The sequence below is a fragment of the Streptomyces sp. NPDC051310 genome, from assembly GCF_044455245.1.
Taxonomy (GTDB): Bacteria; Actinomycetota; Actinomycetes; order Streptomycetales; family Streptomycetaceae; genus Streptomyces.
Genome location: NZ_JBITEO010000017.1, coordinates 115343 through 159759 on the forward strand (window position 1 = coordinate 115343; position 44417 = coordinate 159759).

Below are 44417 nucleotides of genomic sequence, written 5' to 3' on the forward strand. Positions count from 1 at the left end.
CTACCCCGAGGGCCACCCCTACCACCACACGCCGATCGGCTCCATGGCCGACCTCGACGCCGCCACCCTCGAGGACGCGCGGAACTTCTTCCGTACGTACTACGCGCCCAACAACGCCGTGCTGTCGGTCGTCGGCGACATCGACCCGGCGCAGACGCTCGCCTGGATCGAGAAGTACTTCGGCTCCATCCCTGCCCACGACGGCAAGCAGCCGCCGCGCGACGGGACCCTGCCCGACACCATCGGGGAGCAGCTGCGCCACGTCGTCGAGGAGGAGGTCCCGGCCCGCGCGCTGATGGCCGCCTACCGCCTGCCGCACGACGGCACGCGCGAGTGCGACGCCGCCGACCTGGCCCTGACCGTCCTCGGCGGCGGCGAGTCCTCCCGGCTGCACAACCGCCTGGTGCGCCGCGACCGTACGGCCGTGTCGGCCGGCTTCGGCCTGCTGCGGCTGGCCGGGGCGCCCTCGCTCGGCTGGCTGGACGTGAAGACCTCCGCCGGCGTGGACGTGCCCGACATCGAGGCCGCCGTCGACGACGAGCTGGCCCGGTTCGCCGCCGAGGGCCCCACCGCCGAGGAGATGGAGCGGGCCCAGGCCCAGCTGGAGCGGGAGTGGCTCGACCGGCTCGGCACGGTCGCGGGCCGCGCGGACGAACTGTGCCGCTACGCCGTCCTGTTCGGGGACCCGCAGCTCGCCCTCACCGCCGTCCAGCGGGTCCTGGACGTCACCGCAGAGGAGGTGCAGGCGGTCGCCAAGGCCCGGCTGCGCCCGGACAACCGGGCCGTACTGGTCTACGAGCCCGTCACCGCAGACCGCAGCGAGCAGGAAGAGGGAGCCGACCAGTGAGCGACGCCGCTGTGTCCCTGACGTCCATGGAGTTCCACCCCCGACCCCAGGCGGGCACGCCCAAGCCCTGGGCCTTCCCGGCCCCCGAGCGCGGCACCCTCGACAACGGCCTGACGGTGCTGCGCTGCCACCGTCCCGGCCAGCAGGTCGTGGCCGTCGACATCTCCCTCGCCGCTCCGCTGGAGGCCGAGCCGGAGGGCCTCGACGGAGTCGCCACGATCATGTCGCGGGCCCTGTCCGAGGGCACCGACAAGTACTCGGCGGAGGAGTTCGCCGCCGAGCTGGAGCGCTGCGGCGCCACGCTCGACGCGCACGCCGACCACCCCGGCGTCCGGGTCTCCCTGGAGGTGCCGGTCTCCCGGCTGGCCAAGGCCCTCGGACTGGTCGCCGAGGCGCTGCGCGCCCCCGCCTTCGCCGACAGCGAGGTCGAGCGCCTGGTGCGCAACCGGCTCGACGAGATCCCGCACGAGGTCGCCAACCCGGCCCGCCGCGCCGCCATGCAGCTCTCCAAGGAGCTCTTCCCGGCCACCTCGCGCATGTCCCGCCCCCGCCAGGGCACCGAGGAGACGGTGGCGCGGATCGACGCCGCGGCCGTACGGGCCTTCTACGAGGCGCACGTCCGGCCCGCCACGGCCACCGCGGTCGTCGTGGGCGACCTGACGGGCGTCGACCTCGACGCCGTGCTCGCCGACACCCTGGGCGCCTGGACGGGCGACACCGCCGCGCCCCGCCCCGTCCCGCCGGTCACCGCCGACGACACGGGCCGCGTCGTCATCGTCGACCGGCCCGGGGCCGTGCAGACGCAGCTGCTGATCGGCCGCATCGGCCCCGACCGGCACGACCGCGTGTGGCCCGCGCAGGTCCTCGGCACGTACTGCCTGGGCGGCACCCTCACCTCCCGGCTCGACCGCGTCCTGCGCGAGGAGAAGGGCTACACCTACGGCGTGCGGGCCTTCGGCCAGGTACTGCGTTCCGGCCCCGAGGGCAACGGCGCCGCGATGCTGGCCATCAGCGGATCCGTCGACACGCCCACCACGGGCCCGGCGCTGGGCGACCTGTGGCAGGTGCTGCGCACCCTCGCCGCCGAGGGTCTGACCGACGCCGAGCGCGAGACGGCCGTGCAGAACCTGGTGGGCGTCGCCCCGCTGAAGTACGAGACGGCGGCCTCCGTCGCGGGCACCCTCGCCGACCAGGTCGAGCAGCACCTCCCGGACGACTTCCAGGCGCAGTTGTACGCCCGTCTGGCCGAGACCGGGACCGTGGAGGCCACCGCCGCCGTCGTCAGCGCCTTCCCGGTGGACCGTCTCGTCACCGTGCTCGTCGGCGACGCCGCGCAGATCAAGGAGCCCGTCGAGGCGCTCGGCATCGGCGAAGTGTCCGTCGTCTCCGGCTGATTGACAGCCGGTCGGCGACCGCCGCCCGCCCGGTGCGCGGAACCCCGGTATCCGATCGGATGCCGGGGTTCCCCTGTCTCCCCGCTGTATGTCCGTTTTATTGGGGAGGTTACGTGTCTGCCCTGTGGCGTGCGCTACAAAAAAGCGTGTTCGTTTGGTGATTGAAAGATCGGCCGCTTAGCGTCTGATGCGCTGTCCGCCCGCTGTACCCGCCGCACCCGCGGCACCGGACAGCCATCGCCGAATCCCCACCGGGCGCGAGCCCGGGGAGCCGGGGACCCACGCAGTCCCTGGGGTGAATCGGACGCCTTCGCATCCGTGCGGAGGGGCCCGTAGGAGACCTTCCTGCTCCGAACCCGTCAGCTAACCCGGTAGGCGAGAAGGAAGGAAAGGACCAGCCACTTCATGGCGTTCACCCGTGCCACCGGGAAGCACCGTGCCCCGAGCCGTCTGAGCCGCAAGAGCGCCCACGCCGCCGGCGTCGCGGCCCTCGCCACCACCGGCGTGATCGGAACCCTCGCTTCCCCGGCGCTCGCCGCCGACACGGACACCCGCGCTCTCGAGGACACCGGCCTCAACCAGGCGGTCATCACCGACACGATCGCCGACCGCGTCGACGCCCAGGCCGAGGCCCAGGAGCGGGAGGCCGAGGAGGCCGCCGCCCTCGCCCAGGCCCAGGCCCAGGCGGAGGCCGAGGCCAAGCGCAAGGCGGAAGCCCGCGCCAAGGCGGCCCGTGACGCCGAGGAGCGCGCCGCCCGCGAGGCCGAGCGCAAGCGGCTCAACTCCTTCACGCTCCCGGTCGCCGGCTCGTACGTCAGCACCTCCTACGGGGCGGGCGGCGCCATGTGGTCCTCCGGCAGTCACACCGGCATCGACTTCCACGCCGCCTACGGCAGCGAGGTCGTCTCCGTGGGCCTGGGCACCGTCGTCGAGGCCGGCTGGGGCGGCGCGTACGGCAACAACGTCGTGATCCGGATGGAGGACGGCACGTACACCCAGTACGGCCACCTCTCCTCCGTCAGTGTCTCCGTGGGCCAGCGCGTCATGCCGGGCCAGCAGATAGGCATCTCCGGCTCGACCGGCAACTCCTCCGGCCCGCACCTCCACTTCGAGGCCCGCACGAGCGCCGACTACGGCTCCGACATCGACCCGGTCGCGTACCTGCGCTCCCACGGCGTCAACGTCTGACCCCGACGCCCGGGACCCCCGCCCGGGCGTCCGCCGGCCCCGGCTCGCTCCCCGCGAGCAGGGGCCTTTCGGCGTGCACGGGCCGCTCGGCGCGGCGCCGTCCGCGTCGCCTCCTGCGCGGTGCCGGCGGATCCCGGCGGATCCCGGCAGGTCTCCGGCCGACCGATGCCTGCCGATCAGAGGTGATCACCGTTGGTCCCGGCCGATCCCGGCCGATCCTGGCCAAAAGATATCCATGAATTCCGGACGGCCATCGGAAACGCAGGCCTGCTGCAATAGAGTCACTGAACACTCGTCAAAATCGTCGGCGCTCATCGTTCCGCGCGGATCCAGTCGGAGGTTCGGTATGCGCATTCCCGCGCACTCGGTATGCACGGCTATCCGCGACGACATCGTCTCCGGGGTCTTCGAGCGCGGCAGCCGGCTCACCGAGGAGCAGCTGGCACGCCGCTACGGCGTCTCCCGCGTCCCCGTCCGCGAGGCCCTGCGCACCCTGGAGTCGGAGGGCTTCGTCACCACGCGCCGCCATGTCGGGGCGTGCGTCGCCGAGCCGACCGAGCAGGAGGCGGCCGACCTGCTGGAGATCCGTGCCCTGCTGGAGCCGCTCGGCGCGGCACGCGCCGCCCAGCGGCGCACCGAGGCACACCTCAAGGTGCTGCGGGGCCTGGTCAGGCTCGGTCAGGAGCGCGCGCGCCGGGGGCGGGGCGAGGACCTGCGCTCGCTCGGCGGCTGGTTCCACGAGACCCTCGCCCAGGCCTCCGGCAGCCCCGGACTGACCGCCCTGCTGACCCAGCTGCGGCACAAGATCGCCTGGATGTACGCGGTTGAGGAGTCCGCGCGGCCGGTGGAGGAGTGGGCCGAGCACGGCGCGATCGTCGACGCCGTGGCGCGCGGCGACGCGGACCGGGCCAGGGCGCTCACCGCGCTGCACGCGGAGCGGTCCCGCGAGGCGCACCGGCTGCGTGTGAGGACTTCGCAACATCACGTAAACACGGCGAGCGCCCGCAATTAACAGCGGGGCCGTATACAAAGAAGAGCATTTCCCGCGGGCGTGGATTTTCCTGTCCAGCCCTGTCATTCACGTCCGCACAACGAAAACGGCGGAGCCGTACCGGCCCGGAATCGAATTCCATGGCGATGCGGCTCCGCCGCTCGGCGTCCGGAAACCGGGACCATACCCGGAACCGGGAACGGATCCCGGTACCGGGAACCGGTCTCGGTAACCGGGAACGGTCCCGGAAGGCCGGTCCCGGAAGGGTCCGGCCCGGAGGCCCGGAAAGGTCAGACGGTCTCGGGGAGCTCTTCGAGACCTTCGGCGACGAGCTTCGCCAGACGGTCCAGGGCGGTGTCCGCGCCCTCCGCGTCCGAAGCGAGCACGATCTCCTCGCCGCCCTGCGCGCCCAGGCCGAGCACCGCGAGCATCGAGGCGGCGTTCACCGGGTTGCCGCCGGCCTTGGCGATCGTGACGGGAACGCCGGAGGCCGTGGCGGCACGGACGAAGATGGAGGCGGGGCGGGCGTGCAGGCCCTCGGCCCAGCCGACGTTGACGCGGCGCTCAGCCATGGTGTTGCCCTTCGAGTTCAGGGGGTTGTCTAGACCACTCTCTCATGTTGTCCGGGGTGTGCGCGAACCTGATCGACGGGCCCTGTCCACAGCACCTCCGCGACCGGTGTGCCTCACCGTACGCTGGGCCCCATGCGGACCCCGTCGGATCAGCCGGACCATGCGTACCCCGACCACTGGGAGGCCGACGTCGTGCTGCGCGACGGCGGCACCGCCCGCATCAGGCCGATCACTCCCGATGACGCGGAACGCCTGGTCAGCTTCTACGAGCAGGTCTCCGACGAGTCGAAGTACTACCGGTTTTTCGCACCCTACCCCCGCCTCTCCGCCAAGGACGTGCACCGCTTCACCCACCACGACTACGTGGACCGGGTGGGCCTGGCGGCCACCGTCGGCGACGACTTCATCGCCACCGTCCGCTACGACCGGATCGACGACCGGGGGCACCCCGCGAGCGCACCCGCCGACGAGGCCGAGGTCGCCTTCCTCGTCCAGGACGCCCACCAGGGGCGCGGCGTCGCCTCCGCGCTCCTGGAGCACATCGCGGCCGTCGCGCGCGAGCGGGACATCCGGCGCTTCGCGGCCGAGGTGCTGCCCGCCAACTCCAAGATGATCAAGGTCTTCACCGACGCCGGGTACACCCAGAAGCGCAGCTTCGAGGACGGCGCCGTACGCCTCCACCTCGACCTGGAGCCCACCGACCGCTCCCTGGCCGTGCAGCGCGCCCGCGAGCAGCGCGCCGAGGCCCGGTCCGTGCAGCGGCTCCTCGCCCCCGGCTCGGTCGCCGTCATCGGCGCCGGCCGCACCCCGGGCGGGGTCGGCCGCACGGTCCTGCGCAACCTCCTCGACGCCGGGTACACCGGCCGCACCTACGCCGTGAACGGCGCCCTGCCGGAGGGCCGCAGCGAGATGGACGGTGTCCCGGCCTTCCGTTCCGTCGGCGAGATCGGCGAACCCGTCGACCTCGCGATCGTCGCCGTACCGGCCGAGCGGGTGCCGGAGGTCCTCGCCGACTGCGGCGAGCACGGTGTCCAGGGGCTGGTCGTCCTCTCCGCCGGATACGCCGAACAGGGCGCCGCGGGACGGGAGCGCCAGCGGGAACTGGTGCGCCGGGCCCGCTCGTACGGCATGCGCGTCATCGGCCCGAACGCCTTCGGCGTCATCAACACCGCGTCCGGCGTGCGGCTGAACGCGTCCCTCGCGCCGCACCCGCCGGCGCAGGGCCGCATCGGGCTGTTCACCCAGTCCGGCGCGATCGGCATCGCGCTGCTCTCCGGACTCCACCGGCGCGGCGCGGGCCTGTCGTCCTTCGTCTCCGCGGGCAACCGCGCCGATGTCTCGGGCAACGACATCCTGCAGTACTGGTACGACGACCCCGACACGGACGTCGCCCTGATGTACCTCGAATCGATCGGCAACCCGCGCAAGTTCACACGCCTCGCCCGCCGCACGGCGGCCGTCAAGCCCGTGGTCGTGGTGCAGGGCGCCCGCCACGACGGCAGCGCCCCGCCGGGCCACGCGGTGCCGGTCACCCGCATCCCGTACGCCACGGTCTCCGCCCTGCTGCGGCAGGCGGGCGTCATCCGCGTCGACACCGTCACCGAGCTCGTCGACGCGGGCCTGCTGCTCGCCGGGCAGCCGCTCCCCGCCGGGCCGCGCGTGGCGATCCTCGGCAACTCCGAGTCGCTCGGCCTGCTCACGTACGACGCGTGCCTCACCGAGGGGCTGCGGCCCCTCCGGCCGCGTGACCTGACGACCGCCGCCACGCCGCAGGACTTCCGCGCCGCGCTCTCCGAGGCCCTGCGGGACGACGCGTGCGACGCGGTCGTGGTGACCGCCATCCCCTGGGTCGGCGACAACGGGGTGACCGAGTCGGGCGACGGCGAGGTACTGGCCGCCGCCCTGCGGGCCGCATCCGCCACGGCGCCCGCGAAGCCCGTCCTGGTGGTCCATGTCGAGATGGGCGCCCTCGCCGACGCCCTGGCCGCCGCCACCAGCACGGCGCCCCCGCCCCCCGGCCCCGGAACCCCGCACCCCGCGCCCGCCGGAACCCCGCACCCCGCGTCCGCGGGAGCCGCGGACCCCGCACCCACCGCGCCCACCGGAACCCCGCACCCCGCACGCACCGGACCGGCGGCACCCGCCGCCCCCGCCCCGGCGGCACCCGCCGATTCCGCCCCGGAAGCCGGCGTCACCCCCGGCCCCCGGGAGAGCCGCATCCCCGCGTACCCCGCCGCCGAGCGGGCCGCCCGGGCGCTAGCCGAGGCCGTGCGGTACGCGCAGTGGCGGCGGCAGGCGGCCGAGCCGGGCCGCGTGCCGCACTACGAGGGCATCGACGAGGCCGGGGCGGCCGCCCAGATCGAGCGGGCGCTCGGCGAGGGCGACGGCGTGGGGGAGCGGGGCGTCACCCTCGACTCCGCCGCCACCGGCGAGCTGCTCCGCCGGTACGGCATCGACGTACGCCCCGCCCTCGCCGCTCCCACGCCCGACGCCGCCGTCCGCGCCGCCGGGCACCTCGGCTACCCCGTCGCCCTGAAGACCACCGCGCCGCACCTGCGCCACCGCCCCGACCTCGGCGGCGTACGCCTCGACCTCGCCACCGAGGAGCAGCTGCGCACCGCGTACGCCGAGCTGACCCACACGCTCGGCAAGCCCGAGGAGCTCCAGCCCGTCGTCCAGCCCATGGCGCCGCGCGGCGTGGACACCGTCGTGCGCGCCGCCCTCGACCCCGCCGTCGGCGCCGTCCTGTCGTTCGGCCTCGCCGGTGCCCCCTCCGAGCTGCTCGGCGACACCGCGCACCGGCTCGTCCCGGCCACCGAGCGGGACGTCGCCGAGCAGATCCGCTCCATCCGCACCGCGCCGCTGCTCTTCGGCTGGCGCGGCTCCGACCCCGTCGACACCTCCGCCCTGGAGGAGCTGCTCCTGCGGGTGTCCCGGCTGGTCGACGACCACCCCGAGATCGTCGCCATCGGCCTGGAACCGGTGGTCGTCGCCCCGCGTGGCCTGTCCGTCCTCGGCGCCACCGTCCGCCTCGCCCCGCCCCCCGCCCGCACCGACCTCGGGCCACGACGGCTCCCCAGCTACTGAGGGGGACGGGCCGGGCCGACCGGCCCCGTAGGATGGAGCCCATGGCGAAGACCGGTACGACGACCCAGGGGCTGCGCGCGGCGATCGAGCGCAGCGGCTACTACCCGGCCCTCGTGGCCGAGGCGGTGGAGGCCGCCGTCGGCGGCGAGTCGATCGCCTCGTACCTGGTCCACCAGGAGACCACCTTCGACAACAACGAGGTGCGCCGCCACGTCACCGTCCTGGTGCTGACCTCCACCCGCTTCATCGTCAGCCACACCGACGAGCAGAACGCCGACACCAGCTCCCCGACGCCGTACGCGACCACCTCCACCGAGTCCGTCAAGCTCGGCCGGATCTCGTCCGTCGTCCTGAGCCGGGTCGTCGCCAACCCCGAGTCCTACACCCCGGGCACCCTGCCCCGCGAGGTCGTGCTGAACATCGGCTGGGGCGCCGTCTCCCGCATCGACCTGGAGCCCGCCGCCTGCGGCGACCCGAACTGCGAGGCCGACCACGGCTACACCGGCAACTCCACCGCCGACGACCTGAGCCTGCGGGTCAGCGAGGCCGGTGACGGTCCCGAGACGGTCCGCCAGGCCCTCGCGTTCGCGCAGGCCCTGTCCGAAGCCACCGCGGCCACCCGCTGATGGGGCAGCCCACGACCACGGCCTCCGCCTGGCCCGACGATCCGGCACCGCGCCCGGGCTCCGCGGCCTGGGAGCACCCCACCGCGCTCGCCGTCGACAGCGCGCCCGTGCCCGAGTACGGCTCCGGCTCCCTCGCCGACCTGCTGCCGACCCTCGCCGCCGCCCAGGGCGTACCGGGCTGCGAGCACCGCATCGCCGAGCTGGCCCCGGCCGACCGGAACTGCGTGTTCCTGATCGACGGGCTGGGCTGGGAGCAGATCAAGGCCCACCCGGACGAGGCGCCGTACCTCACCTCGCTGCTCGCGGGCTCACGCGGCGGCACCGGCCGGCCCCTGACCGCGGGGTTCCCCGCCACCACCGCGACCTCGCTCGCCTCCGTCGGTACGGGCCTGCCGCCCGGCGCGCACGGACTGGCCGGCTACACCGTGCGCGACCCCGCCACCGGCGAGCTGATGAACCAGCTGCGCTGGCGGCCCTGGACCCCGCCGCACGTCTGGCAGCCGTACCCGACGGTCTTCCAGCTCGCCGACGCCGCGGGTGTCCACACCGCCCAGGTCTCCTCCCCGGCCTTCCAGGACACTCCGCTGACGAAGATCGCGCTGAGCGGCGGAACCTTTCACGGCCGGCTCTCGGGCGACGAGCGCATGGACCTCGCCGCCGAGCAGCTCGCCGCCGGCGACCGGGCGCTGGTGTACACGTACTACAGCGAGCTCGACGGCAGCGGCCACCGCCACGGCATCGACTCCGACTCCTGGCGCGGACAGCTCATGTGCGTCGACCGGCTCGTCCAGCGGCTGGCCGAGCAGCTGCCTCAGCGCTCCGCGCTGTACGTGACCGCCGACCACGGCATGGTCGACATCCCGTTCGACGAGCAGTCCCGGATCGACTTCGACGAGGACTGGGAGCTGCGCGCCGGAGTCGCCCTGCTGGGCGGCGAGGGCCGGGCCCGCCACGTCTACGCCGTCCCGGGCGCCCAGTCCGACGTGCTGGCCTGCTGGCGCGAGGTGCTCGGTGAGCAGTTCTGGGTGGCGAGCCGCGAGGAGGCGATCGCGGCGGGCTGGTTCGGGCCCGCGATCGACGAGCGGGTGCACGGCCGGATCGGCGACGTCGTCGCCGCCGCGCACGACGACGTCGTGATCACAGCGTCCGTCAACGAGCCGCACGAGTCCGCCATGGCCGGCATGCACGGCTCGATGACCCCGGCCGAGCAGCTCGTCCCGCTCCTCGAAGTACGCTCCTGAACCGCGGCCACACCCCGCACACCCCGGCAGCGCCCGGCAACCCCGGTCATCCCCTTCCCACCTGACCCGAAAGGTCGTCACTTCCCCATGCCCGAGTTGGTGTTCTTCTCCGGAACGATGGACTGCGGAAAGAGCACCCTCGCTCTGCAGATCGAGCACAACCGCTCCGCGCGGGGCCTGCAGGGCATGATCTTCACCCGCGACGACCGCGCCGGCGAGGGCAAGCTGTCCTCGCGGCTGGGCCTGGTCACGGACGCCGTCGAGGCCGCCGAGGGCTTCGACTTCTACGCGTACCTCGTCGGCCACCTCAGCAAGGGCGGCCGGTGCGACTACGTCATCGCCGACGAGGCGCAGTTCCTCGCGCCGGAGCAGATCGACCAGCTCGCCCGGGTCGTCGACGACCTCGAACTGGACGTCTTCGCCTTCGGCATCACCACCGATTTCCGCTCCAAGCTCTTCCCCGGCTCGCAGCGGCTGCTGGAACTGGCCGACCGGGTCGAGCGGCTGCAGGTCGAGGCGCTGTGCTGGTGCGGTGCGCGCGCCACCCACAACGCGCGCACCGTCGGCGGCGAGATGGTCGTCGAGGGCGCCCAGGTCGTCGTCGGCGACGTGAACGCCGGGAACGAGATCGGGTACGAGGTGCTGTGCAGGCGCCACCACCGGCGCCGGATGACGGCCGCGACCGCCCGCGCGGCTGCCCTGTCCCCGGACGTCCTGCCGGTCGCGGACGAGATCAGCGCGGGGCCGACCGCACGATCGTGAACACCGCGCCCTCCGGGTCCGCGACCGTCGCGTGGCGGCCGGCGGCATCGTCGCGCGGCGGCTTCAGGAGCTGACCGCCCAGCTCGGTCACCCGGCGTGCCGCGTCGTCCGTGTCCGCCACCTCGAACCAGGTCATCCAGTGCGCGCCCCGGTCGCGGGGCAGCGCGGTGCCGACCCCGTGCAGCGAAGCCACCGGGCGGTCGCCGGCCTTCAGCGTCACAACGTCGACATCGGCCGAAGCCAGCGGTTCGAGCTCGTAGCCGAACACCGTCTTGTAGAACTTGCCGACCGCATCGGTCTCCTGCGTCAGCAGCTCGTTCCAGGCGGGCGTGCCGGGTCTGCCGCCCACCGCCGTCCCGAGGTGGGCGGCCTGCTCCCAGACCCCGAAGACGGCGCCCGTCGGGTCGGAGCAGATCACCATCCGGCCGGCGTCGGCGGCGTCCAGCGGCCCCACGGCGACCGTGCCGCCGCTGCACCGGATCGCTTCGGCGGTGGCGCCGGCGTCGGCCGACGCCAGGTACGGGGTCCAGGCGACCGGCAGGCCGCGGTCGGCCGGGAGCCGGCCGATGCCGGCGACCTCCTCGTCGTCGAGCAGTGCGCGCACGTACGGGCCGAGCTGCTGGGGACCGGGCCGGAAGCTCCAGCCGAACAGCTCCCCGTAGAACTCCTGCGTCGCGTCAAGGTCGTGCACCATCAAGCTCACCCAGCAGGGTGTACCGGGCTTGTGCCGAGCCGCCTCGGTCATCGTCACTCTCTCCTCGGACCATCGGTCGTGGCCGTGCAGGGGGGACCGGACGTGCGGGCCGTTCGGGTGCCGGCCTCACGCCTCGTCAGATGCTTGCACCACCGGCCGCCCAGCGCGCCCCGGCCGCGCCGGGATGTGGCGCGATCCCGCAGGAGGATGCCCGGTTTTTCGTTGCCCATCCGCCCTGCGGTGCTCACCGCGGGAGCCGCGCTTGCGGGAGGATGGCACGTATGAACCCCATCATCTCCGCAACCGAACTGGCGGCCGAGCTCGTCGGGCCCCGTCCGCCGGTCCTCCTGGACGTCCGCTACCAGCTCGGCGGCCCGCCCGGACGCCCGGCGTACGAGGCGGGGCACATCCCCGGCGCGGTGTACGTCGACCTGGACTCGGAGCTGGCCGCCGCACCCGGCCCCGGGGGCCGGCACCCCCTGCCCGACGTGGCGGAGTTCGGCGCGGTGATGCGCCGCGCCGGTGTCTCGGCGACGTCGCGGGTGGTCACGTACGACGGCGGTCAGGGCTGGGCCGCGGCCCGCGCCTGGTGGCTGTTGCGCTGGGCGGGACACCAGGACGTACGGGTGCTCGACGGCGGCCTGGAGGCGTGGCGCGGCGAGCTGTCGACGGCGACGCCCACGCCGTCCGTCGGCGACTTCACGCCACGGCCGGGCGGCATGCCGCTGCTGGACGCGGACGGAGCCGCGGAACTGGCCCGGACGGGCCTGCTGCTGGACGCGCGGGCGGCGGAGCGCTACCGCGGCGATGTGGAGCCGATCGACCCGGTGGCCGGCCACATCCCGGGCGCGGTGTCCGCCCCGACCATGGAGAACGTCGACGGGGAGGGCCGCTTCCTGCCGGCCGAGGCGCTGGCCGCTCGTTTCAAGAACCTGGGCGCGGCGGACGCGCCCCGGGTGGGCGTCTACTGCGGTTCCGGTGTCTCGGCCGCGCAGCAGATCGTGGCCCTGGAGATCGCGGGCATCCAGGCGGCCCTGTACGCGGGCTCCTGGTCCGACTGGGTCGGCGACTCGTCCCGCCCGGTCGCCAAGGGGCCGGACCGCGGATGACCGGGCCGCCGGGCTGCCGGGCGGCCCGTACGAGGCCGCCCGGCGCCCGGTGATGCACGCCCAGGACACCGGGAAGCGGTGACCGCTCCTGCCGCCGCGGTCACTCCTGCTTCTTGCGGCGCGTGCCGAAGACGATCTCGTCCCAGCTCGGGACCGCCGCCCGGCGGCCCGGGCGGACGCCGTCCGCCTCCGCCTGCCGGTCGGTGGTGCCGGTGAGCCGGTCGCGGTGACCGCTCACCGCGCGCGGCATGAGCACGTCCGCGTACGCCGAGCCGGCGCCCGCCGAGGCGGCGGGGGCCGGAGGCTCCACCGCCTCGGGTTCCTCGTCGGGGTCCGTGGGGGAGGAGTCGGCGACCGGGCGCTCGGGCACGACCATGTCGCCCCGGAAGCTCGGCACGGCCTCCAGCAGGCTGGTCAGCGAGTCCCGCTCGGGCTCGTCGTCGGCCTCGGGGACCGGCGGCGGAACCGGGGTGCGGTCCAGCGGCCGGTCGCGCGGCAGCCGCGCGATCCGCGGTACGAAGGGGAAGCTCGGCTCCTGCACCGCCACGGCGTCGTCGGTCTCGCCGATCAGCGCGCGTGCCTCGTCGTCCACGGCCTGGACGAGCCGCCTGGGCGGGTCGTAGGTCCAGCTCGCCGAGTGCACCTCGCCCGCGACCCGGTAGACCAGCAGGACCTCCCAGGTGCCGTCGTCCCGGCGCCAGGAGTCCCACACCACGGTGTCCTTGTCGGCGCCACGCAGCAGCAGCCGCTCCTGCACCGCCTCGCCGAGCTGCGGACCGGTGTTCTCACCGGGCCGGCGCACGGGGGTCTTACGGGCGCGTTCGGCCATGAAGGCGCGCTCCGCGAGCACGGGGCCCTCGAAACGGCGCACCCGCTCGACAGGGATGCCGGCGAGCTGCGCGACCTCCTCCGCGGAGGCACCGGCCCGTATCCGCGCCTGGATGTCGCGCGGCCGGAGGTGGCTCTCCACCTCGATCTCGATCTGACCCAGCCGGGCGCGGTCGTTGCGTACCGCGGCGCGCAGCCGTTCGTCGATCGGAAGTGTGTACTCCGTGTTGTCAGCAGCCTTCAGCACCAGTCGTGTGCCGTCGTTGGAGACGGCCACGACACGCAGTTCGGGCATGGGGACCTCCCGGGTGGTGCCTGCCGACGTCACCTGCGTCGCTGCTTCCGCTAGTCGAGTGTGGCCTGCCCGGGTGCAGCCTGCCACAACCTTGCCGAGTTGCCCGGCGTGTCGGGCATGGGCCCTGGAACGCCGTTATGGCACGGTTACCTATTTGCAACGCAGGGTGACCGTGACGGTCACTCTGTGCAGCAGGCGTCCGTGCGGTGCCGCGGCGCCGCCGGATCGAGTGCCATGCGAGGCCCCCTCCCGTTGGTCCCGGACACCCGTGAAGGACCGGAGCCCAGGGTTCGCCACAGTACTCCATTCGGGCCACCTGGGTGGACCGGCGCGCCGTCGAAGTTGTCCCGTGGCGCGGCAGTTGGGCTCCGCCGGTTATTCCCCGCGCGTGTCATCCTTCACGCAATCGACGCAAACGGAACTATTCGATTCGGTCATGGGGCACAGCGCCCGGAGGCTCGACGAGGCGTCAGGCGCCCAGCACCCGCCGCAGGTAGGCGTTGCCGAACAGCCGGTCGGGATCCAGCCGGTCCCGCAGAGCCGTGAACTCGCCGAACCGCGGATAGACCCCGGCGAGGTACGCCGCGTCCCGGGTGTGCACCTTGCCCCAGTGCGGCCTGCCTCCGTGCGCGGTCATGATCCGTTCCGCGGCCGTGAAGTAGGCGTGGTACGGGGTGCCCTTGTACATGTGCACCGCGATGTACGCCGTCTCCCGGCCCGACGCCGTCGACAGGGTGATGTCGTCCGCGGGGGCCGTGCGCACCTCCACCGGGAAGCTCACCCGCAGCGGCGACCGGTCGACCATGGCCTTCAGCTCGCGCAGCGCGCCGACGGCCGCCTCGCGGGGGAGCGCGTACTCCATCTCCACGAACCGCACCCGGCGCGGACTGGTGAAGACCCGGTACGGGATGTCCGTGTACGTACGGGCGGACAGCGCCCGGCTGGAGACCCTGGCGATCGCCGGGACGGCGGCGGGCACGGCCCGGCCGACCGAGTTCACCACCTGGAACAGCCCGTTGGAGAGGAACTCGTCCTCGATCCAGCCGCTGACCCGGCCGGGCGGCGCCGCGGGCCCCGCGCTGCGGTTGTTGCGCTTGGTGTTGCAGTTGCCGGTGTGGGGGAACCAGTAGAACTCGAAGTGCTCGTTCTCCGCGTGCAGCGCGTCGAACTCCGAGGTGACCTTGTCGAAGGTCATCGGCTCCTCGCGCGCGGTGAGCAGGAAGACCGGCTCGACGGCGAAGGTGATGGCCGAGACGACCCCGAGGGCGCCGAGGCCGATCCGGGCGGCCGCGAAGACGTCCGGGTTCTCCTTCTCGGAGCAGGTCATCACCCGGCCGTCCGCGGTGACCAGTTCCAGCTCCCTGATCTGCGCGGCGATGGAGGCCGAGTCCCGGCCGGTGCCGTGCGTACCCGTGCTGGTCGCGCCCGCGACCGTCTGCTCCATGATGTCGCCCATGTTCGTGAGCGACAGGCCCTCCCGGGCCAGGGCCACGTTCAGCCGCTTCAGCGGAGTGCCCGACTCCACCGTCACGGTCATCGCGCGGCGGTCGATGTGCCGGATCCCGGTGAGGAGATCCGGCCGGATCAGCAGCCCGTCGGTCGCGGCGATGGCGGTGAAGGAGTGGCCCGTACCGACGGTCTTGACCCGCAGCCCCTGCTCGGCGGCCCCGCGCACCGCGTCGGCCAGCTCCGCCACGGAGGCCGGACGCGCTTCCCGTACGGGCCGGACGGCGACGTTGCCCGCCCAGTTACGCCACGTGTCCCTGCCGCTCCGGCTGTTCAGACTCTGCAGAGTCCTGCTCACGCTGCCCCTCCCGCGTCGGCACCGGCCTGCGCAGCCGGCGGTACCCCAGGAACGCCACCACGGCCGCCAGCACCCCCGCAACGCCGGGCACCCCGTACCCCGCCGCCGCCCCGTGGGTATCGACCACCCAGCCGGCGGCCGAGGAGCCGAGCGCCACGCCGACCGCGAGCCCGGTACCCGTCCAGGACATGCCCTCGGTCAGTTTGGTGCGCGGTACGTGCGCCTCGACGAGGGCCATGGTGGTCACCATCGTCGGTGCGATGGCAAGGCCCGCGACAAAGAGCGCCACGGCCAGGACAGGCAGGCTCCCGGCCAGTTGGAGGGGGATCATACTCACGGCCATCGCGCAGACACCCAGGACCCAGCGGCGGGACGGCTCGCCCTTCAGGTGCAGCAGGCCGAAGACCGCCCCCGCGAGACAGGAGCCCAGCGCGTAGACCGCCAGCACCAGGCTCGCGGCGGCCTTGTGGCCCTCCTCCTCGGCGAACGCCACCGTCACCACGTCCACCGCGCCGAAGATCGCACCCGTGGCGACGAAGGCGGCCACCAGCACCTGCAGACCGGGGGAGCGCAGCGCGCTGCCGCCGGTGTGCTGCTCGACGGGGTGCGGCACCGGCTCGGTGGCCCGCTGCGCGGTCAGCCACCACACGCCCACCGCCAGGAACACGGCCGCCAGCAGCGGCCCGGCCTCCGGGAACCAGATCGTCGACAGCCCGATGGAGACGATCGGGCCGAAGATGAAGCACACCTCGTCGACGATCGACTCGAACGAGTACGCCGTGTGCAGCTCCCGCGCCGAACCCTCGTAGATCGACGCCCACCGGGCCCGGGTCATCGCCCCCATGCTGGGCACGCAGCCGGCGGCGGCCGTGAAGGCGAACAGCGTCCAGTCCGGCAGGCCCTGCTGCGCGCAGAGCAGCAGACCCGCCACTGCCGCCACCGTGATCAGCGTCGCCGGGCGCAGCACCCGCCGCTGCCCGTACCGGTCGACGAGCCGGGAGACCTGCGGGCCGAGCACCGCGGCCGAGACGGCGAGGGTCGCCGAGAGCGCACCGGCCAGCCCGTAACGCCCGGTGAGCTGCGAGACCATCGTGACGATGCCGATGCCCATCATGGCCAGCGGCATCCGGCCGAGGAAGCCGGCGAGGGAGAACCCCACGGTGCCGGGGGCGGCGAAGATCGCGCGGTAGGGACTGGGCAAGGGGTACTCCGGCCGGTCGGGCGGTCAGGCGAGGGGCGTAGCGGCACGCAACGGCGCGTAGCAGTGCGTAAGGCGCATGGGCAGTCTTCACAGGTTACGCCCGAACGGGTGAGCCCGCACGGCGGTTTCTCCGCTGTCGGACCCGGGTGGCAGGATCGATCCCATGTCCGATCAGCGCGATCCAGCCCCGTACGACGCCCTGCTGCTGCTCTCCTTCGGCGGCCCCGAGGGGCCCGACGACGTGGTCCCGTTCCTGGAGAACGTCACCCGCGGCCGCGGCATCCCCAAGGAGCGGCTCAAGGAAGTGGGGCAGCACTACTTCCTCTTCGGCGGGGTCAGCCCCATCAACGACCAGAACCGCGCCCTGCTGGCCGCGCTGCGCAAGGACTTCGCGGACGCGGGCCTCGACCTGCCCGTGCACTGGGGCAACCGGAACTGGGCGCCGTACCTGACCGACACCCTGCGCGAGATGGTCCAGGCCGGCCACCGCCGCATCGCCGTCCTCGCCACCAGCGCGTACGCGTCGTACTCCGGCTGCCGCCAGTACCGGGAGAACCTCGCGGACGCCCTCGCGACCCTGGAAGCGGAGGGCCTGCCCCGGCCGCGCGTCGACAAGCTGCGCCACTACTTCAACCACCCCGGCTTCGTCCGGCCCATGGTCGACGGCGTCCTGGCGTCGCTCGCGGAGCTGGACGAGTCCGTCCGCGCGGGCGCCCACCTCGCCTTCACCACCCACTCCATCCCGGTCTCCGCCGCCGACACCTCCGGACCCGTCGAGGAGCACGGGGACGGCGGTGCCTACGTGAAGGAGCACCTGGACGTGGCGCGGCTCATCGCCGACGCGGTCCGGGACGAGACGGGCGTCGAGCACCCCTGGGAGCTCGTCTACCAGTCGCGCAGCGGCGCCCCGCACATCCCGTGGCTGGAGCCGGACATCTGCGACCACCTGGAGGCGCTGCACGGCGCCGGGGCGCCGGCGGTCGTGATGGTGCCGATCGGGTTCGTCTCGGACCACATGGAGGTCCTGTACGACCTGGACACCGAGGCCACCGCGAAGGCCGCGGAGCTCGGCCTGCCGGTGCGCAGGTCGGCCACCGTGGGCGCCGACCCGCGCTTCGCCGCGGCCGTCCGCGACCTCGTCCTGGAGCGGGCGGCGGCGGAGCGGGGCACCGCGGTGGAGCGGTGCGCGCTCGGCGCGCTGGGCCCCTCGCACGACCTGTGCCCCATCGGCTGCTGCCCGGCCCGGGCCCCCCGGCCCGCGGCGGCGGGCGCCGACAGCCCGTACGCGTAAGGAGACCCCGTGACGAGCGACCCGCTCCCCGACGAGCTGCTGGCGCACGCCCTGGAGGCCGCGCGGCGGGCCGGTGCGCTGCTGCGCGACGGCCGCCCCGCCGACCTCGGCGTCCAGGCCACCAAGTCCAGCCCCATCGACGTCGTCACCGAGATGGACATCGCCGCCGAGAAGCTGATCGCCGGTCATCTCGCCGATCACCGGCCGGACGACGGCCTCCTCGGCGAGGAGGGCGGCGTGACGGCAGGCGTCAGCGGCGTCCGCTGGGTGGTCGACCCGCTCGACGGCACCGTGAACTACCTGTACGGCCTGCCCACCTGGGCGGTGTCCATCGCCGCCGAACGGGACGGCGAGACCCTCGTCGGGGTCGTGGTGGTCCCGATGCGCGACGAGACGTTCCACGCCGTGCTCGGCGGCGGCGCGTTCCTGAACGGCCGGCCCCTGCGCTGCCGCCCCGCGCCCCCGCTGGACCAGGCCCTGGTGTCCACCGGTTTCAACTACGTCGCCGAGGTCCGCGCCCACCAGGCGGACGTGGCGCAGCGGCTCATCCCACGGGTGCGCGACATCCGCCGCGGCGGCTCGGCGGCGGTCGACCTCGCCGACGTGGCGGCCGGCCGGCTGGACGGCTACTACGAGCGCGGGCTCCACCCCTGGGACCTGGCGGCCGGCGCCCTGCTCGCCCGCGAGGCCGGGGCCCTGACCGGCGGACGCCCCGGCACGCCCCCGTCGCGCGAGCTGACGGTGGCGGCGTCCCCGGGCGTCTTCGAGCCGCTCCAGGAGCTGCTGGAGGAGTTCGGGGCCTGGCACGACTGAGGACCCCCGGGAGCCGGCCGGCAGCCTCGCGGGTTACCCAAAGCCGGCGCCGGTACCAGCCCCCGTGCGCGGGAGCACGCCCGGACACAAGCGAGCGGCCCCGATGTCGTACCCGGACATCGGGGCCGCTCGCCGGCGCGGGCCGGGACTCAGGCCGTCGCGGCGCCGATCTCCACGCCGTGTTCGGCGGCGAGGCGGCGCAGGTCCTCGAGCTCCTCCTGCTCCACATCGGCCAGGAAGTCGTCGCCCGTCTCGCGCGCCTGCGTGAGGTGGGACTCCGCCGCCTTTATGCGCTGCAGCAGTCCTGTGGTGAAAGCGTCCATCGTGCGCCCCCTCGTCATGGGTCAGTGGCACGGGGGTGTGCCGAGGGTCGGTCGATCGGTAGGGCGATCACGCACGGCACCTCTGGGGGACAGAGCGGTTCGTGGCGCGCCACATACACGGCGTGATCTCGGGTGTGCAGACGTCCTCCCCCAGAGCCGTCTCACAGAAACCTCAAGTCGTTCGTGAATCCGGTGAATTCCCGGTGCCGCAGCCGTGACCAGGGCTCTTGCGGCCAGGTGCCTTACCGCCGGTTTACGCGCGTAAGGGGCAGGATGGAGGCGCACAGTCAACGCCCGCACCCGGGCTCGGAGGAAGGATCAGCGCCGTGCGCGTACTCGTCGTCGAGGACGAGCAGCTGCTCGCCGATGCGGTGGCCACCGGACTGCGCCGGGAGGCCATGGCCGTCGACGTCGTGTACGACGGGGCGGCGGCACTGGAGCGCATCGGGGTCAACGACTACGACGTGGTCGTCCTCGACCGCGACCTGCCGCTCGTCCACGGTGACGACGTCTGCCGCAGGATCGTCGACCTGGGCATGGCCACCCGCGTCCTGATGCTCACCGCCTCCGGTGACGTCAGCGACCGCGTGGAGGGCCTGGAGATCGGCGCCGACGACTACCTCCCCAAGCCCTTCGCGTTCAGCGAGCTCATCGCGCGCGTGCGGGCCCTGGGGCGGCGTACGACGGTGCCGCTGCCGCCGGTCCTGGAGCGGGCGGGCATCAAGCTCGACCCCAACCGCCGCGAGGTCTTCCGCGACGGCAAGGAGATCCAGCTGGCGCCGAAGGAGTTCGCGGTGCTGGAGGTGCTGATGCGCAGCGAGGGAGCGGTCGTCTCGGCCGAGCAGCTGCTGGAGAAGGCCTGGGACGAGAACACCGACCCCTTCACCAACGTCGTCCGGGTCACCGTCATGACCCTGCGCCGCAAGCTGGGCGAGCCGCCGGTGATCGTCACCGTCCCGGGCTCCGGTTACCGGATCTGAGCCGTGGCGACGACTCCAGTGCCTCCCCAGGCGCCCCCCAAGCCGACCTGGGACCCCCGGGATCCGGTCCGCCCCTGGCTGCGGCCCACCATCCGGATACGGCTGACCCTGCTGTACGGCGGCATGTTCCTGATCGCCGGCATCCTGCTGCTGTCGATCATCTACCTGCTGGCGGCACAGGCGCTGCACATCGGCAGCGAGCTGCCGTTCCGGGTCGTCGAGGGCAAGGTGACCAGCGACATCTGCACCTTCCCGCCCGGGCCTCCCAGCGCCGAGGCGGCGAACCGGGCGATGAACGCCTGCGTCAACGAACAGCGCCAGCACGCCCTGGACGACCTGCTGCGCCGCTCGCTGTTCGCGCTGCTGGGCCTGTCCATCATCGCCTTCGCGTTCGGTTACGCGATGGCGGGCCGGGTCCTGTCCCCGCTGGGCAAGATCACGCGCACGGCCCGGAACGTGGCCGGCACGGATCTGAGCCGCCGCATCGAGCTGGACGGCCCGGACGACGAGCTGAAGGAGCTCGCCGACACCTTCGACGACATGCTGGACCGGCTGGAGCGCGCCTTCACCGCCCAGCAGCGGTTCGTCGCCAACGCCTCGCACGAGCTGCGCACGCCGCTGGCGATCAACCGCACCCTGCTGGAGGTCCAGCTCTCCGACCCCGGCGCCCCCGCCGAGCTGCACCAGCTGGGGCGGACGCTGCTGGCCACGAACGAGCGCAGTGAGCAGCTCGTGGAGGGCCTGCTGCTGCTCGCCCGCAGCGACAACCAGATCGTGGAGCGCAAGGCCGTGGACCTGTCGGAGGTCGCCTCGCGCGCCATCGAGCAGGTACGGGCGGAGGCGGAGGCGAAGGGCGTGGACGTCCGCGGCGAGCGGGCTCCGGCCGTCGTCCAGGGCAACGGCGTCCTGCTGGAGCGGATCGCCCTGAACCTCGTGCAGAACGCGGTGCGCTACAACGTGCCGGAGGACGGCTGGGTGGAGGTGACCACCGAGGCCCAGCACGGCCAGGCGGTGCTGGTGGTGTCGAACACCGGGCCGGTGGTACCCGCCTACGAGATCGACAATCTCTTCGAGCCGTTCCGGAGGCTGCGACAGGAGCGCACCGGCAGCGACAAGGGCGTGGGGCTGGGGCTGTCGATCGCCCGGTCCGTCGCGCGGGCCCACGGAGGCCGTATCATCGCGGAGCCCCGCGAGGGCGGCGGCCTCGTGATGCGTGTCACCCTTCCGGTGTGACACGCGGGGCGACGGTCGTCATCGTGTTCGCTTTGCGCGGAATTTTCGGGACCCTTTCCCGCGTTGACCGTGTGTGATCGATCACAAAGGACCGTTTCCGGCCCTCTACTCTCCGTGATCAAGAATTCCTCCGGAAAACCGGGAAAAGTCCGGGTTTCCGGGGCCCTGGATCACGGGAAGTACACGGGGTGGCGCCCGTCGGGTGCCGCCCCGGGACCGTGTACGGTCCCCTTCGCCACCTGAACCCGATCGCTCCGGAGGGGTCCGGTTGGGTGTCGATTGAGTAACAGACCTTGATGTGAGGCAAAATCTCCGCCTCAGGTCGGGCACAAGACCGGCCTCTCACGCGTTACGTGCGCTGGAGACACTGCAAACACCCAGAGGGGGAGAGCGACATGGCAACGGATTACGACACCCCACGCAAGACCGACGACGACGTCGACTCGGACAGCCTTGAAGAACTGAAGGCCCGCCGGAACGACAAGTCCACCTCGACGGTCGACGTCGACGAATTCGAGGCCGCAGAGGGCCTCGAGCTCCCCGGCGCGGACCTGTCGAACGAAGAGCTGGCCGTCCGGGTGCTGCCCAAGCAGGCGGACGAGTTCACCTGCATGAGCTGCTTCCTGGTGCACCACCGCAGCCAGCTCGCGCGCGAGAAGAACGGTCAGCCGATCTGCCGAGACTGCGACTGAGGTCCGGCAGGCCGTGGCAGGCGACAACCCGTCTCGGAAGCGACGCTTCCGGCTCTCCCTCCACCGGAAGCCGGAGGCGTACCAGGGCGGCACGGACCCGGCACCGGGCACGCACGACGCGCCCGCCGAGCACTCCGCCCTCCTGCCCTCCCCCGGCGCGCGTGACGACGAGCGAGGCCCCTCGGCCTCGCTCGAGGCGACCCGCGGGGCGGCAGGCCGGCACCCGGCACGCCCGGACAGGCCGGGGCGGCTGGACGCCGTCCGGACCGGCGTGCGCAACGGCGTCACCAAGGGACGCGAGGGAGCGCGAGCGGGCCTCGCCCACCTCGCCGACCGGCTCATCGAGAACGCACCGCGCGTTCCCGTCCGCGACCTCGCCACCCTGCGCCAGCAGTTCCCCGGGCTCGGTCCCGAGGAGATCGCCGACAAGCTGATCGCGGGCGCCGCCAACGCCACCTCCACGGTGGGCGCGGGCGTCGGCGCCGCCGCCATGCTCCCCGTACCGCCCGCGATGCCCGCCGAGCTGGCCGCGGAGATCACCGGCGTCGCGGCGATCGAACTGAAGCTCATCGCCGAGCTCCACGAGGTCTACGGACAGCGGCCCCCCGGCACCACCCGACAGCGCGCCGCCGCCTACCTCACCTCCTGGACGGAGGAGCGCGGCATCGACGTCACCAAGCCGGCCAGCGTCAACGCCGCCCTCGGCGGCCGGATGAAGCGCGAGCTGCGCCAGCAGATCATGAAGCGCATGGTGCGCAACCTGCCGAACCTCATGCCGTTCATGGTGGGTGCGGCCGTCGGCGCCGTGCTGAACCGGCGCGACACCAAGAAGCTCGCCGAGCGCATCCGCAAGGACCTGCGCACCCGCCAGGTGCCCTGGGACGCCCTGCCCGAGCTGCCCCCGCTGGAGCAGCCCGAGAATCCCAAGGAGCTCGGCTTCTGAGCGGCCCGAGGACCGCGGCTCCTCAAGCGGCGCGGGCCTTCCGAAGCGCCGCCGCCAGGGCCTTCGGGTCGCGGCTCGACAGGTAGACGTACGGCGTCGGGTCCGCCGGGTCCGTCACCTCGACGCGCACCGCCTCCGGCACGTACCCCCGCATCACCATGAACGCGCGCGGGTCCGCCTTGTACGTACGCCAGGCCCGCGCCTCCTCGGCGTCCAGCACCCGCGGGTCGCCCAGCGCCGACAGCGGGATGCGCGCGTCCCCCGCCACCAGCGAGTCCGCCACCACCCGGATGCGGACGGAGCCGTACGAGCTGACCCCGACCGCCGCCAGCGCACCGGCCAGGATCAGCCCGCCCAGCATCGGCAGTGTGCCGAGCGGAAGCATGATCAGTGCGCCGGAGACCCCGACAAGGGCGGCGATCAGCCACCAGGAGCGCGGGGCGGTGAGACGTTCGTCGAACTGCGGCGCGGAGGCCGGGGCAGGAGCCGATGCGGAAGGCTGCATACAACCAAGCTTGGCACGGCGCGACCCAGGGTCCCCCGCGCGGGTAAGGTCTGCGCCTGTGAGCACTGCACTGAGGCCCCCCGCCGAGGCCATACCGCCGGTACGGCACCCCGACGCGCCCGCCCCGGGCGAGCTCCTGGGCGCCCATTACGAGCACTGCTTCGGCTGCGGCGGCGGACAGCCCCACGGGCTGCACCTCGCGGCGCGGGCCGGCGAGGGCGTCACCGTCACCGCCGAGTTCACGGTGACCACGGACCACCAGGGCGCCCCGGGACTGGCGCACGGCGGCGTGCTGGCCACCGCCCTCGACGAGACGCTCGGCTCGCTGAACTGGCTGCTGCGGGTGATCGCCGTGACCGGACGGCTGGAGACCGACTTCGTGCGGCCCGTGCCCGTCGGCACCGTGCTGCACCTGGAGGCGGAGGTCACCGCCGTGCACGGCCGCAAGATCTACTGCCGCGCGACCGGGCGGATCGGCGGCCCCGAGGGCGCCCTCGCCGTCCGGGCCGACGCCCTCTTCATCGAGGTCAAGGTCGATCACTTCATCGACAACGGCCGTCCGGAGGAGATCCGGGCGGCGATGGCCGACCCCGACCAGCTCCGGCGCGCCCGCGCCTTCGAGGTGAACCCCTGATGCCCCACCCTGTCGACGTGCTGATCCGCCGCGTGGACCCCGAGGTACCGCTCCCGGCGTACGAACATCCGGGCGACGCCGGCGCCGACCTCGTCACCACCGAGGCCGCCGAACTCGCCCCCGGCGAGCGGGCCGTCCTGCCCACGGGCATCTCCATCGCCCTCCCCGACGGGTACGCCGCCTTCGTGCACCCGCGCTCCGGGCTCGCGGCCCGGTGCGGAGTGGCCCTCGTGAATGCCCCGGGGACCGTGGATGCCGGGTACCGTGGGGAGATCAAGGTGATCGTGGTCAACCTCGACCCGCGCGAGAGCGTGCGGTTCGAACGGTTCGACCGGATCGCCCAACTGGTCGTTCAGCAAGTCGAGAAGGTCCGCTTCCACGAGGTGGCGGAGCTCCCCGGCTCCGCGCGGGCCGAGGGGGGCTTCGGGTCCACCGGCGGTCATGCCGCCGTGGAGGGCTGGACGGGTGGGAATCGATACGCTTCGGTCGTATCCGACCGGGAAGGACAGTGACGTGTTCGGACGTCGCAAGAAGAGCAGGGCCGCTGAGGACGCAGCGGACGTGGCGCGCGAGGCCGAGCAGGTCGTCGACGAGGTCGACACCGACGACGCGGCCGAGGGCGAGCCGCGCCGCGTGAACCTTCCGCCGGCGCCCCGGCCCGACGGGCCCTGGGACATCACCGAGGTCTCCAAGCCCGACGAGGGCCGGGTGGACCTGGGAGGCCTGTTCGTGCCCGGAGTCGAGGGCATGGAACTGCGGGTCGAGGTCGCCGGGGACGCGATCGTCGCCGCGACCGTGGTGCTGCGCGACAGCGCCATCCAGCTGCAGGCTTTCGCCGCCCCCAAGAACGAGGGCATCTGGGGCGAGGTCCGCGAGGAGATCGCCTCCGGCATCACCCAGCAGGGCGGGGTCATCGACGAGGTCGAGGGCCCGCTGGGCTGGGAGCTGCGGGCCCAGGTCCCGGTGCAGCTGCCCGACGGCACCGGCGGTGTGCAGCTGGTGCGCTTCGTGGGTGTGGACGGGCCGCGCTGGTTCCTGCGCGGTGTGATCTCGGGGCAGGGCGCGGTGCAGCCGCAGGCCGCCGGACTGCTGGAGCAGATCTTCCGCGACACCGTGGTCGTCCGCGGCGAGGGCCCGATGGCGCCGCGCGACCCGATCGTCCTGAAGCTGCCCAACGACGCGCAGATGGTGCCCGAGGGCGTCCAGCAGGAGGACCAGGAGTCCTCGCGGTTCTCCGGCGGCATGGGCCAGCTCCAGCGCGGGCCGGAGATCACCGAGGTCCGCTGACCTCCCGCCGCGGTGCCGCGGTGTCCACGCTCGGGGCCCCCGGGTGCGGACGCGGCACCGCGCGGTCCCGGGCCGCGCGGAAACCCCGTACGGCCTGGTACGGCTCGTGGTACGCGGGCCGGGCCGCGCCGCGGGCGGCCCCTCCGCACGCCGCCCTGCGCGCCTGACCTGGCACGACGCTCCGGGGACCATGCCTCGCGGCTCGTCAGGATCCCGTCAAGACGCCACCGCGAGGACCCTCCGGCTCCGCCGGCCCTGGTGGCCGGTCGTAAGGTCTAGGCCATGGGACGCGGCACGCTACGGATCTACCTCGGCGCGGCACCGGGTGTCGGCAAGACGTACGCGATGCTCGCCGAGGCCCACCGCCGTACGGAACGCGGCACCGACTGCGCCGTCGCGGTCGTCGAGCACCACGGCCGGCCCCGTACCGAAGCCCTGCTGCACGGGCTGGAACAGATACCCCGCAAGGCCCTCGCGCACCGCGACGGCACCCGCACCGAGATGGACGTCGACGCCGTCCTGGAGCGCCGCCCCGCGGTCGCCCTGGTGGACGAGCTCGCCCACACCAACGTCCCCGGCTCCCGCAACCCCAAGCGCTGGCAGGACGTCCTGGAACTCCTCGCCGTGGGCATCGACGTCATATCGACGGTCAACATCCAGCACCTGGAGTCGCTGGGCGACGTCGTGGAGTCGATCACGGGGGTGCGGCAGCGGGACACCGTCCCGGACGAGGTCGTCCGCCGCGCCGACCAGATAGAGCTGGTCGACATGTCGCCGCAGGCGCTGCGCCGCCGCCTGGCGCACGGCAACGTCTACCGGCCCGACGCGGTGGACGCGGCCCTCTCCAACTACTTCCGACCCGGCAACCTCACCGCGCTGCGCGAGCTCGCCCTGCTGTGGACCGCCGACCGCGCCGACGAGTACCTCCGGCAGTACCGCGGCGAGCACAACATCCGCTCCACCTGGCAGGCCCGCGAACGCATCGTCGTCGGCCTCACCGGCGGCCCCGAGGGCCGCACCCTCATCCGCCGGGCCGTCCGGCTCGCCGAGAAGGGCGCCGGCGGCGAGGTCCTCGCCGTCTACATCGCCCGCAGCGACGGTCTGACGGCCGCCTCCCCCAAGGAACTCGCCGTCCAGCGCACCCTCATCGAGGACCTCGGCGGCTCCTTCCACCACGTCATCGGCGACGACATCCCGGCAGCGCTGCTGGAGTTCGCGCGCGGTGTCAACGCCACCCAGATCGTGCTCGGCTCCAGCCGCCGCAAGGCCTGGCAGTACGTGTTCGGGCCCGGAGTCGGCGCCACGGTCGCCCGCGACTCCGGGCCGGACCTCGACGTCCACATCGTCACCCACGAGGAGGTCGCCAAGGGACGCGGCCTGCCCGTCGCCCGCGCCGCCCGCCTCGGCCGCTCCCGGATCACCGGGGGCTGGCTCGTCGGCGTCCTCGGGCCCGCGCTGCTCACACTGCTGCTCACCCACGGCGAGGCCCACCTGGGCCTCGCCAACGACATGCTGCTGTTCCTGTCGCTCACCGTGGCGTCCGCGCTGCTCGGCGGCCTGTACCCGGCGCTCGCCTCCGCGGCGCTCGGCTCCCTGCTCCTCAACTGGTTCTTCGCGCCGCCCCTGTACCGCATGACCGTCGCGGACCCTAAGAACATGGTCGCGATCGCCGTCTTCTTCGGGGTCGCCGTCTCCGTCGCCTCCGTCGTGGACCTCGCCGCGCGCCGCACCCACCAGGCCGCCCGGCTGCGCGCCGAGTCCGAGGTGCTGTCCTTCCTGGCCGGCAGCGTGCTGCGGGGGGAGACCGCGCTGGACGCCCTGCTGGAGCGGCTGCGCGAGACGTTCTCCATGGAGTCCGTGGCGCTGCTGGAGCGCGCGAGCGACGTCGAGCCGTGGACCCGCGCGGCCAGCGTCGGCCCCGCACCCGTCGCCCGGCCCGAGGACGCGGACGTCGACATGCCCGTCGGGGAGCACCTGGCACTGGCGCTGACCGGCCGCGTCCTGCCCGCCGAGGACCGCCGGGTGCTCGGGGCGTTCGCCGCGCAGGCCGCCGTCGTACTCGACCGGCAGCGGCTCGTCGACGAGGCCGAGGAGGCCCGCAGGCTCGCCGAGCGCAACAAGATCCGTACGGCGCTGCTGGCCGCCGTCAGCCACGACCTGCGCACTCCGCTCGCCGGCATCAAGGCGGCCGTCAGCTCCCTGCGCGCCGACGACGTCGAGTGGTCCGACGAGGACCGGGCCGAGCTCCTCGCCGGCATCGAGGACGGCGCCGACCGGCTGCACCACCTGGTCGGCAACCTCCTGGACATGTCCCGGCTCCAGACCGGCACCGTCACCCCGCTCCTGCGCCCCGTCGACCTCGACGAGGTCGTCCCGATGGCGCTCGGCGGCGTGCCGGACGGCAGCGTCGGACTCGACATCCCCGAGAGCCTGCCGATGGTCGTGGTCGACACGGGCCTGCTGGAGCGTGCCGTGGCCAACATCGTCGAGAACGCCGTCAAGCACAGCCCCGCCGGCACCCCCGTCACGGTCGCCGCCAGCGCTCTCGGCGGGCGCGTCGAACTCCGCGTCGCCGACCGCGGCCCCGGCGTACCCGACGACGCCAAGGAACGGATCTTCGAACCCTTCCAGCGTCTCGGGGACGCACCGCGCGGCGCCGGGGTCGGCCTCGGACTCGCGGTCGCGCGGGGGTTCGCCGAGGCCATGGACGGCACCCTCACCGCCGAGGACACCCCCGGCGGCGGCCTGACCATGGTCCTCACCCTCCGGGCGGTCACCCCACGGGCCGCCCCCACCCCGCCGGCCCACACCCCGCCGGCCCTCACCCTCCCCTCACCGGTACGAGAGAAAGCAGGCCCCTCATGACGCGGGTGCTCGTGGTCGACGACGAGCCGCAGATCGTACGCGCCCTGGTGATCAACCTGAAGGCACGGGCGTACGAGGTCGACGCCGCCCCCGACGGCGCGACCGCGCTGGAGCTGGCCGCCGCGCGCCACCCCGACGTGGTCGTCCTCGACCTGGGCCTGCCCGACATGGACGGTGTCGACGTCATCAGGGGCCTGCGTGGCTGGACCCGCGTACCGATCCTCGTCCTCTCCGCACGCCACACCTCCGACGAGAAGGTCGAGGCGCTGGACGCCGGGGCCGACGACTACGTCACCAAGCCGTTCGGCATGGACGAGCTGCTCGCGCGGCTGCGCGCCGCGGTGCGCCGGGCCGAGCCCGTCGGCGGCGACGGGGACGTGGCCGTCCTGCGCACCGACTCCTTCACCGTGGACCTGGCGGCGAAGAAGGTCCACCGCGACGGCCGCGACGTCCGGCTGACCCCCACCGAGTGGCACCTGCTGGAGGTGCTCGTACGCAATGCCGGCCGGCTCGTCGGCCAGAAGCAGCTGCTCCAGGAGGTCTGGGGACCCTCGTACGGCACCGAGACCAACTACCTGCGCGTCTACATGGCCCAGCTCCGCCGCAAGCTCGAAGCGGACCCCTCCCATCCGCGGCACTTCATCACCGAACCGGGCATGGGTTACCGCTTCGAGCGCTAGGTACGCTTTCTGTATGAGTGCTGCACCGCGTACAGACAAGCCGGCCGGCCGGTTCCGGCGGATGCTCGACCGGCTGTCCAGCTCCCAGGGCGACCTGGAGTCCGAGGAGCTGCAGGAGGACGCTCAGGCCTCGGGGTGCACCCCTATATCCGCATGCGGAGACCGACAGATCGTCACGGTGACTGGTACCTTGCGGACGGTCACCCTGCGCCCGAGGGCCGGCGTCCCCGCGCTGGAGGCCGAGCTCTTCGACGGCACGGAACCCCTGGACGTGGTGTGGCTGGGCCGGCGTTCCATCGTGGGCATCGAACCCGGCCGCAGGCTCATCGCCTCCGGCCGGATCTCCATGAGCCACGGCCGCCGGGTCCTCTTCAATCCCAAATACGAGCTCCGACCGCTCGGACAGGAGTAGCCGGTGACGTCACCCGACAAGCCGTCCCCCGACGACACGAAAGCCGCGACCGAAGCCGCCCTTTTCGACGCCTTCGGCGGCGTACGGGGCATGGTGGAGACCGTCCTGCCCGGCCTGCTGTTCGTCACGATCTACACGATCAACAAGGACCTGCACCTCTCCGCGATCGCGGCACTCGGGGTGTCCCTGGCGCTGGTGGCCGTACGGCTTATCCGGCGCGACACCGTCAAGCACGCCTTCAGCGGCGTCTTCGGCGTCGCCTTCGGCGTGGTCTTCGCGCTGATGACCGGCAACGCCAAGGACTTCTACCTGCCGGGCATGCTGTACACCCTGGGCCTGGGCATCGCGTACATCGTCACCACGCTGGCGGGCGTGCCGCTCATCGGCCTGGTCCTCGGCCCGGTGTTCAAGGAGAACCTCTCCTGGCGCACCCGCAACCCCGGCCGCAAGAAGGCCTACGCCAAGGCCAGCTGGGCCTGGGGCCTGATCCTGCTCGCCAAGTGCGCGATCCTCTTCCCGCTGTACTGGTGGGCCGACACCACGCAGCTCGGCTGGGTGCTGGTCACCCTGAAGATCCCGCCGTTCCTGCTCGCGGTCTACCTGACGTGGCTCTTCCTGGCGAAGGCGCCGCCGCCGATCGACGTGTTCGCGGAGATGGAGGCGGAGGAGGCCGCGGAGAAGGCCCGCAAGGCCGCGGCCGCGTCCAACGCCACCCACACGGAAGCCTGACGCCGCACCCGTCCGGCAGCAGCGGGGGGGGGGGGGGGGGGGGGGGGGGCGGGCGCCGCCCCCCCCCCCCCCCCCCCGCCCCCCCCCCCCCCCCCCCCCCCCCCCCCCCCCCCCCCCCCCCCCCGGGGGCCCCCGCGGGGGGCCCCCCCCCCCCCCCCCCCCCCCCCCCCCCCCCGGGCTTTCCGCCCCCTGTCGTGTGCGCTCCCCGCAGGGCGGCGCGGAGCGTCAGCCCGCCGACTCCTGGCGGACCGACAGCAGGTCCTCCAACTGCTCCTCCCGCGCCTGGGCCGCGACGAACAGCAGCTCGTCACCCGCCTCCAGCGTCTCCTCCGGGCTCGGCGTCAGCACCCGCGACCCACGGATGATCGTCACCAGCGAGGTGTCCTGCGGCCACGCCACGTCACCCACCTGCGTACCCGCGATCGCCGACTCCGGAGGCAGCGTCAGCTCGACCAGGTTCGCGTCGCCGTGGCTGAAGCGCAGCAGCCGGACCAGGTCGCCGACGCTCACCGCCTCCTCCACCAGCGCCGACATCAGCCGCGGCGTGGAGACGGCGACGTCGACGCCCCACGCCTCGTTGAACAGCCACTCGTTCTTCGGGTTGTTGACGCGGGCGACCACCCGCGGCACCCCGTACTCCGTCTTGGCCAGCAGCGAGACGACCAGGTTGACCTTGTCGTCGCCGGTCGCCGCGATGACCACGTTGCACCGCTGCAGCGCCGCCTCGTCCAGCGAGGTGATCTCGCAGGCGTCGGCCAGCAGCCACTCCGCCTGCGGCACGCGCTCCACCGAGATCGCGGTCGGCGCCTTGTCGATGAGCAGCACCTCGTGCCCGTTCTCCAGCAGCTCGCCGGCGATGGAACGGCCCACCGCGCCGGCGCCCGCAATAGCGACCCGCATCAGTGACCGCCCTCCTCAGGGCCCTCGGCGAACGCCGCCTCGACCTTCTCGATCTCGTCCGTACGCATCATCACGTGGACGAGGTCGCCCTCCTGCAGCACCGTCTGCGAGGTCGGCAGGACCGCCTCACCCAATCGGGTGAGGAACGCCACGCGGACGCCCGTCTCCTCCTGCAGCCTGCTGACCTTGTGCCCGATCCACGACGGCGCGGTGTGCACCTCCGCGAGCTGCACCCCGCCGCTGGGGTCCCGCCACAGCGGCTCGGCGCCGGACGGCAGCAGCCGCCGCAGCATCTGGTCGGCGGTCCAGCGCACCGTGGCCACCGTCGGGATGCCCAGGCGCTGGTACACCTCGGCGCGCCGCGGATCGTAGATCCGGGCCGCGACATTCTCGATGCCGAACATCTCGCGGGCGACCCGCGCCGCGATGATGTTGGAATTGTCACCGCTGCTCACCGCGGCGAACGCCCCGGCCTCCTCGATGCCCGCCTCGCGCAGCGTGTCCTGGTCGAAGCCGACACCCGTGACGCGCCGCCCGCCGAAGCCCGAGCCCAGGCGCCGGAAGGCCGTGGGGTCCTGGTCGACGACGGCGACCGTATGCCCCTGCTGCTCCAGGGTCTGCGCGAGTGCGGCTCCCACTCGGCCGCAGCCCATGATGACGATGTGCACGACCGGTTACCCCGCACTCCTGGTGACTCTGCCGACGACGCCGACCTGCGTAAACACCCTGCTCACTTCTCTCTCTCAGCCTGCTGTGCGGTGATGCCCGAAGACGAGCTTATGCCGCGGATGCAGCCCCGCCCTCATCGGCGCAAGAGGACGTCCCGCCAAGATTCCGTAGGGGTAAGGGGTGGTGGGTGGGCACGTCCCTTTTCGAACGCTTACGATCCTCTGCGTGTCCAAACTGACCGACCTGCCCAAACGGATCCTGATCGGCCGGGCGCTGCGCAGCGACAAGCTGGGAGAGACACTCCTCCCCAAACGCATCGCACTCCCCGTCTTCGCCTCCGACCCCCTCTCCTCGGTGGCGTACGCGCCGGGCGAAGTGCTGCTGGTCCTTTCCATCGCGGGTGTGTCGGCGTACCACTTCAGCCCCTGGATCGCGGCCGCGGTCGTGGTCCTGATGTTCACGGTCGTCGCCTCGTACCGCCAGAACGTCCACGCCTACCCCAGCGGCGGCGGCGACTACGAGGTCGCCAACACCAATCTGGGCCCCAAGGCCGGTCTCACCGTCGCCAGCGCCCTGCTCGTCGACTACGTCCTGACCGTCGCCGTGTCGATCTCCTCCGGCGTGGAGAACCTCGGCTCCGCCGTGCCGTTCGTCGTCGAGCACAAGGTCTTCTCCGCCGTCGCGATCATCCTGCTCCTCACGCTGATGAACCTGCGCGGCGTGAAGGAATCCGGCAAGCTCTTCGCCATCCCCACGTACGTCTTCGTCACCGGCGTCTTCATCATGATCGCCTGGGGGGCGTTCAGGGGCATCGTCCTCGACGAGCCCATGAGGGCCCCGACCGCCGACTTCGAGATCCGGCCGGAGCACCAGGGGCTGGCCGGCTTCGCGCTGGTCTTCCTCATGCTGCGCGCCTTCTCCTCCGGCTGCGCGGCGCTCACCGGCGTCGAGGCGATCAGCAACGGCGTCCCGGCCTTCCGCAAGCCCAAGAGCAGGAACGCCGCCACCACGCTCGCGCTCATGGGCGGACTGGCCGTCACCATGTTCTGCGGGATCATCGGCCTGGCCATGGCCACCGACGTCAAGATGGCCGAGCAGCCCGCGCACGACCTGATCCGCGACGGCGTCCCGGTCGGTGCCGACTACGTCCAGAACCCGGTGATCTCGCAGGTCGCGGCCGCCGTCTTCGGCGATGGCACGTTCTTCTTCGTCCTGCTCGCCGCGGCCACGGCGCTCGTGCTGTTCCTCGCCGCGAACACCGCGTACAACGGCTTCCCGCTCCTCGGCTCGATCCTCGCCCAGGACCGCTACCTGCCGCGCCAGCTCCACACCCGCGGCGACCGGCTCGCCTTCTCCAACGGCATCGTGCTCCTCGCCGGCGCCGCGATGCTGCTGGTCTGGCTGTACGGGGCGGACTCCACCCGGCTGATCCAGCTCTACATCGTGGGCGTCTTCGTCTCCTTCACGCTCAGCCAGACCGGCATGGTCCGGCACTGGAACCGCCATCTGCGGACCGAGAGGGACCCGGCCGCGCGCCGCCGCATGATCCGGTCCCGCGCCATCAACACCTTCGGTGCCTTCTTCACCGGCCTCGTCCTGGTCGTCGTCCTCGCGACGAAGTTCACGCACGGCGCCTGGGTCGCCCTGCTGGGCATGGTGATCTTCTACGGAACGATGACCGCGATCCGCAAGCACTACGACCGCGTCGCCGAGGAGATCGCCGCCCCCGACGAGCCGACGGACGACACCGCCCGCCCGTCCCGGGTGCACTCCATCGTCCTGGTCTCCAAGGTGCACCGGCCGACACTGCGCGCCGTCGCCTACGCCCAGCTGATGCGCTCCGACAAGCTGGAGGCGCTCAGCATCAACGTCGACCCGGCCGAGACCAAGGCGCTGAAGGAGGAGTGGGAGCGGCGCGGCATCAACGTCCCGCTGAAAATCCTCGACTCCCCGTACCGCGAGGTCACCCGGCCGGTCATCGACTACGTCAAGCGCATCCGGCGCGAGAGCCCGCGCGACGCGGTCAGCGTGATCATCCCCGAGTACGTCGTCGGCCACTGGTACGAGCACCTGCTGCACAACCAGAGCGCCCTGCGCCTGAAGGGCCGGCTGCTGTTCACGCCGGGCGTGATGGTGACGTCGGTCCCGTACCAGCTCCAGTCCTCGGAGGTGGCGAAGAAGCGGGCCAAGAAGCGCCAGGACTGGAACGCGCCCGGCTCGGTGCGCCGCGGACCCGCCACGGAGCGCCCGAAGGAGCCGACGGCGAAGAGCTGAGTGGGCCGCGCGGGGGCCCGCGGGCGAGCCGGGCGGGCCGCGCGAGCCCGCGGGCCGGGCGGGCTGGACGAGCCGGATGCACCCGGTCGGCTGCGCGGGCCGGGCGGGCAGGGCGTGGAGAGCCGGGGCGCACAAGGGCCGGCCCCGGCCACGTAGACTGGTGGGCTGCCGCGAAAACTGCGGCAGCCCCCGTCTCACCCCTGGAGCCCCCTCGCCATGCAGAACGCACCTGACTCTTCACTCATCGGGGAGGAGTACGAGGTCGAGGTCGGCCCGGTGGCGCACGGCGGCCACTGCATCGCCCGCACCGACGAGGGCCGCGTGCTCTTCGTCCGGCACGCGCTGCCCGGCGAGAAGGTCGTCGTCCGCGTCACCGAGGGGGCGGAGGACTCCCGCTTCCTGCGCGCCGACGCCGTCCGCGTCCTGGAGGCGTCGAAGGACCGGGTCGAGGCGCCCTGCCCGTACGCCGGACCCGGCAAGTGCGGCGGCTGCGACTGGCAGCACGCCAAGCCGGGCGCGCAGCGCCGCCTCAAGGGCGAGGTCGTCGCGGAACAGCTTCAGCGGCTCGCGGGCCTGACGCCGGAGGAGGCAGGCTGGGACGGCACCGTCATGCCGGCCGAGGGCGACAAGGTCCCGGCCGGAGAGGTGCCCGCCTGGCGGACCCGCGTCCAGTACGCGATCGACGCCGAGGGCCGCGCGGGGCTGCGCAAGCACCGCTCGCACGAGGTCCAGCCGATCGACGGCTGCCTGATCGCGGCGCCGGGCGTCTCGGAGCTCGGCATCGAGAAGCGCTCGTGGGAGGGCATGGCCTCGGTCGACGCGATCGCAGCGACGGGTTCGCAGGACCGCCAGGTGGTCCTCACCCCGCGGCCGGGGGCCCGCCTCCCGATCGTGGAGCTCGACAGGCCGGTCTCGGTCCTGCGGGTCGCCGAGGACGGGGGAGTGCACCGCGTCCACGGCCGCCCGTTCGTGCGCGAGCGCGCGGACGACCGCACGTACCGCGTCGGCAACGGCGGCTTCTGGCAGGTCCACCCGAAGGCCGCCGACACCCTGGTGCGCGCGGTGATGCAGGGCCTGCTGCCCCGCAAGGGCGACACCGCCCTGGACCTCTACTGCGGCGCGGGCCTCTTCGCGGGCGCCCTCGCCGACCGCGTGGGCGACAAGGGCGCGGTGCTCGGCATCGAGTCGGGCAAGCGCGCGGTGGAGGACGCCCGCCACAACCTCCAGGACTTCGAGCGCGTCCGCATCGAGCAGGGCAAGGTCGAGCAGGCCCTGCCGCGCACCGGCATCACGGACGTGGACCTCATCGTCCTGGACCCGCCCCGCGCGGGCGCCGGCAAGCAGACGGTCAAGCACCTGGCGGGTCTGGGCGCGCGCCGCATCGCCTATGTCGCCTGCGACCCGGCGGCCCTGGCCCGCGACATCGCGTACTTCCGCGACACGGGCTACCGGGTGCGGACGCTGCGGGCGTTCGACCTGTTCCCGATGACGCATCACGTGGAGTGCGTGGCGATCCTGGAGCCGGTGAAGAAGGACGCCTGACCTGCGGTTCAGCGTGTGTGCTTCATGGGCGGTGTGGGCGTTACGGGCGATATCTTGACGTTGAGACGACGCTCGTTCTGGCAGGGCGTCACCTGACTGATCGTGCAGGTCACGTCGGTTGGGAGGCGCTGCTCCCGAGGGCTGGTTTTGCGGAACCTGACGGGAATTTCGCCGGTTTCCGGCGCCGCTGATTGCGGCGGCAGGCGCGCTGCCGCCGTACTTCGGCGGGCCGGACGTGTGGCGGAGCGGGCGTCAGTAGGTGGGGCCGTAGGGGCTCCAGTGCCCGAGGAAGGGCTTCAGGTCGTCGGGGCGTGGCTCGGGAATGTCGGGCAGCCGGGGCGGTGTGTTCAGTGGGTCGAGACGCTGCACCGTGGCCGCTGCCCAGCTGATCCATGCTTCGGCCTCGGTTCTGGCCCGGCCCGGCGGCATGGCGTCGACTCGCGTGCGTGCAGCGCTCACGTACTCGGTCAGGCAGGTGGCGTGGCGCCATGCCGCTTCCTGCGCTTCAAAAAAGCCGGGCAGGAAACAGCGGGACGACGTCTTTGATCCTCTGCCGAGCGATGAGCGCGAAATCTGACGGCCTGCGGTCCGTGGCGGCGATGTCCTGGGCGATCCAGTCGGCGATGACGTCGCCTCCCGGTCACTGCTGGAGAACGTCCACAAGACGGCTCCGTGGTCTTCCGCCGGGAGATCGCCGCTTCCGACGATCCGGAGGCGACCCGCGCCCGGCTGGTGGAGGCGTACAAGTCGGAGCTGATGCATCCGTACTACGCCGCGGAGCGGGGACTGGTGGACGACGTCATCGACCCCGGTGACACCCGCCGGACGCTGATCCGCTCGCTGGCCATGTTGCGCGACAAGCACGCCGTGCTGCCGGACCGCAAGCACGGCAACGTGCCGCTGTGAGACCTCAGCTCGGGGGCGCCAGCAGATGGGCCGGTGTGACGCGGTGGAGATGGAAGAGCAGGTCATGGGAGGCCGTGGGGGCGATGATGTGCGGGCGCTCGGGATAGGACGTGCCGATGCTGCGGGTGGGGCGCGGGGTGTTCAGCCAGCTGCGGGCGGGAGCGGGGGAGTCGCGCAGGTCCATGAGGTAGTCGCCGGGACGCACCCGGTCGAGGAAGCGTTCGGTGCTGTCGCGCGGCGGGGCTCCCACGGTATGGACGCGGGCCCTGCCGTCGCGGTCCGTCGCGTTGAAGGAGCCGGAGCCGAACGTCACGGCGACGCTCACATAGTCCTCACCCAGCCGCTCCCGCAGGAAAGCGCCCTGCATACGGGGGTAGCGCGGGTCGGACGTGCGGTAGGAGACATGGCTGTTGTGCGCCGACAGCAGCACCTTGTGCCCCGTTCGCGCCTGCCACCAGGCGACGTTGTCCGCCATCAGCCGGTCGCGGTAGCCCATCGACGCCCGCAACTGGCGCGGGTCGTCGAAGTCGAAGGCGTAACCGCGCGCCGTCTGCGCCAGGGCGCGGGCGTGCTGCACCGCCCAGGCGTGGGCCTCCTCCGTCGCACCGGCGGGAACCGGCTGCCGGGCCAGCAGGGACAGCGCCGCCTCCGCGCGGACGGCCATCGCGCGGCGCTCGGCCAGGGGCCGGGTCAGGTACGCCTTCATGTAGGCGCCCGCCGAGGTGGTGGGCCGCAGGCCCCGGTAGAGCGCGGTGAGGCGCGGCAGCAGGTCGGGGCGGTAGCGGGCCGCGTACCGCAGCACCCTGTCGTACTGCTCCGGGCCCGCGTACGCGAAGTCGTCGCCCATGAACCGCACCGGGTCGCCCGGGTGCCGGACGTTGTACGCGCGCATCCACTCGATGAGGGCGAGGTACTCCTCGGTGTTCCACCACGCGTAGGTGTCCTGGAACTCCTCGCGCATGATGCGCCGTGGGTCGCCCTCGCCCGTCCGCACGTACGCGTCCAGGCGCAGGCCGCTGCTCCAGCTCGTCTCCAGCGCGAAGGTGCGGAAGCCCTCACGCTCCACCAGATAGCGCAGGACGCGGTGCTTCAGCGTGAAGAACTCGTGCGAGCTGTGCGTCGCCTCGCCGAGCCCGACCACCTTCGCACCGCCCACCATGCGGCCCAGCGGCCGCAGGTCGTCCAGCTCGCCGTACGGCCCGGTGGCGCGCAGGGGGTGGGCGCCGCGTTCGGCGGCTCGCAACGCGCGCTTCTCGGGTGGCGGGAGCGTGCCGGCGCCCGGGACGCCCGCGCAGAGCAGCAGAAGCAGAAGCAGAAACGGGATGAGTACCGACCGGTTTCGCGTCATACGACAAGCTTCCGGTTCCGTGCGCTCTCAGGACATCCGACGCACCCCCGACTTTCCGGCGGGCTGTCCCCACCCCGGGCATGCCGCTAAACCGGAAGAGGCTGTGCCGGTTCCATGGCGGTACGGGCCACCCGCTCAGCCGCCGGCACCAGGTAGAAGTGGTCGCCCTCCAGCACCGTCAGGGTGAAGGAACCCGAGGTCAACGCCTTCCACCCGGTCGCCTCCTCGGGGGTGACCTGCGGGTCCCGGTCTCCCGTCAGGGCGTGGACGTCGGCACGCAGCGGGGGCGCGTCGGTCCGGCGGCGGTAGCCGTCGATCAGGTGGTAGTCGTTGCGGATCACGGGCAGGAGCAGCTCCCGCAGTTCCGGGTCGTCGAACACGGCCGCGTGGGTGCCGCCCAGGGACCGGACCGCCTCGACCACCTCGTCGTCCGTCCGTACGGCCGGGCGGTCGGCGGCACCGTCGGGGGACCGGCCGGAGACGCACAGGCGGGTCACGTGGGCGGCGCCCGCCCGTTCGAGGCGCAGGAGCGTCTCGTACGCGACGGCCGCGCCCATGCTGTGGCCGAAGAACACGGTGGGCAGCGGGGGCAGGGCCAGCAGTTCGTCGGCGACGGCCGACACCAGCGGCTCCATCGTCGGGATCAGCGGTTCCCGGAACCGGTTCTCACGGCCCGGGTACTGGACGGCGAGCAGCTCCGTCGAGGGGTCCGCGTACCGGGCCCAGGGGCGGTAGAAGCTCGCCGCGCCGCCCGCGTGGGGGAAGCAGACCAGGCGGCGCGCGGGGCGGTCGGGCCGGGTGTGGCGGGTCAGATACGGTGAGGCGATGGGGGAGGGAGTGGGCAATGTGAGGGTCCGATCTTCAGCCGAGGATGGCCTCGCCCAACGGGGTGAGGCTGTGGACCGCCAGGTTCTGCTGGCGCTCCGTGGTCACGAATCCGGCGCGGCGGAGAATGGTGAGGTGCTTGCTCGCGGAGGGGCTCGATATCCGTACGCGGTCGGCCACCTGCCCGGTCGAACGGGTCTCCCGCAGCGCCGCCAGCACGTCGGCCCGCGTACGGCCCAGCAGGGCGTGCAGGGCCGATTCCCCCTCGCCGCCCTGCCACAGCGAGGCGGCCGTCTCCGCGTCCGGGGTGATGTCGTACACCAGGATCGGCAGGCCCTGCCACCCCATGCGCTCGTCGATCAGGAGGGGGTGCGGGGCGAACAGGGATGGGACGAGCGTCATGCCCCGGCCACCCAGGTCGGTCCGCCGGGACGGCTGCGCGGTATCGACGCGGAGCACCGGGGCGTCCCATCTGATGGCGTCGTGCCGGCTGTTGAGGACCTGCTCCATGCCGCCGGCGAGCATCGCCCGCCCGGCGGCGTCGCGCTCCGTCCTCAGTAATCGCTGGATGCGGTCCCAGAAAGGCTCGACGGCCACCGCGTGGAACGTGTCCGTGTCACGCGGCAGGGGCGACGTCAGGGTCTCCACGAGGGACGTGGAGGGCTCCATCGCCGGATGCACGGCGGAGGCCCTGCGCAGCCGGTGCCGGGCCGTCCGGCGCCATTCGGTCAGCGCGTCACGGCGCTGCTCGGTCAGCCGTCCCCAGGCCATGTGCGTCTCGAACGCGATGCCCAGGGTTCCGATGACGCGTACACGAGCCAAGTCCTCAACGCTGAGGCACATTTCCAGCACGACGAAGGCCCCCCAGTGGTCGAGCAAGATCATATGAACGGGTGGAGGATCAGCGCCAGTCCATGGAGACCTTGAGGCTGCTGTAGCCCTGCACCAGGTTGGAGCGCATCCAGCGCACCTCCCCGGCCAGGTCCACCCCCCGCGCCTCATTGGCCAACTCCAGTACCAGCGCGCGCAGTTCGAGGCGGGCCAGGGCGGCGCCGAGGCAGTGGTGCGGACCGTTGCCGAACCCCAGGTGGCGGTTGGGCGTACGGTCCGGGACGAAGCGGTGCGGGTCGGGGAAGAGCCGCTCGTCGCGGTTGGCGGCGGACAGCCACGCCACGACCGGCTGCCCCTTGAGGATCTCCTGGCCGCCGAGCTCGCAGTCCTCGGTGGCCACCCGCAGGACGTGCGCCGCCGGGGACGTCCAGCGGACCACCTCCTCCACGGCCGGCCCGGCGAGGTCCGGGTCGGCGCGCAGCGCGTCCAGCGTGCCGGGGAAGGCCTGGAAGGCGTGGAAGGCGCCCGCGATCGAGTGGCGGGTGGTCTCGTTGCCGCCGATCAGCACGTTGTCGCAGTTGATGAGCACGTCCTCGGTGCTGAGCCGGCCGTCCTCCAGCAGCGCGCTGACCAGGTCGGAGCCGGGCTTCCGGCGGCGCCGCTCGATCAGTTCGTGGAAGTAGAAGAGGATCTCCGTGTGCGCTTCGGCCGGTGTCATCTTGTCGAAGCTGCTCTCCTCGCCGCCGAAGGCGTGGTTGGTCAGCTCGATCAGCTGTTCCCGCTCGCTGAGCGGTACGCCGATGACCTCGCAGACGATCGCGGCGGGCAGCCGCGGGCCGATGCCCAGGGCGATGTCGGTGGCGTCCTCCGCCCGCAGCCGGTCGACGATGTCCCGGACCTCCCGGTGCAGCACCGTCTGGAGCTCCGGGGCGCGCAGCCGCGAGAGGAACGGGCCGATCAGCCGCTTCAGCGTGGAGTGCCAGCCGCCCTCGCTCACCACCAGCATCCGGCCGCCCGAGTTGTCGGGGTGCTCGGCGTCGAAGCCGATCATCATGCCGTACTCGGAGGTGAAGGGCGCCTTGGGGGAGAGGACGGCGGACACGTCGCGGTGGGAGAAGACCGACCAGAAGCCGGACGGGGAGAGGCCCGGATCGCTCCAGACCTTCGCGTCCGCCCGGGTGTACTCCCCCCACATGGTGAAGCGGTCATCGGTGGTGTAGAGGTCGGGGTTGGCCAGATCAATGGTGGCCGGATCAAGGGTCATGGTGGCTGTCTCTGTCTGTCAGCGGATGGGGGGAGGGGTGGCGGCGGGCGGTGCCGCGTCGGCGGGGTCGGCGCCGGGCGGGGCGGCCTCGGCCGCACCGGGTTTCGGTATGCCGCGCAGGGCCGGGCTCAGGGACGTCAGCAGGGCGATGACCGCCATCACGGCCGTGCAGCCGAGCAGGCCGGCGAACCGGCCCGCCAGGTCCAGCACGATGCCGCCCGCGAGCGGGGCGATCGCACCGCCGCCACCGCTCGCGATGGCCGCGACGCTCACCACGCGTCCGCGGTGGCTGTCCGGGGTGAGCGTCAGCTGATGGGTGGTGAAGTACGCGTTCGCCGTCGGCGCCGCGAAGGCGATGGCGCCCAGCAGCACACCCGGCGTCCAGCCACCCGGCAGCACCGCGATCCCCGCCGTGAGCACGACGAACGACCACAGCACGACGTAGATGGGACGGGCACCGGTCAGCACCCGCTGGAGCAGCGGCGCGGCGAGGGCGCCCAGCAGGCCGCCGACGCCGAGCAGCGCCGCCATCACGCCGATGAGCCCGGTGTCCATGCCGCTGGTCTGCGCGGAGGCGATGACGATGAAGTAGATGACGCCGAAGAAGAAGTTCGTTGCCGTCGCGCAGACCAGCCCCACCCGCAGGAACGGATGGGAGGTGATCCAGCGGACCCCCTCCAGCAGCCCCGGCCCGCTGATCACCGGCCGGTCGGCCGGGGCGCCGGCGGCCGGCGGCTGCCGCTTCAGGAACAGCAGCAGGACCAGCCCGGCCAGATGGGCAAGGCAGCCGACGACGAACGGGAACGCGTTCTTCACCGCCAGCAGGAACCCGCCGGCGGACGTGCCGGCGAGCTGGCCCGCGTATGTGCGCGCCGCGTTCATCGCCACCGCGTCGGAGAGCCGCTCCTCCGCCACCAGACTCGGGATCATCGCCTCCCCGGCCGCCATCGTCAGGGCTGTCGCCGCCCCGTTGACCAGGGCGAGCCCCACCAGGGCGGGCAGCGACACGGCGTCCGCCCACAGCAGCAGGGCCAGCACGCCGAACACGGCGACCAGCGCCGCCTGGCACCACAGCATCACGGTCCGGCGGTCGTACCGGTCGGCGACGGCCCCGGCCGGCAACCCGGCCAGGAGCATCGCCGCCGCGTCGACGAAGCCGATGATCCCCGCCTGCGAGGGCGAACCCGTCAACGCCAGCACGATCAGCGGCAGCACGATCAACGACGTGCTGTACGCGAACTCACCGAGCGCCGACCCCACCCACAGCAGCGTGAAACCACCACCCCGCCGCGTCTTCGCCGGCGGCATCAGCCGAGGAGCCGCGAACGCGACTTCGTGCGCACGTACGTGCGCCGCAGATCGCGGACCAGGCTGGTGCGCTTGAGCCAGCGGTCCGTCCCGTCGTAGCGGGGCGTGAAGGTGTCACGGCCGTGGATGGCCCGGTAGTTGTCGATGAAGACCGCGTCGCCGGGGCTCAGCACGACCCGCTCCGCCGCGGCGGCCAGCAGGTCGGCGGCCTCCTTCATGGCGGCCTCGGCCTCGGTGTCGCCGGGCACCGCGTCGGTGAAGTCCGCGTCGATCCGCAGGTACGGCGCCTCCTCCGGCCCGAACAGCACGGACGCCACCTCGTGCGGGCGCTCCTCGAGCGCCGACGGGTTCTCCGCGGTGTGCTGCGGCACCACATGGTGGGAGTCGTCCGGGAAGAACCGGAAGCGGTCCTGGTGCAGCACCCGGCGCACCGGCTCCGGGAAGTCCACCGACTCCACCAGCGCCACCGTCGTGCCCACCGCGTCGGGGTTGCGCAGGCACATCAGCGCCACGTAGTCACCGCGGCAGGAGTGGAACACGTCCTCCGTGTGCAGCGTGAGCTGCTGCCGGCTGCTCGCACTGGTCAGCGAGTTCTCCTGCCCCTTGGACGGGCAGACGTCGTGCACGAGGCGGCCGTTCTGCTGATTCACCCAGCCGAACGGCTCACCGAGCACGGACCCGACCAGCAGCAGCACCAGCTCCTCACGGATCGCGGCGGCCTCCTTCTCCGCGATCTCCCAGCTCGGCGGGGTCGGTACGAGATCCTCGGCGACGGGCAGGTTGCCCAGCGCGATGACGGCGTCCTCGGCGGCGCGGGACGACACCAGGAACCGGCGCACCCCCACCGGGAGCCGTTCCGCCTCGGCGCGGATGTCGTCCGCGTACTCCAGCGGTGTCCAGACGGGGTGGGTGGCCAGGAACTCGTCCGCCACAGCGGCCAGTTCGTTCTTCTCGACGTCGCTCAGGACATAGCGAGCCACAGCAAAGCCTTCCAGTGGTAGTCAGTTACCGGCCGCGGCGGCGATCTGCCGCAGGGCGGTGGCGAAGTCGTCCGCGAGCCGGCGGACGGTGGTGGGGGTGTGGGCGGACGGCGCGTACAGCCAGTCGACGCGCAGCTCGCCGTCGCTGACGGCTGCGACCACGTCGATCAGGTGCGGACGGACCTGGCCGGGCGCCTGGTCGGCGCCGAGGCCGTCCAGGCGGTCCCGGATCAGCCCGCCGTCGTCACCGGCCGAACCGTCCCACTGACCTAGGTAGTTGAAGCTGATCCGCGGCTGCGGGGCGGCGGCGAGGGCGGTGTGCGCAGCACTGCCCGGCTCGGACAGGTAGCGCAGCGCCCCGTAGCCGAGTCCGCGCCCGGGCAGCTTCCGCAGGGCCTTCTTGACGGCCTTCAGCGCCGCCTCCCAGCCGCCCTCGGGAACGTCGAGGGCGAGGGGATGGATGGTGGTGAACCAGCCGACCGTACGGGACAGGTCGATGTCGTCGAAGAGCTCCTCGCGGCCGTGGCCTTCGAGGGCGATCGTCACCGGCGCGCCCGCCCAGTCCCGCAGGACCCGGCCCAGCGCGGCCAGCAGCACGTCGTTGATCCGCGTGCGGAACGCTCCGGGCGCGCGCTGCAGCAGCGCCTCCGTCACGGACCGGTCCAGCACCGACGACGCGACGGCGACCTCGCCGTACGTGCTCGCCGCCGGACCGTCGCACGGGATGTCCATGGTGCCGGACACGGCCTTGCGCCAGTACGCGCTCTCGTGGTCGAGGGCGCCGGAGCGGACGTGCGCGGTCAGGCGCTCCGCCCACTGCTGGTAGCTGCTGGTCTTCGCGCCCAGGTCGACGGGCCGGCCCTCGGCCAGTTGCGCGTAGGCGGTGGACAGGTCCTCCAGGACGATCCGCCAGGACACCCCGTCCATCACCAGGTGGTGCACCGCCAGGAACAGGCGGGGCGCGGTGCCGTCCGGCATGCGCAGGAAGACGCCCCGCACCAGAGTGCCCCCGCGCAGGTCCAGGGCGCGCTGGGCCTCCAGCGCGGCGTCGTCCAGCGCCCACTCGGCGTCGGCCACGGCCGTCAGGTCCCGGACGGTGAGCAGCCCGTCGGGGCGCTCGCCGTACTCCTGGACCCAGCCGCCCGCGCCGTCGTCCGCGTACCGCATGCGCAGCGCGTCATGGTGGTCCACCACCGCCGCGAGGGCACGCTCCAGTACGGCGGGGTCCGTCTCGGGGGCCAGGGCGACGTGGACGGACATCGCGTACTGGTCGGGGTGCGTCGTGTGCTCGGCGAAGAACCACCGCTGGACGGGCGTCAGTTCGACCCGGCCGGACGCCTCCGGCGCGTCGGCCCCGGTGACCGCCGCGTCGTCGGCGCGCCGCACGACGGACGCCAGATCGGCGATGGTCTGGTGGACGAACATCAGCTTGGAGGTGAGGTGCAGCCCCGCCTGGCGGGCGTGGGAGATGAGCTGGATGGAGAGGATCGAGTCGCCGCCCAGTTCGAAGAAGTTGTCGTGGATGCCGACCTTCTCCGCGCCCA

The 44417-nt window shown here is 72.8% G+C and carries 41 protein-coding genes, 1 pseudogene and 1 riboswitch (1 of these 43 cut by a window edge); of the genes and pseudogenes, 25 read left to right on the forward strand and 17 right to left on the reverse strand.

Annotation, left to right across the window (positions count from 1 at the left end; translation table 11 throughout):
* The 4 genes from ACIA79_RS23715 to ACIA79_RS23730 form a co-directional block, all read left to right on the forward strand.
* On the forward strand, positions 1–847 hold the 3' portion of the coding sequence (locus tag ACIA79_RS23715; protein ID WP_399430387.1) for a M16 family metallopeptidase. The gene continues 488 nt to the left of window position 1, outside the view; 847 of the gene's 1335 nt are visible here — the last part of the coding sequence; its start codon lies off the left edge, out of view; the stop codon is at positions 845–847.
* A gap of 26 nt (positions 848–873) precedes the next feature.
* Positions 874–2241, forward strand: coding sequence for a M16 family metallopeptidase (locus tag ACIA79_RS23720; RefSeq protein ID WP_399430388.1), 1368 nt, complete (start codon positions 874–876; stop codon positions 2239–2241).
* 228 nt (positions 2242–2469) lie between these two features.
* Positions 2470–2633: riboswitch (cyclic di-AMP (ydaO/yuaA leader) on the forward strand.
* Between the two features lie 13 nt (positions 2634–2646).
* Positions 2647–3429 (forward strand): M23 family metallopeptidase, encoded by a 783-nt coding sequence (locus ACIA79_RS23725; RefSeq protein WP_399430346.1) that lies wholly within the window; start codon positions 2647–2649, stop codon positions 3427–3429.
* A 346-nt stretch (positions 3430–3775) separates the two neighbouring features.
* Positions 3776–4441, forward strand: a complete 666-nt coding sequence (locus tag ACIA79_RS23730; protein ID WP_399430347.1) for a GntR family transcriptional regulator — start codon at positions 3776–3778, stop codon at positions 4439–4441.
* Positions 4442–4710: 269 nt separating this feature from the next.
* Here the strand turns inward: ACIA79_RS23730 and ACIA79_RS23735 are convergent, their stop codons facing one another.
* The gene (locus ACIA79_RS23735) at positions 4711–4992 is read right to left on the reverse strand and encodes an HPr family phosphocarrier protein (protein ID WP_399430348.1); all 282 of its coding nucleotides are present in this window, start codon (positions 4990–4992) and stop codon (positions 4711–4713) included.
* A 132-nt stretch (positions 4993–5124) separates the two neighbouring features.
* Here ACIA79_RS23735 and ACIA79_RS23740 point away from each other — a divergent pair, with 132 nt between their 5' ends.
* From ACIA79_RS23740 to ACIA79_RS23755, 4 genes are all read left to right on the forward strand, one after another.
* Positions 5125–8079, forward strand: coding sequence for a GNAT family N-acetyltransferase (locus ACIA79_RS23740; protein WP_399430349.1), 2955 nt, complete (start codon positions 5125–5127; stop codon positions 8077–8079).
* A gap of 41 nt (positions 8080–8120) precedes the next feature.
* Positions 8121–8705, forward strand: coding sequence for a DUF5998 family protein (locus ACIA79_RS23745; RefSeq protein ID WP_031075913.1), 585 nt, complete (start codon positions 8121–8123; stop codon positions 8703–8705).
* Positions 8705–9946 (forward strand): alkaline phosphatase family protein, encoded by a 1242-nt coding sequence (locus ACIA79_RS23750; protein ID WP_399430350.1) that lies wholly within the window; start codon positions 8705–8707, stop codon positions 9944–9946. Before ACIA79_RS23745 ends, ACIA79_RS23750 begins: the two co-directional genes overlap by 1 nt.
* 87 nt (positions 9947–10033) lie before the next feature.
* Positions 10034–10708, forward strand: coding sequence for a thymidine kinase (locus tag ACIA79_RS23755; RefSeq protein ID WP_399430351.1), 675 nt, complete (start codon positions 10034–10036; stop codon positions 10706–10708).
* On the opposite strand, the gene ACIA79_RS23760 is transcribed toward ACIA79_RS23755, so the two are convergent.
* On the reverse strand, positions 10680–11453 hold the full coding sequence (locus ACIA79_RS23760) for a VOC family protein (protein WP_399430352.1): 774 nt from the start codon (positions 11451–11453) through the stop codon (positions 10680–10682). The genes ACIA79_RS23755 and ACIA79_RS23760 overlap by 29 nt on opposite strands.
* Positions 11454–11683: 230 nt before the next feature.
* On the opposite strand from ACIA79_RS23760, the gene ACIA79_RS23765 reads away from it, so the two are divergent.
* A complete protein-coding gene (locus tag ACIA79_RS23765; protein WP_399430353.1) occupies positions 11684–12511 on the forward strand; it encodes a sulfurtransferase in 828 nt (275 codons plus the stop codon).
* 100 nt (positions 12512–12611) lie between these two features.
* Here the strand turns inward: ACIA79_RS23765 and sepH are convergent, their stop codons facing one another.
* From sepH to ACIA79_RS23780, 3 genes are all read right to left on the reverse strand, one after another.
* Positions 12612–13667 (reverse strand): septation protein SepH, encoded by a 1056-nt coding sequence (gene sepH, locus ACIA79_RS23770; protein WP_399430354.1) that lies wholly within the window; start codon positions 13665–13667, stop codon positions 12612–12614.
* A gap of 436 nt (positions 13668–14103) precedes the next feature.
* Complete coding sequence (locus ACIA79_RS23775) at positions 14104–15417, reverse strand: D-arabinono-1,4-lactone oxidase (RefSeq protein ID WP_399430389.1); 1314 nt, start codon at positions 15415–15417, stop codon at positions 14104–14106.
* Entirely contained in the window at positions 15383–16639 is a 1257-nt protein-coding gene (locus ACIA79_RS23780; RefSeq protein ID WP_399430355.1) for an MFS transporter, read from the reverse strand. The genes ACIA79_RS23775 and ACIA79_RS23780 overlap by 35 nt, the downstream gene beginning before the upstream one ends.
* A 163-nt stretch (positions 16640–16802) precedes the next feature.
* Here ACIA79_RS23780 and ACIA79_RS23785 point away from each other — a divergent pair, with 163 nt between their 5' ends.
* Together ACIA79_RS23785 and ACIA79_RS23790 are read left to right on the forward strand one after the other, a co-directional pair.
* Complete coding sequence (locus ACIA79_RS23785; RefSeq protein ID WP_399430356.1) at positions 16803–17930, forward strand: ferrochelatase; 1128 nt, start codon at positions 16803–16805, stop codon at positions 17928–17930.
* Positions 17931–17939: 9 nt separating this feature from the next.
* Positions 17940–18743, forward strand: coding sequence for an inositol monophosphatase family protein (locus ACIA79_RS23790; protein WP_399430357.1), 804 nt, complete (start codon positions 17940–17942; stop codon positions 18741–18743).
* Between the two features lie 149 nt (positions 18744–18892).
* Here ACIA79_RS23790 and ACIA79_RS23795 read toward each other — a convergent pair whose 3' ends face one another.
* Positions 18893–19066, reverse strand: a complete 174-nt coding sequence (locus tag ACIA79_RS23795; RefSeq protein WP_199819789.1) for a hypothetical protein — start codon at positions 19064–19066, stop codon at positions 18893–18895.
* Between the two features lie 326 nt (positions 19067–19392).
* Between ACIA79_RS23795 and ACIA79_RS23800 the strand changes: the two genes are divergently transcribed.
* From ACIA79_RS23800 to ACIA79_RS23815, 4 genes are all read left to right on the forward strand, one after another.
* On the forward strand, positions 19393–20046 hold the full coding sequence (locus ACIA79_RS23800) for a response regulator transcription factor (protein ID WP_399430358.1): 654 nt from the start codon (positions 19393–19395) through the stop codon (positions 20044–20046).
* Positions 20047–20049: 3 nt separating this feature from the next.
* Positions 20050–21279: a sensor histidine kinase gene (locus ACIA79_RS23805; protein WP_399430359.1), complete on the forward strand. Its 1230-nt coding sequence runs from the start codon at positions 20050–20052 to the stop codon at positions 21277–21279.
* Between the two features lie 395 nt (positions 21280–21674).
* A complete protein-coding gene (locus tag ACIA79_RS23810) occupies positions 21675–21971 on the forward strand; it encodes a DUF4193 domain-containing protein (RefSeq protein WP_003955561.1) in 297 nt (98 codons plus the stop codon).
* A gap of 13 nt (positions 21972–21984) precedes the next feature.
* Positions 21985–22914 (forward strand): hypothetical protein, encoded by a 930-nt coding sequence (locus tag ACIA79_RS23815; protein ID WP_399430360.1) that lies wholly within the window; start codon positions 21985–21987, stop codon positions 22912–22914.
* Positions 22915–22936: 22 nt separating this feature from the next.
* Here the strand turns inward: ACIA79_RS23815 and ACIA79_RS23820 are convergent, their stop codons facing one another.
* Positions 22937–23419: a DUF3093 domain-containing protein gene (locus ACIA79_RS23820; RefSeq protein ID WP_399430361.1), complete on the reverse strand. Its 483-nt coding sequence runs from the start codon at positions 23417–23419 to the stop codon at positions 22937–22939.
* Positions 23420–23477: 58 nt separating this feature from the next.
* Between ACIA79_RS23820 and ACIA79_RS23825 the strand changes: the two genes are divergently transcribed.
* From ACIA79_RS23825 to ACIA79_RS23855, 7 genes are all read left to right on the forward strand, one after another.
* Positions 23478–24053: a PaaI family thioesterase gene (locus ACIA79_RS23825; RefSeq protein ID WP_399430362.1), complete on the forward strand. Its 576-nt coding sequence runs from the start codon at positions 23478–23480 to the stop codon at positions 24051–24053.
* Positions 24050–24565, forward strand: a complete 516-nt coding sequence (gene dut, locus ACIA79_RS23830; protein WP_199819792.1) for a dUTP diphosphatase — start codon at positions 24050–24052, stop codon at positions 24563–24565. The genes ACIA79_RS23825 and dut overlap by 4 nt, the downstream gene beginning before the upstream one ends.
* A gap of 1 nt (position 24566) precedes the next feature.
* On the forward strand, positions 24567–25340 hold the full coding sequence (locus ACIA79_RS23835) for a DUF3710 domain-containing protein (RefSeq protein ID WP_399430363.1): 774 nt from the start codon (positions 24567–24569) through the stop codon (positions 25338–25340).
* Positions 25341–25622: 282 nt separating this feature from the next.
* Positions 25623–28205, forward strand: coding sequence for an ATP-binding protein (locus ACIA79_RS23840; protein ID WP_399430364.1), 2583 nt, complete (start codon positions 25623–25625; stop codon positions 28203–28205).
* Positions 28202–28885: a response regulator gene (locus tag ACIA79_RS23845; protein ID WP_399430365.1), complete on the forward strand. Its 684-nt coding sequence runs from the start codon at positions 28202–28204 to the stop codon at positions 28883–28885. The genes ACIA79_RS23840 and ACIA79_RS23845 overlap by 4 nt, the downstream gene beginning before the upstream one ends.
* Positions 28886–28898: 13 nt before the next feature.
* The gene (locus ACIA79_RS23850; RefSeq protein ID WP_399430366.1) at positions 28899–29297 is read left to right on the forward strand and encodes an OB-fold nucleic acid binding domain-containing protein; all 399 of its coding nucleotides are present in this window, start codon (positions 28899–28901) and stop codon (positions 29295–29297) included.
* A 3-nt stretch (positions 29298–29300) separates the two neighbouring features.
* Complete coding sequence (locus ACIA79_RS23855) at positions 29301–30026, forward strand: DUF3159 domain-containing protein (protein ID WP_399430367.1); 726 nt, start codon at positions 29301–29303, stop codon at positions 30024–30026.
* Between the two features lie 225 nt (positions 30027–30251).
* On the opposite strand, the gene ACIA79_RS23860 is transcribed toward ACIA79_RS23855, so the two are convergent.
* Together ACIA79_RS23860 and ACIA79_RS23865 are read right to left on the reverse strand one after the other, a co-directional pair.
* Complete coding sequence (locus tag ACIA79_RS23860) at positions 30252–30926, reverse strand: potassium channel family protein (RefSeq protein ID WP_399430368.1); 675 nt, start codon at positions 30924–30926, stop codon at positions 30252–30254.
* A complete protein-coding gene (locus ACIA79_RS23865) occupies positions 30926–31594 on the reverse strand; it encodes a potassium channel family protein (RefSeq protein WP_399430369.1) in 669 nt (222 codons plus the stop codon). The genes ACIA79_RS23860 and ACIA79_RS23865 overlap by 1 nt, the downstream gene beginning before the upstream one ends.
* Before the next feature lie 226 nt (positions 31595–31820).
* Here ACIA79_RS23865 and ACIA79_RS23870 point away from each other — a divergent pair, with 226 nt between their 5' ends.
* Both ACIA79_RS23870 and ACIA79_RS23875 read left to right on the forward strand, forming a co-directional pair.
* Entirely contained in the window at positions 31821–33869 is a 2049-nt protein-coding gene (locus tag ACIA79_RS23870; protein WP_399430370.1) for an APC family permease, read from the forward strand.
* A gap of 216 nt (positions 33870–34085) precedes the next feature.
* Positions 34086–35411 carry a class I SAM-dependent RNA methyltransferase gene (locus tag ACIA79_RS23875; RefSeq protein ID WP_399430371.1) on the forward strand — a complete coding sequence of 442 codons (1326 nt, stop codon included), beginning with the start codon at positions 34086–34088 and terminating at the stop codon, positions 35409–35411.
* A gap of 252 nt (positions 35412–35663) precedes the next feature.
* Here ACIA79_RS23875 and ACIA79_RS23880 read toward each other — a convergent pair whose 3' ends face one another.
* Complete coding sequence (locus ACIA79_RS23880) at positions 35664–36074, reverse strand: hypothetical protein (protein WP_399430372.1); 411 nt, start codon at positions 36072–36074, stop codon at positions 35664–35666.
* A 6-nt stretch (positions 36075–36080) separates the two neighbouring features.
* On the opposite strand from ACIA79_RS23880, the pseudogene ACIA79_RS23885 reads away from it, so the two are divergent.
* Positions 36081–36317 (forward strand): annotated as a pseudogene (locus ACIA79_RS23885) (carboxyl transferase domain-containing protein); the annotation flags it as partial.
* Between the two features lie 4 nt (positions 36318–36321).
* Here the strand turns inward: ACIA79_RS23885 and ACIA79_RS23890 are convergent.
* From ACIA79_RS23890 to ACIA79_RS23920, 7 genes are all read right to left on the reverse strand, one after another.
* A complete protein-coding gene (locus tag ACIA79_RS23890; protein ID WP_399430373.1) occupies positions 36322–37665 on the reverse strand; it encodes an erythromycin esterase family protein in 1344 nt (447 codons plus the stop codon).
* 86 nt (positions 37666–37751) lie between these two features.
* On the reverse strand, positions 37752–38510 hold the full coding sequence (locus ACIA79_RS23895) for a thioesterase II family protein (RefSeq protein ID WP_399430374.1): 759 nt from the start codon (positions 38508–38510) through the stop codon (positions 37752–37754).
* Between the two features lie 16 nt (positions 38511–38526).
* On the reverse strand, positions 38527–39312 hold the full coding sequence (locus tag ACIA79_RS23900) for a winged helix-turn-helix domain-containing protein (protein WP_399430375.1): 786 nt from the start codon (positions 39310–39312) through the stop codon (positions 38527–38529).
* A 79-nt stretch (positions 39313–39391) separates the two neighbouring features.
* Positions 39392–40585 (reverse strand): cytochrome P450, encoded by a 1194-nt coding sequence (locus ACIA79_RS23905; protein WP_399430376.1) that lies wholly within the window; start codon positions 40583–40585, stop codon positions 39392–39394.
* Between the two features lie 18 nt (positions 40586–40603).
* On the reverse strand, positions 40604–41893 hold the full coding sequence (locus ACIA79_RS23910; RefSeq protein WP_399430377.1) for an MFS transporter: 1290 nt from the start codon (positions 41891–41893) through the stop codon (positions 40604–40606).
* Complete coding sequence (locus tag ACIA79_RS23915) at positions 41893–42873, reverse strand: TauD/TfdA family dioxygenase (RefSeq protein ID WP_399430378.1); 981 nt, start codon at positions 42871–42873, stop codon at positions 41893–41895. The genes ACIA79_RS23910 and ACIA79_RS23915 overlap by 1 nt, the downstream gene beginning before the upstream one ends.
* A gap of 21 nt (positions 42874–42894) precedes the next feature.
* Positions 42895–44417 (reverse strand): condensation domain-containing protein (locus ACIA79_RS23920; RefSeq protein WP_399430379.1); only part of this gene is annotated, 1523 nt, incomplete at its 5' end.

Coding starts and splice junctions, on each gene's coding strand:
- ACIA79_RS23720 (WP_399430388.1), top strand. CDS start 874: ATGGAGTTCCACCCCCGACCCCAGGCGGGCACGCCCAAGCCCTGGGCC.
- ACIA79_RS23725 (WP_399430346.1), top strand. CDS start 2,647: ATGGCGTTCACCCGTGCCACCGGGAAGCACCGTGCCCCGAGCCGTCTG.
- ACIA79_RS23730 (WP_399430347.1), top strand. CDS start 3,776: ATGCGCATTCCCGCGCACTCGGTATGCACGGCTATCCGCGACGACATC.
- ACIA79_RS23735 (WP_399430348.1), bottom strand. CDS start 4,992: ATGGCTGAGCGCCGCGTCAACGTCGGCTGGGCCGAGGGCCTGCACGCC.
- ACIA79_RS23740 (WP_399430349.1), top strand. CDS start 5,125: ATGCGGACCCCGTCGGATCAGCCGGACCATGCGTACCCCGACCACTGG.
- ACIA79_RS23745 (WP_031075913.1), top strand. CDS start 8,121: ATGGCGAAGACCGGTACGACGACCCAGGGGCTGCGCGCGGCGATCGAG.
- ACIA79_RS23750 (WP_399430350.1), top strand. CDS start 8,705: ATGGGGCAGCCCACGACCACGGCCTCCGCCTGGCCCGACGATCCGGCA.
- ACIA79_RS23755 (WP_399430351.1), top strand. CDS start 10,034: ATGCCCGAGTTGGTGTTCTTCTCCGGAACGATGGACTGCGGAAAGAGC.
- ACIA79_RS23760 (WP_399430352.1), bottom strand. CDS start 11,453: ATGACCGAGGCGGCTCGGCACAAGCCCGGTACACCCTGCTGGGTGAGC.
- ACIA79_RS23765 (WP_399430353.1), top strand. CDS start 11,684: ATGAACCCCATCATCTCCGCAACCGAACTGGCGGCCGAGCTCGTCGGG.
- ACIA79_RS23785 (WP_399430356.1), top strand. CDS start 16,803: ATGTCCGATCAGCGCGATCCAGCCCCGTACGACGCCCTGCTGCTGCTC.
- ACIA79_RS23795 (WP_199819789.1), bottom strand. CDS start 19,066: ATGGACGCTTTCACCACAGGACTGCTGCAGCGCATAAAGGCGGCGGAG.
- ACIA79_RS23810 (WP_003955561.1), top strand. CDS start 21,675: ATGGCAACGGATTACGACACCCCACGCAAGACCGACGACGACGTCGAC.
- ACIA79_RS23820 (WP_399430361.1), bottom strand. CDS start 23,419: ATGCAGCCTTCCGCATCGGCTCCTGCCCCGGCCTCCGCGCCGCAGTTC.
- ACIA79_RS23840 (WP_399430364.1), top strand. CDS start 25,623: ATGGGACGCGGCACGCTACGGATCTACCTCGGCGCGGCACCGGGTGTC.
- ACIA79_RS23845 (WP_399430365.1), top strand. CDS start 28,202: ATGACGCGGGTGCTCGTGGTCGACGACGAGCCGCAGATCGTACGCGCC.
- ACIA79_RS23850 (WP_399430366.1), top strand. CDS start 28,899: ATGAGTGCTGCACCGCGTACAGACAAGCCGGCCGGCCGGTTCCGGCGG.
- ACIA79_RS23860 (WP_399430368.1), bottom strand. CDS start 30,926: ATGCGGGTCGCTATTGCGGGCGCCGGCGCGGTGGGCCGTTCCATCGCC.
- ACIA79_RS23875 (WP_399430371.1), top strand. CDS start 34,086: ATGCAGAACGCACCTGACTCTTCACTCATCGGGGAGGAGTACGAGGTC.
- ACIA79_RS23890 (WP_399430373.1), bottom strand. CDS start 37,665: ATGACGCGAAACCGGTCGGTACTCATCCCGTTTCTGCTTCTGCTTCTG.
- ACIA79_RS23905 (WP_399430376.1), bottom strand. CDS start 40,585: ATGACCCTTGATCCGGCCACCATTGATCTGGCCAACCCCGACCTCTAC.
- ACIA79_RS23910 (WP_399430377.1), bottom strand. CDS start 41,893: ATGCCGCCGGCGAAGACGCGGCGGGGTGGTGGTTTCACGCTGCTGTGG.